Source organism: Thiocapsa sp. (genome assembly GCF_022340925.1).
Lineage (GTDB): Bacteria > Pseudomonadota > Gammaproteobacteria > Chromatiales > Chromatiaceae > Thiocapsa.
Window position 1 is genome coordinate 1 of the sequence record NZ_JAJDNA010000039.1, and the last position, 57,671, is coordinate 57,671.

A 57,671-nucleotide genomic window follows, 5' to 3' on the forward strand; every position below is an offset into this window, starting at 1 on the left:
AGGGTTCTCCTGACTCTGATCACTCGAGAGGCGGATTCAGCCAGCCCCGCACCGCTGCGAGCGGCATCCTACACAGATATTATAGATTGCTAACGTACAAGGGACAGGAAACCCGGCAGTCTCATCGGCGGTCGGCGAGCGTCGCGACACCGATCTCGGCGAGCCGCGCGACCCCTTGAACGACCAGTCCGAACGGCGTGCCGTCCAGCGGGCCTACGGAGACCGCCTGACAGGGGACAACCATCTGCGCCACACGGTTGGAAGCGAGATCGAGCTGGAGAACCTGCTGGTTCGGCTCAAGGACGAGCTGGCGGAGCTGCGGGCGGGTGAGCGGCGCCGCGAGCGACGGTTGGGATGGGCCCTTGCCGCCGTGCTGGCACGCCTGACGGCCTTGGGGGGTGGGGGCTGGTGGGTCTAAGCCCTAAGCGAAAAGACCGAGGCCGGCGCAGCGGTGCCCGAACATCATCTGCCGGCGGGCACCGATAGAGCTCGAGCGCGTTATCGATCGGCTGGACTGGCGGGCAAACTTACGCCCAGATCTCGCCAAGTCAACTGATCAAAAGCCTAGATGCTTGTTTTGATTGGCGCTCCCTAGGGGATTCGAACCCCTGTTACCGGCGTGAGAGGCCAGCGTCCTAACCACTAGACGAAGGGAGCGGTACTCCGCCGAGTAAGCAGGTATTATACCCGCACCATGCCGCGCCACAAGCGGCGGCTACGATCCTCTTACCACTGGCTGCATCTTCTTGTCGCACGCTGCGTAGCCCAGGATATCGTGATCAGGAGTGCCGCCTCAGCGACCAGGAATCCCTGCGACAAGGTGATACAGGAATCCCGCCAAGACAGGCGTCGAGCCGCGATCGGGGCGACCCCTTTGATCGTGCCCCGACCGCAGCACGGGATCTCGCGCGCGAACATCAGCGAGAACGCGCTCAAGGTCCTCTATCGGCTGAAACAAGAGAGCTTTCAGGCCCACCTGGTCGGCGGGGGGGTGCGGGACCTCCTGCTCGGCCGGGAGCCGAAGGATTTCGACGTGGCGACCGACGCGACCCCTGAGCAGGTGCGGCAGGTGTTTCGCAACTGCCGTCTGATCGGTCGGCGTTTCCGTCTGGCGCATGTCCATTTCGGTCGCGAGATCATTGAGGTGGCGACCTTTCGGGGCGGCGCCGTGCCCGATGGGGACGCAGACGATCGCCAGATCGATAATGGCAGGATCGTGCGCGACAACACCTATGGCACCATCGCCGAGGATGCGCTGCGCCGGGACTTCACCGTCAACGCCCTCTATTACAACATCGCCGACTTCTCACTCATTGACTATGCCGACGGTCTTGCGGACCTCGATGCAGGCCGGCTGCGTCTGATCGGCGATCCTGAGCAGCGCTATCGCGAAGACCCGGTGCGGATGCTGCGTGCCGTGCGCTTCGCATGCAAGCTTGGCTTCACCATCGACGCGGCGACCGAGAAGCCGATCTTCGGACTCGCGCACCTGCTCGCGGATATCGCACCCGCGCGACTCTTCGACGAGCTGATCAAGCTGTTCCACTCGGGCTATGGTCGCGAGGTCTTTGAGAAGCTGCGTCAATACGGACTCTTTGGACAGCTTTTCCCGGCGACTGAAGAATGTTTGGCGCGCGAAGACCATGGGTTCCCGATCACCTTTGTCAGTCGCGGTCTGACCAACACGGATAAGCGGGTGCAGGAGGACAAGACTGTGACGCCGGCGTTTTTGCTCGGCGTGCTGCTGTGGGAGCCGGTCCGCCGCCGTTTCGAGCACTATCTGGCCGCCGGCGAATCAACGAACGAGGCCATGTTCCTGGCGGCCGGCGAGATCTGCGCGCGACAGCAGCCACTGGTGGCGATTCCCAAGCGGTTCTCGCTGCCGATGCGCGAGATCTGGTCATTGCAGCCGCGATTCGAGCAGCGGGACGGGAGGCGTCCGCAGCGCCTGATCACGCACCCGCGCTTTCGCGCGGCCTACGATTTCCTATTGCTGCGCGCGGACGCGGGCGAGGCGGATCCGGAATTGGCCGCCTGGTGGACCCGCTTCGAGGAGGCGAATGCTCGAGAGCGTGCCAGCATGCTCGAGGGGACTGGAAAGCGGCGACGCCGCCGCCCCAGGCGGGCCAAGGCAGACCCGTCGGCCGGCCCCGACACGAAGGTCTAAAGACACCGTGGAGCGCGGCGGTTGAACCCCGGGCTCTGCTTGCGGGTCGGCGGTCGGCTGCGCCATCCCGGCGACCCGATCCCAGGCGCGGCCGGTCGCGCCAATCCAACTGGCGGGACTGCTCGGAGGGCCTCGTGAACGTCTGATATGGCCGGGTTTGGGGTGCGATCCCGGCGGAGCGATTCCGCAAACGGTGCCGCCGCTGCATCGGCAGGGTAGCGCGCTGGTATCCTGACCACTATCCTCGTCCTCATCGAGCCTGATCATTGGAGTCGACCATGTCTCTCGCGCCGATCTCGGTTGCCACCCTCGCCGCCATGAAGGCACGGGGTGAGCGAATTGCATGTCTGACGTGCTATGACGCAAGCTTCGCGCGTCTGCTCGACGCGGCCGGAGTGGACGTGATCTTGGCCGGTGATTCGCTTGGGATGGTGGTTCAGGGTCACACCACCACCATCCCTGTCCGGCTTGAGCACATGGCCTATCACGCGGCGTGCGTTGCGCGCGGGCGCGGGCGGGCGTTGCTGGTCGCAGATCTGCCCTTTCTGGCCTGTGCGACGGCCGAGCGTGCCATCGAATCGGCCGGACGGTTGATGCAGGAGGGCGGCGCCGAGGTGGTCAAGCTCGAGGGCGGGGCGCCGATGGTGGAGACGGTGCGCCGCCTCACCGGGCAGGGGGTGCCGATCTGTGCCCATCTGGGACTTCTTCCCCAGTCCGTGCATCGTATCGGCGGCTATCGATTCCAGGGTCGCGATCACGCGGCTGCCGAGGCAATCCGCCACGATGCCATCGCCATGCAGGAGGCAGGCGCCAGCCTGCTGGTATTGGAATGTGTTCCGGCGGCCTTGGCCTCCGAGATCACGCTGACCCTGGAGATCCCCGTGATCGGCATTGGTGCCGGCTCAGGCTGTGACGGCCAGGTGCTGGTTCTCTATGACATGCTTGGGCTCAATCCCGGGCGCGCGCCCAGCTTCAGCCGAGATTTCCTCACCGGACAGGCGTCCATTGCCGATGCCGTTGCATCGTACGTCAAAGCGGTCAAGACAGGGGAGTTTCCCGGCCGCGATGAGACACCGCACTGATCCCGGTCGCCAGCCGCACGCTACCGGCGGATAGGGCGATGGAGACGATCGATCTGGTTGCGGACGTGCGCACGCGTGTGCGCGCCTGGCGCTCCGCGGGCGAACGTGTGGCATTCGTTCCGACGATGGGCAATCTTCATGCCGGTCATCTGACCCTGATCGGCGAGGCCCGTGCCCGCGCCCCCCGGGTGGTCGCGAGCATCTTCGTGAACCCCATGCAGTTCGCTCCGACCGAGGATCTGGATACCTATCCGCGAACCTTGGAGTGCGATCGAGAGCGGCTCCGAGAGGCAGGCTGCGATCTGTTGTTTGCGCCCCGGGTCGCTGCGATGTACCCGCGCGGCAGCGAGGAACAGACACGTGTGGAGGTCCCTGGCCACCTGTCCGAGATTCTGTGCGGCGAGAGGCGTCCGGGACATTTTCGCGGCGTGGCCACAGTAGTCTGCAAGCTCTTCAACATCGTGCAGCCGGATGTTGCGCTGTTCGGTGAGAAGGACTTCCAGCAGCTCGCCGTGGTCCGGCGGATGGTTGAGGACTTGGCGATGCCGGTGGAGATCGTCGGTGTGCCGACTGTGCGGGAGTCGGATGGACTCGCCATGAGCTCGCGCAACGGGTACCTTTCGCCCGAGGAACGGGCGCAGGCGCCTGCGCTCTACCACGCCCTGGCGGCAGCGAGGCGCTCCCTGCTCGAGGGGGTCGGCGTCGAGACGGTGGAGCGGACCGCCGCAGGGACCTTGCGTGACGCCGGTTTGGAGCCAGATTATGTCAGCGTACGCGTGGCCGATACCCTGCTTCCCCCATCCGAGTCCGATCAGGATCTGGTGGTGTTGGCCGCGGCCTATCTCGGGCGCGCGCGACTGATCGACAATCTCCGGGTGCGACTGGGCTCTGATGCTGCGTTGCAACAAACGCTGCTGTAGACTATCTCGATCTCGGGTCGGCAGAGTCTTCATTCAGATCCGGAAGACGCGGCCTTAGCGGTCTTTGGGAGGATTGATCACATGCATTTGACCTTGCTGAAATGCAAGCTGCATCGAGCGCGCGTGACGCACGCGGAGGTCGACTACGAGGGGTCCTGCGCGATCGACGAGGAGCTCTTGAGGCTGTCCGGCATTCGCGAGTATGAGCAGATCCAGATCTACAACGTCACCAACGGTGAGCGCCTCACGACCTATGCCATTCGCGCGGAGCCGGGCTCGCGCGTGATCTCGGTCAATGGCGCGGCGGCCCACAAGGCATCGCCCGGGGATCGTGTGATCATCTGCGCCTATGCCACGATGAGTGAGGCGGAGGCGGACGCCCACCGGCCGGTGCTCGTCTATCTCAACGAGCACAACCGCGTTACCCGCACCGGCGACTTCATCCCCGCACAGGTGGCCTAGGCCAGTGCGGCCCCCGTGTGGATCGGACGCTCGGACATCGTCCTGTCTGCCATGGCCTCCGAGTAGAGCTCGAGATATTGCCGCGCGCTCGCCTCCCAGCTGAAATCCTGGAGCATTCCGGTCGTCGCCAGCCGCCGCCAGGCGGGCGGGTCCGCGCGGAAGAGTTGCAGGGCCTGCTGCACGGCGTTGAGCAGTGCCTCTGGGCGTGGGTCATCGAAGAGGAACCCGGTCGCCGTCCCTTCGGCCAGGGTTTCCGGGGTCACGTGAACCACCGTATCGCAGAGTCCACCGGTGCGATGCGCAATCGGCGGGGAGCCGTAACGCAGACTGTAGATCTGGTTCAGTCCACAGGGCTCAAAGCGCGACGGCATGAGGAAGCTGTCACAACCGGCTTCGATGCGATGCGCACGTGCCTCGTCATACTCGATCAGGACGCCGACCTGGCGCGGGTGGGCTGCCGCGATGGCGAGTAGGGCCTGCTCGGTCGGTCGCTCGCCGGCCGCCTGGATCACCATCTGGATGCGTGGATCCTGCAGCAGAATCGGGAGTATGGCCAGGATCAGGTCCACCCCTTTCTGCTCGACCAGACGGCCGATATAACCCAGCACGAAGGCATCTTCGCTCCGCGGGAGAGCGAACTCGCGCTGCAGCTCGAGCTTGTTCTCCGCCTTGAGGCCGAAGGTCTCCCGGTCATAGGATTGGAGAATGAAGGGGTCGGTTTTCGGGTCCCAGATACGGTAATCCACGCCGTTCAGGATGCCGCTGAAACGGCCCCCGATCTGGCGCAACAGTCCGTCCATCCCACAGCCGAAGCGCGCCGTGCGGACCTCCATGGCGTAGGTTGGACTGACAGTGTTGACCCTGTCCGAAAAGACGATACCGCCTTTGATGAAGGACATGCGCTGATGGAACTCCAGGCCGGAGAGGCTCCACAGCGACGGTGGCAGGCCGAGTCGGTCAAAGGTGGCGCGGTCGAACAACCCCTGGTAGGCGAGATTGTGGATGGTGAACACCGTCGCCGGGTGCCCGGGCTGATCCCGAATCAGTGCGGGCGCCAATCCAGTCTGCCAATCGTTGGCGTGCAGGACGTCCGGGTGCCAGCCGATCGCGGGGAGCCCTTGGGCGACGAGGGCGACGACGCGGGAGAAGAGAAGGAAACGCTCGGCATTGTCGCCCCAGTCGCGGCCGCTGAGGTCTGTGTAGGGGTTGCCCTCGCGGCTGAAATGCTCCGGGGCGTCGACGAGATAGACCGGGAGGTCGTGGTCCGGGTGCCTGCCTTCGAGGATTCGGACATTCGTGCGACATCCCGGCAGCTTCAGATCGCACAGCTGCTTCGGCTCACACAGCTGGCGGGCTGCGAGCGGGTATGCGGGCAGGATGAGCCGGGCGTCATGGCCGAGATCGCGCAGTGCCGCGGGCAGGCTTGCGGCCACGTCGGCAAGGCCGCCGGTCTTGATCAGCGGATGTGCCTCGCTGCTGGCCATCAGGATGCGCAGCGGCTCGACTGACGAGGCGGCATCGAGCGATAGAGTAGGCGATGGCTCCATGAAGGGCCCCTAGACACGAGCGTCAAAGATAGTGAATGACCGCGCCGGCCCTGGCAACTTGATGACAGGGTTCACGTTATCACATTTGTTCCCGATCGAGGCACTTGGGCTATGCTGGATCCCTGCACCATTCTGATCTTCGGCTCGACCGGCAATCTGGTCAGTCGCAAGCTGCTGCCCGCCCTCGGCCACATCGAGGCGGCCGCGCGTCTCCATCCCGACACCCGGATCGTCGGGTTCGGGAGGCGGCCCTGGTCCGATGCGCAATGGCGCGATCAGGTCCGCCAGACCCTGAGCGCTGGCTCGGCGCGCGCGCTGGACGAGGCTGTCCTGGCGCGGTTGCTCGAGCGGATGTATTTCGTCGAGGGCGACATCGAAGAGTCCGGCGCTTACACGCGTCTGGCCGAGCGTCTCCGCGAAGCGGCATTCATGCCGCAGAACCTGATGACCTATCTGGCAGTGGCTCCCAGGCATTATGGTGGCATCGTGCAACAGCTGGCGGCCCAGGGCCTGAGTGCCGAGGACGGGCACTGGTCCCGGCTGGTGGTCGAGAAGCCATTCGGCTTCGATCTGGAAAGCGCCGGGATCCTTGATCGACAGATCCACCGCAGCTACACGGAGAAGCAGATCTTTCGGATCGATCACTATCTCGGGAAGAGTACGGTCCAGAATATTCTGGTCTTCAGGTTCGCGAACCTGCTGCTCGAGCCGCTCTGGAACCGCAACTATATCGACCACGTGCAGATTTCCCATTCGGAGGCCGGCGGCATCGGCGAGCGCGCGGGATTCTACGACGGCGTCGGCGCCCTGCGGGACATGATCCAGAGCCACCTGCTGCAGATGCTGACCCTGGTGGCAATGGAGCCCCCGGCGTGCTTGGATGCCGAGGCCCTGCGCGACGAAAAGGTCAAGGTGCTGAGATCGATCCGGCCGATCCCGCGCGAGGCCGTCCACGCACAGGCCTTTCGGGCCCAGTACGGCCCGGGGCGGGCCGGTGAAGCGCCGGTCGGCGGCTATCGCGACGAGCCGGGGGTCGGACACAACAGCACGACCGAGACCTATGCCGCGCTGAAGCTGTACGTTGACAACTGGCGCTGGCGCAACGTCCCCTTCTACTTGCGCACCGGGAAGCGTTTGGCGCGGACCAATTCGCTGATCGCCATCCGGTTCAAGCACCCCCCTCAGCAGCTGTTCCAGCACACGGCCATCGAGCAGCTCGAGCCTAACTGGCTGCTGCTCAACATCCAGCCCAATGAGTGCATGCGCTTCGAGATCCAGGTCAAGCAGCCGGGGCTGGAGATGCGCACGCAAACCGAGCGCCTGGACGCGAGTCGATGCATCGTCCCGGCCGAGCATATCGACGCTTACGAGGCCCTGATCCTGGATGTCATCGAAGGGGACCACACGCACTTCCTGCGTTACGACGAGGTCGATTGGGCCTGGCAGGTGGTCGACCCCGTGATCAAGCTGTGGGCCACTGAACGCGACTACATCCACAGCTATCCCGCTGGATCCTGGGGACCGCCCGAGGCCAACCGCTTGTTCGATCGCGAAGACCAGGACTGGCGCAAGGGACTCGACGACTGAGCTCAGTGTCTGCCGTCGGTCCGGCGGCCAGGGTTGGACCTGCCGGGGGTCTGGCACCCTGCCGCGTGTGATGGAACGGAGCGCTCGGCGAGCGGGGGCCACCGCGGCCCGCGCCGCGGATTGAACCGCCTGACTGGAACGCCTCGACGTGCCATGATGCAGACGAAGTCGCTGTCCCCGCATCTGTCGGATCCGCTATCGTGTCTCACCAGGAGATCTGCACCATGTCGCTCATCAACCAGACGCCCGCTTGGAAAGCATTGGAACAGCACTGGGGGCAGGTCAAAGGCATCGCGATGCGCGACCTCTTCGCGTCCGATCCCGGTCGTGCACAACGCCTGAGGCTCTCCGCCGGTGGACTCGACCTGGACTACTCCAAGAACCTCATCACCGAACAGACCCGATCGCTCTTGCTCAATCTCGCCGAGACCGCGGATCTCAGCGGCTGGATCGGGCGTCTCTTCGCCGGAGAGTCCATCAACAACACCGAGCAGCGAGCGGTTCTGCACATTGCCTTGCGCAACCGCTCCAATCGGCCGATCCTCGTCGACGGCCGCGATGTCATGCCGCTCGTCAACGAGGTCCTGGACCGCATGGAGTCCTTCGTTGCCTTGGTGCGGTCCGGTGAGTGGAGGGGGTTCCAGGGGCAGCCGATCCGGGATATCGTCAATATCGGCATCGGCGGCTCCAACCTGGGTCCCAAGATGGTCTGTACGGCACTCGGAGCCTATGGTAGCGACGAGCTCAGGGTTCATTTCGTCTCTAATGTCGATGGCACCCATCTGGTCGAGACGCTGCGGGACCTGGATCCGGCCCGCACGCTGTTCATCGTGGCCTCGAAGACCTTCACGACCCAAGAGACCATGACGAACGCCAACAGCGCGCGCGACTGGCTCTTGGCGGCCTCGCGCGACCCGGCGGCCGTGGCCAAGCACTTCGTCGCCGTGTCCACGAGCGCGGAGAGGGTGTCCGCCTTCGGGATCGACACGCAGAACATGTTCGGCTTCTGGGATTGGGTCGGAGGCCGCTACTCGCTCTGGTCGGCGATCGGCTTGCCGATCGCGCTGGCGGTCGGCTACGACCGATTCGTCGAGCTGCTCGAGGGTGCCTTCGCCATGGACGAGCATTTCCGTACGACACCGCTTGCCGAGAACATGCCGGTCGTCCTGGGCCTGATCGGTCTCTGGTACGCCAACTTCGGTGGCGCCCGAACTCACGCCGTGCTGCCCTACGATCAGTATCTGCGACTCCTTCCCGCCTATCTGCAGCAGGGCGACATGGAAAGCAACGGCAAAGGCGTCACCCGCGGCGGGGTGGCCGTGGACTACACCACCGGTCCCGTGGTCTGGGGCGAGCCCGGCACGGATGGTCAGCATGCCTTTTTCCAGCTCATCCACCAGGGCACTCAGCTGATTCCGGCGGATTTCATCGGCGCGATCAGGAGCCACAACGAGATGGGCGACCACCATCTGAAGCTGATGGCGAACTTCTTCGCGCAAACCGAGGCGCTGATGCGAGGACGGACCACCGAGGAGGCCTTGGCCGAGATGTCGGAAGCCGGCGTCCCGGAGGAGCGCGCGCAGCTCCTGGCCCGCCATCGGACCTTCCCCGGCAGTCGCCCGACCAACAGCATCTTGATGGAGCGGCTGACTCCCTACACGCTCGGGGCCTTGATCGCGCTCTACGAGCATCGGATCTTCGTCCAGGGTGTGCTCTGGGGGATCAACTCATTCGATCAATGGGGCGTCGAGCTTGGCAAGCAACTGGCTGGCGTGATCCTCGACGAGCTGCGCGAGGGCCGGGTCTGGGCCGATCACGATCCATCGACGCGTGCCCTCTTGGAGGCGTTCATTCGAGGGCGCAGCGCATGATGTGGATGCGTTGCCCACGGATCGGGCACCGAGTGTCCGCTCCCCCAGGAAGCCGCTGAATTCATTGTGATCATCCGCTCGCCTTCCCAACGGCGCGATGCTCGGAAGGTTCCATGTTCAGGTGCCGAGGTGCCTGAACATGCCGGGACCTCCTGCCCCGGACGGGAAACGCTGAACGAAGGCAGGGCTTGATCGCGCGGCGGTGGAGGGCAGGAGCGGAGGCGGGTCGTGCCCGGACTGCAGGCGGCGCGGAAACCCTGCGTCGTGTGCGCTGTCTGTTAGCAAGGTACGGGATCCTCACAGGCTCCGTGCATCTCCGTGGGGCGTGCTGTGCCAGCCTGGGGAGCGATGATGCCGCAGGATGGGCTGGACCTCTCGGATCGAACGGGTTCTATTTGGGCGAAGAGGATATGCGGTATACCTCCAGTCGGATGGCGGAAGTCAGGGTTCGCAACGGACCGCTTGCTCCAATCTGGTGCATGACTCCGCCCTCGACGGTGCGCGATCGACCTGATTCAGATGCGATCCGGGCGCGTCCGGGCGTCGGCGCCGCTGATGCGATCATGGCTTGGTTATTGCTGAACTTGCACCCAAGCCTTGTCTTTTCCGCGTTTAGCCCCGAGCAATACCCCGAAGTCGGACGCGGTCGGCGACGGGTCGGGCGAGCAACCAAGGGTTCCGAGTGAGGTGACGTCTATGTCGATCTTCGAGCGCTACCAGGCACGTTACGAGGCATCCCGCGAGGAGGTGCTGAGCCTGGATGAGTATTTACAACTCTGTAAGTCCGACCCCGGCGTCTATGCCGGGGCCGCACAACGTCTGCTCATGGCGATCGGTGAGCCTGAGCTCGTGAACACACGCGATGACCCACGGCTGAGTCGGATCTTCCAGAACAAGATGATTCGACGTTACCCTGCTTTCTCCGAATTCTACGGCATGGAGGAGGCGATCGAGCACCTGGTGTCCTATCTCAAGCACGCCGCCCAAGGGCTCGAAGAGAAGAAGCAGATTCTCTATTTGCTGGGCCCCGTCGGCGGCGGCAAGTCGTCGCTGGCGGAGAAGCTCAAGGAGTTGATGGAGGAGAAGCCTTTCTACGCGATCCATGGCTCGCCGGTCTTCGAATCGCCTCTGGGCCTGTTCTCTCCCGAGGAGGATGGCCCGATCCTGGAAGAGGACTATGGCATACCCGCGCGCTACCTGCGCACCATCATGTCGCCATGGGCGGTCAAGCGTCTCCAGGAGTACCGCGGCGACATCACGCAGTTCAAGGTGGTCAAGCTCTATCCATCGGTCCTCGAGCAGGTCGCCATCGCCAAGACGGAACCCGGCGATGAAAACAACCAGGACATCTCTTCGCTCGTCGGCAAGGTCGACATCCGCCAGCTGGAGCGCTTCGCCCAGCATGACGCGGACGCCTACAGCTACTCCGGCGCCCTGTGTCGCGCCAATCAGGGGCTGATGGAGTTCGTCGAAATGTTCAAGGCACCGATCAAGGTGCTGCACCCCTTGCTCACCGCCACCCAGGAAGGCAACTATAACGGGACCGAGGGTCTTTCGGCGCTGCCCTTCCAGGGAATCATCCTCGCCCACTCCAACGAGTCGGAATGGCAGAGCTTCCGCAACAACAAGAACAACGAGGCGTTTCTCGACCGTGTCTTCATCGTGAAGGTGCCCTACTGCGTGCGCGTCAATGAGGAGACCCGGATCTACGAGAAACTGCTTCACAACAGCTCACTCGCCGAAGCACCGTGCGCGCCCGGAACACTCGAGATGATGGCGCAGTTCTCGGTCTTGACGCGTCTGAAAGAGCCGGAAAATTCCAGCATCTTTTCCAAGATGAGGGTGTATAACGGCGAGAACCTGAAAGATACCGATCCCAAGGCCAAGTCGGTACAGGAGTATCGTGACTACGCGGGCGTCGACGAGGGAATGTCGGGGATCTCGACTCGGTTCGCGTTTAAGATCCTGTCACAGGTCTTCAATTTCGATCACAGCGAGGTCGCGGCCAATCCGGTCCATCTGCTCTATGTCCTGGAGCGCCAAGTCACGCGTGAGCAGCTGCCCCCGGAGACACAGGAGCGCTATCTGGGTTTCCTCAAGCAGTATCTGGCACCGCGTTACGCCGAATTCATCGGCAAGGAGCTGCAGACGGCCTATTTGGAATCGTACGCTGAGTACGGTCAGAATATTTTCGATCGCTATGTGACCTATGCGGATTATTGGATTCAAGATCAGGAGTATCGCGATCCGGATACAGGTGAGATGATGAATCGGGGGTCGCTCAACGAAGAGCTCGAGAAGATCGAGAAGCCTGCGGGGATCTCCAACCCCAAGGATTTCCGGAACGAGATCGTCAACTTCGTGTTGCGGGCGCGAGCGAATAACGGAGGCGCCAATCCCAAGTGGACGAGCTACGAGAAGCTGAGGTTGGTGATCGAGAAGAAGATGTTCTCCAACACCGAGGATCTCCTGCCGGTGATCTCATTCAATGCGAAGGCATCGGTGGACGAACAGAAGAAGCACGATCAGTTCGTCGATCGGATGACGGAGAAAGGTTACACGCCGAAGCAGGTTCGGCTTCTGTCTGAGTGGTATCTGCGGGTGCGCAAGTCACAGTAGGGTCTGTATGGCACACTTCATCGACCGGCGTCTGAACGGCAAGAACAAGAGCGCGGTCAACCGTCAGCGCTTCTTGAAGCGCTACAAGTCGCAGCTCAAGCGTTCGGTGGCAGACGCGGTCAACAAGCGCAGCATCACGGACATCGACTCGGGCGAGCGCGTGGGTATCCCGTCGAAGGATATCTCGGAGCCGGTCTTTCACCACGGAAAGGGCGGTGTCCGGGACATGGTGCACCCGGGCAATAAGGACTTCGTGACGGGCGACCGTATCCGCCGACCGGAGGCCGGCAGCGGAGACGGCTCGGGCCAGGGCAAGGCCGGGAGAGGCGGAACCGGTGAAGATGATTTCGTGTTCGAGCTGTCGCGCGACGAGTTCCTCGACCTCCTGTTCGATGACCTAGAGCTCCCCAATCTGGTGCGTAACCAGTTGATGGGCACGACCGAGTTCAAGACGGTTCGCGCTGGCTACTCGACCGACGGATCCCCCGCGAACATCGACGTCGTGCGGTCACTCAAGGGCGCGATCGCCCGCCGGACGGCAATCGGAGCGCCATGGCGCGCGCGGGTGCGCGAGCTCGAGGGCGAGCTTGAGGAGCTTCTGTCCGGCGGCATCGATGAGACCGATCCGCGCGTGTGCGAGCTCCGCCATGAGATCGATCGACTGCACACCCGCATCGCCGCGCTGCCCTTCATCGACACCTTCGACCTGCGCTATCAGAGCTTCACGAGGCTGCCTGAGCCAACCAGCAAGGCGGTGATGGTCTGCATCATGGATGTCTCCGGTTCCATGGACCAGGTCCGAAAAAATCTTGCCAAGCGATTCTTTATCCTGCTGTACCTTTTCCTCCAACGGAACTACGACAAGATCGACGTGGTCTTCATCCGTCACCACACCATCGCTCAGGAAGTCGATGAGGAGGACTTCTTCTACTCCCGGGAGACCGGCGGGACAGTCGTCTCGAGCGCTTTGAATCTTGCGTACGACATCCTCAGCGAGCGCTATGACTCGTCGGTCTGGAACATCTATGCGGCGCAAGCCTCTGATGGCGATAACTGGGATTCCGACTCGACGATTTGTCGCGATCTGTTGATCGACAAGCTCATGCCGCTCATGCGTTATTTCGCCTACGTCGAGATCACGCCCCGACAGCACCAGAGCCTCTGGTATGCCTACCAAGAGGTCAGGGCGATGCACCGGCACTTTGCGATGCAGGAGATCGCCGGTCCCGAGGATATCTTTCCCGTCTTCAGGGAGCTGTTCAAGAGGCAGGAGGCATGAGCAAGACTATTATCTCCGATTCCTCGGAATGGTCGTTCCCGCTGCTCGAGCGCTTCGATCGTGAGATTGCGCGTCTTGCCCATAATGTCTATGGCCTCGATACCTATGCCAACCAAATCGAGGTCATCAGCTCCGAGCAGATGATCGACGCCTACTCGTCCGTCGGCCTGCCAATCAATTATCAGCATTGGTCATTCGGCAAGCAGTTCGTTGCGACCGAGCAGACGTACCGTCGTGGACAGATGGGGTTGGCTTACGAGATCGTGATCAATTCCGATCCTTGTATTGCCTACCTGATGGAGGAGAATACACTCCCCATGCAGGCGCTCGTGATCGCTCATGCCTGTTACGGACACAACAGCTTCTTCAAAGGGAACTATCTCTTTCGAACATGGACGAGTGCGGACGCCATCATCGATTATCTGGTGTTCGCGAGACGGTACATTGCGGACTGCGAGGAACGTTACGGACAGGCCGAGGTCGAGCTGCTCCTCGATTCCTGTCATGCATTGATGAATCACGGGGTGGACCGATACAAGCGGCCCACGCCGCTGAGTCTGGCCGAAGAGCGACGGCGCCAGAAGGACCGTGAGGCCTATCTCCAGTCGTTGGTCAATGATCTGTGGAGGACGCTGCCCGTCGTGGAGGATGCGGATGGCGCGGATCCGGAGTCGCAGTGGCCGCAGGAGCCTCAGGAGAATCTGCTCTACTTCATCGAGAAGAACGCCCCGCTCCTCGAGCCTTGGCAGCGCGAGGTCGTGCGCATCGTGCGAAAGCTCGGTCAGTATTTCTATCCGCAGCGTCAGACGCAGGTCATGAACGAGGGTTGGGCGACCTTCTGGCATTACACGCTGATGAACCATCTGTACGATGAAGGGTTGGTCACCGATGGATTCATGATGGAGTTCCTCCAGTCGCACACGGGGGTGGTCTTTCAGCCGCCGTTCGATGCCCCATACTATGGCGGGATCAACCCCTACGCGCTCGGGTTCGCGATGATGCGTGACATTCGCCGGATCTGTGAGCAGCCGACCGATGAGGATCGCCACTGGTTCCCTGATATCGCTGGGGGGGACTGGCAGGGGGTCCTCGATTTCGCGATGCGAAATTTCAAGGATGAGAGCTTCATCGCGCAGTATCTCTCACCCAATCTCATGCGGGAGCTGCGACTCTTTGCGATCTGCGACGATGATCGGGAGGAGCACCTCGAGGTCACCGCGATCCATGAAGAGCAGGGCTACCGGGCGCTTCGTCAGGCGCTCTCCGAGCAATATAATCTCGGGACCCGCGAGCCGAACATACAGGTCTTCAACGTGGATCTCCGCGGTGACCGTTCGATGACCTTGCGACACTACCGACACAATCGACGGCCGCTCGGGGACTCGGTGGATGAGATGCTGCGCCACATTCGCCGGCTTTGGGGCTTTACGGTGCGTCTGGAGGCCCTCGACGAGCAGGGGAGGGTTCAGTTGATCGGGGAGTGTTGAGCATGGAGCATGGCGCCCCAAGGGACGCGGGGTATGGGTCGATCCCCCGGTCCGAGGCGGGGACTCGCAGAATGGCGCGCCGCCGGCTCGCCGTCATCGGTGTGGTCGCGGCCGCCTGGATCGCGGCGCCCGTCCACGCCGATGCGCTGCTCAGGGCGACGCTCGATTCGCTTCGGGAGGCGGAATCCGCCGCGATCGGGGGCATTCCGTTGTTGTCCGGTCGCCTCCTCGGCGAGTTCTACGCGGGCCGTGAGTATGCGCCGGCCTGGGTCGACAGCTCACGGGTCAAAGCGCTGCTGGCGCTGGCGGAGCACAGTCCCGCCGACGGCTTCGTGCCGGAGGACTTCCATGCCGCGAGCCTGCGTCGATTGGGCGTGCCCGGGGTGCTCCAGTCCCTGACCGGGGCCGATCGGGTCGGCGCCGACATCATCCTGAGCGATGCCCTGCTGAGGTACGTCCACCACCATCGCTACGGCAAGGTCGATCCTGTCGCGGTCGACCCGGAATGGAACGACCGAGCGGCAGCATCGAGTGAGGTCCTCCTCGCCGATATGCACTGGTCACTGTCTGGCAAGGACCTGTCGGCAAGCCTGTCCAACCGTTTCCCCCGACCGTTCTGGTACCGGGGACTTAGACTGGCCTTGCAGCGCTACACCGCGCGGCCGGACCTCGCCGGGCTGCCGCCTCTGCCGGCCGGCGCGAATCTCGGCCTAGGGAGCGACGGACCGCGGGTCGTGATGCTGCGTGAGCGGCTGCGGCTTCTCGAAGGGGACGGCGCGGAGCCGGTCCCCGATCCGGGCGTCTTCGACCCCGAGCTCGGTGCCAGCGTGGCCGCGTTTCAGCGTCGCGCGGGGCTTGCCGCGGACGGAATCGTCGGTCCGGCCACCCTCGCTGCGCTCAATGGCTCCTTTGACGCCGGAAAGGCCGAGCAGATCCGGATCAATCTCGAACGCATGCGCTGGCTGTATCAGGATCTTCCCGAGCAGTATGTCTTCGTCGACATCGCTGGATTCCGGGTGCAATTGGTGCGGGGTGATGCCATCGCCTGGTCCACCCGCGCGATCGTCGGGAAGCCCGAGACCCAGACGCCGACGTTTCGCGACACCATTGACCATCTGGTCTTCAATCCCACCTGGACGGTTCCCGCGTCGATCCAGAAAAAGATCGGGCGAGTCGGGAATGATTACCGCCTGGTGGATCGGCAGACCGGCAGGCGGGTCGGAAGTGGGGACGCGAGTGACCACCGACGCTATCTGCTGGTGCAGGAGCCGGGTCCGAAGAACGCCTTGGGCCGGGTCAAGTTCATGTTCCCCAACAGTCACGCCATCTATCTGCACGACACCCCTTCGAGGGACCTGTTCTCGCGTCGGACACGCACCCTGAGCAATGGCTGTGTTCGGGTGCAAAACCCTCTGGAGCTGGCCGAGCTTCTCCTGGGGCGGGCCTACTGGGATCAATCCGCGATCCGGCGCGTGGTGACGCGTGGCAAGACCCGCTACGTCCACCTGACCGATACGGTTCCCGTGCTGCTCTATTACCTGACGGCCTATGCCGATGAGGCGGGGACGGTGAGCTTCCGCAGGGATGTCTACGGGCGCGATGCGGCCTTGCGGGATGCGCTCTCGGCTCCGGTCCTGCGGACCCGGATCGTTTTCCCGGAGTCTCGTGCGCCGATGCCGGCCGACGCCCACCCTCCCACAGGGCCCCGAGAGACGGTCCCTCCCGTGGACGGGCCGGCCCGGCTCACGGCGAAGGACCCGAGCGGGTACCCAGCCGGCCATCACGCACACCCCATGGATGGAGCCGATCGATCCGTCTCCGTCGCGTCCCCCTCCGCCGCTTCGGCGATCGACGCCCTCTGATCGGGGCTCCTTGCGTCAGCCGGCGCCAGGGATGGCATCGAGGAGCCTCGCTGCGCGTCGAGCACCGGCCGAGCCTGTTCGGGGGTGGATCCGAGTCCGTTCACCGGATAGACTCCCGCTCGGTCAGGTTTCTCAGGCCATGGGAACCGTCGACAAAACCCCAACCGTGACGGACGGAGGACTCTGTTTTGACCCGACAAGGCATCTGGCTCGCGCCGGCACTTGCAATCTTGGCGTTGTTACCCGCAGCATCGGTTAAGGCGGTGGTCACGGATGGTGTCGCCTCTTATTACGGCGATCGTTTCCATGGCCGGCGCACCGCCAGCGGTGACCGCTTCAACAAGGAGGCGATGACCGCCGCGCATCGGACGCTTGGGTTCGGTACCCGGGTCATGGTGACGAACAAAGCGAACGGGCGCTCAGTCGATGTCATCATCAACGACCGCGGCCCGTTCGTCCGCGGCCGGACCATCGATCTCTCGAAGGCGGCGGCCCGCGAGCTGGGCATGTTGGGCACGGGCGTCGCCCCGGTGCACCTGGAGGTCTTAACGACGGGTGCTCCACCCTCGCGTGCCTCTGCCTCGCCGCTCTCGGTCGCCGAGGCAGCGCAGGTCATCATCGATCTGTTTTAGACGCCTGCGCTCGGAGGTATCCTCGGCGCGGCGTCGCGCTCCGGCTCTCAGGGACACGCGAGCATGGATTGGCGTCCGTCACCGGATCAACGCGCCAGTCGTTCTCGCCAGGCTTGGGCGCTTGAGATGGTCCGCGTCGTGTCGATCCGCGTCGGCAGACCGTCACGAATCACCTGTTGTCCCCGTACCCAAACCTGGCGAACCTGCTGTTGGCTTGCCGCATAGACCAGTTGGGAAACCGGATGGTAGAGGGGTTGGGTATGCGGGTCGCGCAGGTCCAAGGCGACCAGATCGGCCGATTTACCAGCCTCGATCGAGCCGATCTCCGCGTCCAGACCGAGTGCCCGGGCGCCGTTGATGGTGGCCATGCGCAGGGCGGCGGACGCCGGCACGGCGGCCGCTGAGCCCGACACGCCCTTGCCCAGGAGCGCTGCGGTGCGCATCTCACCCAACAGGTCAAGGTCGTTGTTGCTCGCGGCGCCGTCCGTCCCCAGCGCGACGTTGACGCCTGCCTCCAAGAGTCTGGCTACGGGGCAGAAGCCGCTTGCCAGCTTGAGGTTCGACTCTGGGCAGTGCACCACGTGGGCACCCGTTTCGGCCAACGTCAGGATCTCGGCGTCGTCCAGTTGGGTCATGTGCACGGCAGCCAGTCCCGGGCCGACGAGCCCGAGCCGATGGAGTCGGGACAAGGGTCGCTCGCCGTGCTCGCGCAGCGAGTGGATGACCTCGTCGCGAGTCTCGTGCAAATGGATGTGGATCGGGACCTCCAGCTCATCGGCAAGGGTACGAACCCGCTGCAGGGGTGCGTCGGCGACCGCATAGGGCGAATGTGGCGCGAAAGCCACCTGGATCAGCGGGTGGTCGCGGTAACGGTCGTGAAGGGCCAGCCCCTTGGCGATATAGTCGTCGGCGCTGGCGGCGTAGCCGGTCGGAAAATCCACGACGATCATCCCGATGACCGCCCGCATCCCGGCCTCGGCCGTCACCTGCGCGGTGATCTCGGGGTAGAAATACATGTCGTTGTAGCAGGTGATGCCGCCCCGCAGCATCTCCAACGCGGCGAGCCGCGTTCCCGCCGCGACGAAGGCGGCATCGACCCAGCGCTGCTCGGCGGGCCAGATGTGCTCGTGCAGCCAAGTCATGAGCGGCAGGTCGTCTGCCAGGCCACGCATCAGCGCCATTGCAGCGTGTGTGTGAGTATTGACCAGGCCGGGTATCAGCAGGTGGCCAGGCAGCTCGATCACGCGCTCGGCTTCGACGCAGCGACGCGCCTCCTCGGACGGGAGCAAGGCGAGGATGGACCCGTCTGCGATCGCGACCGCATGGTCGGTGAGCTGCCGATCGAGCGGATCGACGGGCAATATCCATTGGGCATGGATCAAGAGATCGGCTTGCATCGGCCAGTCCTTTCGGTTGGTGCGTCGGGTGGGTGACAATGACGGGAACATGCCATAAGGAGGCCACGATGGAAACCAGAATCCCCATGGTCCCGACCCCGGACGACGCAGCGCTCTGGCACCAGGGCGCCCTGTATCTCGCGGACCAGCGCGGACTCCCGCAGCGTGCCGAATTCCTGCGCCTGGACAGCGCCGGTGCGGTTGCCGAGGCGATCCGCGCCATGGTGGTGCGGGGCGCCCCCGCCATCGGGGTTGCAGCGGCCTATGGTGTGGCGCTGGCGGGGCGGGATGCCTATGCCGCGGCCGGTCCTGCCTGGAAGGCGATGGTCGAGTCCGACCTCGAGCGGCTGGCCGCCTCGCGACCGACCGCGGTCAATCTCTTCTGGGCGATCCGCCGGATGCGCGGGCTGATCGCCGAGCTGGACGCGCGCGACCCCTTCCCGGCCCTGATCGAGGAGGCGCTTGCGATCCACGCCGAGGACCGGGCTGCGAACCGCCGGCTCGGCGATCTGGGCGCGGAGCTGATCGAGGGCCCCACCGATATCATCACCCATTGCAACGCCGGGGCGATTGCAACGGGCGGCTACGGGACGGCACTCGGCGTGATCCGCAGTGCCTTTGCGGCCGGTAAGGTCCGGCGTGTCTATGCGGACGAGACGCGGCCCTGGATGCAGGGGGCGCGTCTCACCGCATGGGAGCTGATGCAGGACGGTATCCCCGTGACCTTGCAGGCGGACGGTGCGGCGGCGAGCCTGATGGCAGGCGGATCGGTCGGCTGGGTGGTCGTGGGGTCGGATCGAATCGCCGCGAACGGGGACGTGGCCAACAAGATCGGGACTTACGGACTGGCGGTTCTGGCGAGGCACCACGGGATCCGCTTCATGGTTGCGGCGCCCACCTCGACGGTGGACATGGCGATGTCCACCGGTGCCGAGATCCCGATCGAGGAACGTGACCCAGATGAGCTGCTGGGCTGCGCGGACCGGCGTCTTGCCCCCGACGGGTGCGCCGCCCGCAATCCGGTCTTCGACGTGACTCCGGCCTCCCTGGTCGATGCCATCGTGACCGAGCGCGGCGTGGTGATGTCCCCGACGGTCGAGAAGATGCGGGCTCTCATGGGCGAGGCCGGATCGCAGGACCCGTGAGCTCGGGGACGGGTTGCGCCGACCTTGCCCAGCTCTCCATGCACCGACACAGGTTCACCCGTCCGACGTCGCGTGCCCGGTGGTCGTTCCCGGCTTCTCCTCGGTTCAAGCCTGCGCCAACAGACGATCCAGGATGCCCGCATAGATGCGGGAGAGGTCATCGAGCTCGGCGACACCGACGCACTCGTTGACCTGGTGGATGGTCTTATTGACCGGACCCAGCTCGATGATCTGTGCGCCCATCGGCGCGATAAAGCGCCCATCGGAGGTGCCGCCGTTCGTGGAGAGGCGCGCCTCGACTCCAGTGACTGCGGCGATCGCCTCGCGGGCGGCAGCCACCAGCTCACCCGCCGGCGTCAGAAACGGGTTGCCCGACAGTCGCCAGTCCAGGTCATAATCGAAATCGCCCGCGTCGAGGATCCGCCGCACGCGCGCCTGGATGGTCTCCGGGTCCAGCTCGGTGGAGAAGCGGAGGTTGAATTGGGCTTCAAGCCGACCTGGAATGACGTTCTCGGCGCCCGTGCCCATGCGGAGGTTGGCGATCTGGAAGCTCGTCGGCGGGAAATGCGCGTTGCCCTGGTCCCAGACCTCGCTGCACAGTGCCGCGAGGGCGCCGACGCAGGCATGGAAGGGGTTGCGCGCAAGCTGCGGGTAAGCGACATGACCCTGTTTGCCATGGACCTTGAGGGTCCCGTTCAGACTCCCCCGCCGCCCGTTCTTGATGACGTCGCCCAGGCGCTCGCGCGCGGAGGGCTCACCGACCAGCGCATAGTCGATCGTTTCCCCACGTTGCCGCAATCGTTCCACGACCCGGCGGGTTCCGTCTACGGCAGGCCCTTCCTCGTCGCTTGTGATCAGGAAGGCGATGGAGCCTCGGTGGTCGGGATGCTCGGCGACGAACGCCTCGACGGCCGTGACCATGGCGGCCAGCGAGCCCTTCATGTCGCAGGCGCCCCGACCGAATAGACGGCCGCCGCGGACGGCTGGCTCGAAGGGGCTCGAGACCCACTCCTCCATCGGACCGGCCGGAACCACGTCGGTGTGGCCTGCGAAGCAGAAGAGCGGCCGTTCGTCGCCGCGGCGAGCCCAGAGGTTCGTGACCTCACCGAAGCACATGCGCTCGTTGCGAAAGCCGATGGCTGCGAGATGCTCGCCCATGAGGTCCTGGCAACCCTCGTCGGCGGGCGTGACGGAGGGGCGGCGGATCAACTCGCGCGCCAGGGCGAGCGTGGGCGACGTGGACATCAGCCGAGCAGCCTCTCGTAGTCTGTCTCCGAGAAACCCGCATGTCGGACCCGACCCGTGTCGAGGAGCGGGCGGCGGATGATCGATGGGGTCTCCAGCATGATCCGGATCGCCGCGTCTGCATCGATGTGCGCGCGTCGGGCTTCGGGCAACTTGCGCCAGGTCGTGCCCCGCCGATTCAGGAGCGCCTCCCAGCCGAGCTCCTCCACCCACGCACGCAGTCGGCTCTCGTCGATGCCCTCGCGTTTGTAGTCGTGAAATCGGTAGTCGATCCCGCGTGCGTCGAGCCAAGCACGTGCCTTTTTCACGGTGTCGCAGTTGCCGATGCCATAGAGAACCATCATCCCGGCTGAACCGTGTCCGGCACGGGGCTCGTTGTCTGCGAGCGGGCTCGGCTTCGTGTGACCCCGTGACCGGCGCAGGAGACGCGTTTGAGATGCTCCGATCTCTTCGTTCGGTCAAGCAGCGCCAGACCGAATGCCGTTGGTGTCGTCATGGGTGGGCCCTGATGCAGCCTCGGTTTTCGCTCTGGGTGCGGTTCAGATGTCGCGCAGCAACTCGTTGATGCCGACCTTCCCGCGGGTCTTCTCGTCGACCTGCTTGATGATGACGGCGCAATAGAGACTGTGGGTCCCGTCCTTCGACGGAAGGCTCCCGGGTACGACCACGGCCCCGGCCGGGACCCGACCGAAGAGGGTCTCGCCGGTCGCGCGGTTGTAGATCTTGGTGCTCTGACCGATATAGACCCCCATGGAAATCACGGCACCTTCGCCGACGATGACCCCTTCGACGATCTCTGAGCGCGCGCCGATGAAGCAATTGTCCTCGATGATGGTCGGGGCCGCCTGGACGGGTTCCAGGACGCCCCCGATCCCGACCCCGCCGGAGAGGTGCACGTTCTTGCCGATCTGGGCACAGGAGCCGACCGTCGCCCAGGTGTCGACCATGGTGCCCGAGTCGACATAGGCGCCGATGTTCACATACGAGGGCATGAGCACGCAGCTGGGCGCGATATAGGCGCCTTTGCGGGCCGTGGCAGGGGGCACGACGCGTACGCCGCCATCCCGGAACTCGCGGGAGCTCGTGTCGGCGTACTTGGATGGCACCTTGTCGTAGTAGTTGGTGAACCCACCCTTGATGAACCAGTTGTCCTCGATCCGGAACGACAGTAGAACGGCCTTCTTAAGCCAGTCGTTGACGGTCCAGTCGCCATTGCGTCGCTCGGCAACCCTCAGCTCACCACAGTCGAGCCGCTCGATCGTGTCCTGAACGGCATCGCGCACGCGGGTCTCGACCGTGCGCGGCGTAATCTCGGCACGTCGCTCGAAGGCCTCTTCGATGATGGCTTGCTGGTCGGTCATGACTTGTTCTCTACCCATCGTTTTGAAGCCCCCGATTCTATACCCATCGGACATGGATTATCCGACGCATTGAAGCCCCGGATTTCCTCCACCCCCCCGGCACTGTGGTCGTAAGCTCGCGGCGACGCTGTGTTGACGGGACATCGCAGGACGCAATCGGGATGGAAGTCGAATTCGCGTCCTCGGATATCCGGCCTTCGCCGCCAAACTGGCTCGTGGGCTCAACATGAGGATCCACCCCCTAAAGGCGCTGCAGACAGCTCCGTATGCGGCGGGCCGCATCCACGCAGTCGTCAAACGGTGGGACCAGGGCCAGGCGGATTCGATTCTCGCCGGGGTCGAGGTTGCCGACCCTTCTGGACAAGAAGCGCCCCGGCAGGACCGTCACGTTCTCCTCGGCATAGAGGCGCGCAGCGAGCTCGGTATCAGGAATCGGGGTCTGCGGCCAGAGATAGAAGCCGGCCTTCGGCGACGTGACCGGCAGTGTGCTCCCAAGGATCTCCAGGACCGCGCGGAACTTCTCGCGATAGAGCCGCCGGTTCTCGATCACGTGGGTCTCGTCGCCCCAGGCGGCGATGCTTGCCTGTTGGTGGGGCAGGGGCATCGCGCAGCCGTGATAGGTTCGATAGGCGAAGAACCGTTCGATCAGCTCCGCGTCGCCGGCGACGAATCCGGAGCGCAGGCCCGGCGCGTTGGAGCGTTTCGACAGGCTGTGGAAGGCGATGCAGCGGCTGAATGCATGGTTCCCGATGGCCGCTGCGACCTGGAGCAGTCCGAGGGGCGGGTTGAATTCGTCCAGATAAAGCTCGGAATAGCATTCGTCCGAGGCGATGACGAAGTCGTGGCGATGGGCCAGCTCGATGAGCCGGGCGTAGGTCGACCGGTCGAACAGGGCGCCGGTGGGATTGCCCGGCGAGCAGATATACACCAGCTGGCAGGCCTGCCAGGTGGCGTTGTCCACCGCCTCGAAGTCCGGAATGAAGTCATTCCCCGCCTCGCAGGCCAGGTAATACGGCTGTGCCCCCGCGAGCAGCGCGGCGCCTTCGTAGATCTGGTAGAAAGGATTCGGCATCAGGACCAGCGCCTCGCGTGTGCGGTCGACGACCGCCTGGGCGAAGGCGAAGAGCGCCTCACGGGTCCCGTTGACCGGCAGGATCTGTCTCTCCGGGTCGATGCCGAGGGCATCGGGGCGCGTCGAATCGGCGCTGCCGAGTCCGAATCGCGACCTGAGCCAGATCGCGATGCGCTCACGCAGGGTCGGAAGCCCGCGGGTGTTCGGATAGACGGCCAGTTGGTGCAGATCCGCGATCAATGCATCCGTGATCAGCCGCGGCGTCGGATGCTTGGGCTCGCCGATGGAGAGTGCGATATGGTGACGATCGAGCGGCGGACGGAGGCCCTGCTTGAGGGCGGCGAGTTTTTCGAAAGGATAAGGCTGTAGGCGCCCCAAGTCCGGATTCATCGAGTGATCCTGAGAGAGCGGTCAGCGGCCGTTTGAAATCCTTGGTCTGAGGCCGCAGTGCACGAAGCCCCGAGCTTGAGGATTCCGGCCGACCGCAGGATGGCTGGTTGCGTGGTTCTGATCGCGAAGCGCGTCTCGCCTTGCCGGGTTTGGGGGCCCTGAGCATGCAAACGTTGTTGAAACGGGCCGTTAGTATATGCGAACGGCCCGGCTGGCTCCACGAGGAGGAGCGTCCAATGTCACCACAGGTCCACGCCATCCATCATGTCAGTCTGATCGTCGCCGAGACCCGGCGGGCGCTTGATTTCTACAACGGAATCCTGGGCCTCGAGGTCATGGTCGAGCGACCTGATTTACCTTTCCCTGGGGCCTGGCTGCGGGTCGGAGACCAACAGATCCACCTGCTCGAGCTCCCCAACCCGGACCCGATCGAGGGACGCCCGGCCCACGGTGGGCGCGATCGGCATCTGGCGATGCGGGTCAGCCACCTGGATGCACTCACCGCGCGACTCCGTGCCGCAGGCCTGCCCTACACAGTCAGCCGGTCAGGACGGCGCGCGGTCTTCTGCCGGGATCCGGACGGCAACGCACTCGAGCTGATCGAGGGGGGGCTATGAGATGCCCATGAGGGCCCGTTCATGGCCGCTCAATCAGCGCGGCATTCGGACAGTCGATTTCCCCAGTCGGGTGGCTGTGCCGATCGTCCGGATCGAGGTTCAAAAGCCTCGGAAATACCAATGATTGTCCCAGCCGGGCGGGGCGAAAAGGGGCTCCTCGGGAGGGGCTCCGGGAGGAGACTCCGGGCCTCTGCCAGGCTCGGCTGCGAAGGGTGCGGCACCGGGCCAGAGGAAGGGCGGCTGGCCAGGTCCGAGGCTGCGGAAGAGGTCGCGCTCCTGATCCATACGTTCGATGCGCGCGGTGCGTCTGCGCTGCGCTTCCGCATCCCATGCCTCTTGCTGCGCGGCGCCCCAGGGGTTGTTGGCACGTCGCCGAGCCTCGAAGGCGCTGCGAGCGGCGTCACGTCGTTCCTCCCAGGCCCGACGCTGTGCGCGAACCTCGTCGAGCCAAAGCGTCGGATCCTCCGCTGCGCTGCGCTCACTGTAGACCGGGACCTCCGTTTGAGCCGGCGCCTCGGGGATCTCCCCGGCGGGGGACACGGCATGGATCGGCATCAGCCCAAGGATCAGGACGAGAAGGCGTGGCGCCGCAAAGCCCGAGGCGGTAGGCGCGCCGCGACCGGACGGCTGCTCAATGTGCGGCATTGCCTTCCAGTCGATCGTGTATCTCGCGTCGCAGGCAGGCCAATGCGGTTTCGCAAGTGATTGGGGTGTCATCCTCATTGGTGATGAAAAACACGTCGTCCACCTCGGCACCGACGGTGGCGATCTTGGCGTTCTGCAGCCGGATGCCACAATCCCGAAAGACGGCTCCGACCTCTGCGAGAAGCCCTGGGCGATCAAGGGTCGTGAGCCGCATGACCGTGCGTCGGTTCGGCTCGTCCGGGGCGAAGCTGACCCGGGTCTCGGTCGGAAAGTACCGATGGCGCCGAGGCATCGACCGCGCGACCTGAATCCCCGCGCTGGCCGTGTCGGCCAGGTTGGCGACGAGGGCGGTCCGAATCTCTTCCATGTGCAGCGGGTCGTGCACCGGGTTGCCGTCCCGGTCCAGCACCTGATAGGTATTGACCGCCATCCCGTCGTGGTTGGTCATGATTCGCGCATCCATGATGCTGAGACCCATCTGATCCAACAGCGCCGTCGTGCGTCCGAACAGGTCGGCCCGGTCGGTCGTGTAGATGAATATCTCGGTGCCGCCTCGCGCGGTCACCGGACGAATCACCACGAGGGGGAGTCGCGCGGACTCGCAGGCGATGATCTGACGGGTCTGCCAGGCGATCTCGTCCGGCGAGTTGTGCAGGAAGAGATCCAAGCTGAACTTCCGCCAGAGCGCGTCGCAGGCGGTGGGATCGCCACCGTAGCGAGCCACGAGACGTCTCGCCTCGGTCTGTTTCTGCTCGATGAGCTCTTCTTGTGCTTGGGGATTATCGAGGCCGCGCTGCAGGGCTCGGCGGGCGCTGTGATAGAGCTCGCGCAAGAGTGCGTCCTGCCAGCTGTTCCAGCGCTCGGGGTTGGTTGCCCTGGCATCTGCGACCGTGAGCAGATAGAGGTAGTCGAGTCGCGTCGGATCGCCGACGATGGCGGCGAAGGCTTGGATCACCTCCGGGTCGCTGATGTCCTTGCGCTGAGCGGTCATCGACATCAACAAGTGCCGCTCGACCAACCAGGCGACGAGCCGGCTGTCGAACTCCGGAAGTCCGTGCAGTCGGCAGAAGTCCCAGGCGTCACGAGCACCGAGGACCGAGTGATCACCACCGCGACCTTTGGCGATATCGTGGAAGAGACCGGCGAGATACAGAAGCTCGAGCTTCGGGATGCGTCTCGCGATCGCGCTGCTGAGAGGGAACTCGTCGTCGTGCTTCGCGATGGTGAAACGACGCAGGTTACGCAGGAGCGTCAGGGTGTGCTCGTCGACCGTGTAGACGTGGAGCAGGTCGTATTGCATGCGACCGACGATGTTCGCGAAGGCCGGGATGTAGGCGGCGAGGACCCCGTAACGGTTCATCCGCCGTAACGCATGGGTCAGTCCGCTCGGATAGCGAAAGATCTCCATGAACAGGCTGCGCGCCCGCAGATCGGCGCGGAAGGCCGCGTCGATTCTGTGGCGGTTCTCACGGATCAGCCGGATCGTGCTCGCCCGGACGCCTGCGAGCTCCGGATGGAGCTGGAGGATGTGAAACACCTCAAGGAGTGCGATCGGATAGCGCTTGAAGACGCTCGAGGAGGTGACCTCAAGGTAACCGCTGCGCGACTGAAATCGCCTGTTGATGGGGACGGGTGGGCCGACGTCGTCGTGCAGGAGGATGGCCTCGCGGAACAGCTGAAGCAGCATCTCGTTGAGCCGGTTGAGCTCTTGAACCGTCCGATAGTACTGCTGCATGAACTGCTCGACGGCGAGGTTGTTTTCTCCGTCTTGAAAGCCCAGCTGCTTGGCGAGGGTGCGCTGGTAGTCGAATAGCAAGCGGTCTTCACGCCGACCGGCGATGCGATGGAGCGAGAACCGGATCCGCCAAAGGAGCGTTTCCCCCTCGATCAAGGCGGCATACTCGGAGTCGGTGAGAAATCCGTATCCCACCAAGTCATGCAAGGTCTCGGCATCGAAATGGCGCTTGGCGACCCAGCCAATCATCTGGATGTCTCGCAGGCCCCCTGGGTTCTCCTTGATGTTCGGCTCGAGGTTGTAGGCGGTGCCGCCATATTTGTGCCAGCGATTGCGTTGCTCCAGCGTTTTGGCGGCGAGGAAGTGCTCGCTGTTCCAGATTCGCCCGGGGGCGGTCGCTGCGCGCATCCGACGGAATAGCGCGGTGCTCCCGATGATCAGTCGCGCCTCCATCAGGTTGGTCATGATTGTGACGTCGTCCGCCGCCTCGCGGGCGCATTCCTCGGGCGTGCGAACGCTGTGTCCGACCTCGAGGCCGACGTCCCAGAGACAGGTCACCAGACGCTCCAAGGGTGGGGCGAGCCGCGCAGCGGCGTCGGCCTCGACGATCACCAGGATGTCGACATCGGAAGCGGGATGAAGCTCCTGCCGGCCGTAACCGCCGACGGCGACCAGTGCAGCGTCGCCGGTGTCGCCGAGCGCGTAGCGCCAGACCTCGCGCAGCACCTCGTCGATCAGCTGACTGCGCGCGAGAACCAGGGCCCCGACTGGGGCCCCCGCGTCAAATTCCGCAAAGATGCTGTCACGGCCGGCTCTGAGGCGTTCTTTCCAGCCGGACAACAGCGATGGGTCGTGGCCGCGCCCGACGGAGCCGCGGGGCTCGGGCATCCGGTCGCGCAGATGCGAGGCCTCGATCATGGCTCGGCGAGGATGTTGCGCTCCTCGTCGCGTAACGTCAGGATCTCGTGGCCGTCCTCGGTGACCAGCACGGTGTGCTCCCATTGCGCCGAGAGGCTCCGGTCCTTGGTGACGACCGTCCAGCCGTCGGGGAGCAGCTTGATGAAACGCTTACCGGCATTGACCATGGGCTCGACCGTGAAACACATCCCGGCCTTCAGGGCCAGACCCTCCCCGGGCTTGCCGTAGTGCAGGACCTGCGGCTCCTCGTGGAAGTCCTGGCCGATCCCGTGTCCACAATACTCACGGACGACCGAGCAGCCCTGCGCCTCGACGAACCGCTGAATGGCGTGCCCAATGTCCCCGAGGGTCGCGCCCGGACGGACCTCCGCGATGCCGAGCCGCATGGCTTGCTGCGTGACGGACACCAGCCGGCGGGCCAGGACGCTGGGCTCCCCGACGAAAAACATCTTGCTGGTGTCGCCGTGATACCCGTCCTTGATGACGGTGATATCGATGTTGACGATGTCGCCCTTCTTGAGCCGCTTGTTTCCCGGGATCCCGTGGCAGACCTGGTGATTGACCGACGTGCAGATCGATTTCGGGAAGCCGCGGTAGTTGAGAGGTGCCGGGATCGCGCCCTGGACGCGGGTGATGTAATCGTGGCAGATGCGATCAAGCTCGTCGGTGGTGACGCCCGGTTGAATATACGGCTCGATCATCTTGAGGACGTCAGCGGCCAGGCGACCGGCGACGCGCATCTTTGCGATGGCCTCGGGCGTTTTGATGGGCACACTCATCGCGCGCGTCGCTGTCTCAACATCGGTTCCGGATCTCACAGAAGGGCTTGAGCTGTTTGCCCGTGAGCAAACGATTATGGTATAAAACCAAGCGTTGTGTCGCAAATCCCCCCCGCCGGACGGTACTCGCTAAGCCGGGCCAGAGTATCGTCCCAACCAAGCGAAAGATGCAGATCGTTCGCGTTGCCTGCGTTCACGGCAGGTCAGGGGCTTGATCGACGCAGCCGCCTGCCGGGGGAGCATGGCTCCGTCGCGCGCCTGTGCTCGTGAGACCCGGTCCAGGTGACCGAAGATCCATACCCGTCCCGACCGGGGACCGGGAATCGTCCACACACGTATCGACACAGACGGCCGGGTGCCTATTTCAGGTCGCCGCCTGGGATGCGTGGAGGCTCAACCCTGATAGAGGAAGTGAAAACGTGAGTGATGTATCGATGCGGCAGATGCTGGAGGCAGGCGTCCATTTTGGGCACCAGACTCGATATTGGAATCCCAAGATGGGTGCCTTCATCTTCGGCCAGCGCAACAAGATTCATATCGTCAACCTTGAAAAGACATTGCCGCTGTATCAGGACGCGGTGAATTTCATGGGTACGCTGGCCGCCAATGGCGGTCGAATCCTCTTCGTCGGCACCAAGCGCGCCGCGCGCGAGGCCATTCGGGAAGAGGCGACACGTTGTGGGATGCCCTACGTCAATCATCGCTGGCTCGGCGGCATGCTGACGAACTTCAAGACGATTCGCCAGTCGGTTAAGCGCCTCAAGGAGCTCGAGGCGATGTTCGAGGAGGGGACCATCGAGCGTTTCAACAAGAAGGAGGCGCTCGGCCTCTCGCGGGAGCGCGCCAAACTAGAGCAGAGCCTGGGGGGCATCAAGAACATGGACGGACTGCCCGACGCGATGTTCGTGATCGATGTCGGTCACGAGAAGATCGCCGTCACAGAGGCCAATAAGCTCGGCATCCCGGTGGTCGGGGTGGTCGACACCAACAACGACCCATCCAAGGTCGATTACGTGATCCCGGGCAACGACGACGCGACCCGCGCCGTGAAGCTCTATATCAGCGGCGCGGCCGACGCAATCCTTGACGGACGCCGCACGGCGGCCGCGGCGGTGGGGCGCGACGACACCTTCATCGCTCCCCCCGCCGAAGGCGATCCCGTCGCGGATCCCGCCCTCGAGACCGAGTAGCGCGTCCGGATCCCGGCGCCCCCCGCTTGACGCTTGGTCCTCGATTGCTCGGGGACCACCGGCATTTCATTCAGACAACCCAAGCTCGTCCCGTGCGGGACGGAGGAATCACAGAATGGCGATTTCAGCGGCATTGGTGAAGGAGCTGCGAGAGCGGACCGGCGCCGGAATGATGGAATGCAAGAAGGCGCTCGTCGACGCCGGCGGCGACATCGAGGCTGCCATCGAGGCGATGCGCAAGGCCGGTCAGGCGAAGGCGGCCAAGAAATCCGGGCGCACCGCGGCGGAAGGGGTTGTGATGATCGAGATTGCCGGGGACGGCAAGCGCGGTGTGATGGTGGAGATCAACTGCGAGACGGACTTCGTCGCGAAGGACGCCAATTTCCTTGGTTTCGCGCAACGCGTGGCGGAGACCGCACTGGCCGGCGATGCGTCTGATGCCGCCGGGCTGGCCGCCGCGGCGCTGGTCGATGATCCGCAGACGATCGTTGATCAGGCGCGCGAGGCATTGATCGCCAAGATCGGCGAAAACGTCCAGGTGCGCCGCCTCGTCCGCTTCGATCAGGTCGAGGGGGGGCTCTACAGCTACCGCCACGGCGTTCGTATTGGCGTCGTCGTGGACATGAGTGGCGGAGACGATGTGCTCGGTCGGGACGTTGCGATGCATATTGCCGCAAGCAGTCCGCTCTGCGTCGGGGCGGACGAAGTGCCCGCCGAGACGCTCGCGAAAGAGCGCGAGATCTTCAGGGCGCAGGCGCTCGACAGCGGCAAACCCGAGGCGATTGTCGACAAGATCATCGAAGGGCGGGTGCGCAAGTTCATGGAAGAGGTTACCCTTCTCGGCCAAGCCTTCGTCAAGGATCCGGACGTCTCGGTCGAGAAGCTCCTGCAGCGAGCCGGTGCCAAGGTCAACCACTTTGCTCGCTTCGAGGTTGGCGAGGGCATCGAGCGGAAGAGTGAAAACTTTGCCGAGGAAGTGATGGCACAGGTTCGCGCGAGCTGACGATTGGGTTATCCTCTCGCAGCCTTCACCGAACCCGCCCCAGATGAGGTCATCCCGCCATGCCGGCCCCTGTCTATCGACGCATCCTTCTCAAGCTTAGCGGGGAGGCATTGGTCGGCTCGGAATCGCACGGCATCGATCCGGAGATCCTGGAGCGATTCGCCGCCGACATGCGTGATCTCGCGGCCGCGGGGGTCCAGTTGGCGCTGGTGATCGGCGGCGGCAACATCTTTCGTGGGGCGGCACTTGCTGCCAAAGGGATGGACCGGGTGACTGGCGACCAGATGGGGATGCTGGCGACGGTGATGAACGCCCTCGCCATGCAGGACGCGCTCGAGCGATTGGGTGTGGCAACCCGCGTGATGTCCGCCCTCAAGGTCAATCAGGTGTGTGAGGATTACATCCGTCGACGGGCAATGCGCCATCTCGACAAGGGGAGGGTGGTCGTCTTCGCCGCAGGGACCGGGAACCCCTTTTTCACGACGGATTCGGCGGCCAGTCTTCGCGCAATCGAGATCGGCGCAGAGATCCTCATCAAAGCCACGAAGGTCGACGGGATCTATTCGTCCGACCCGGTGGTCGACCCCGCCGCGACCTTCTACCCGCGCATCAGTTATGATCGCGCGCTGCGTGAAGGTCTTCAGGTCATGGACACCACGGCGATCGTGCTCTGTCGGGACCATGGCATGCCACTGCGTGTAATGAACATCAACGAGCCCGGCGCCCTGCTGCGGTTGATCCGCGGGGAAGACGTCGGGTCGCTGGTTGCGAGCGGGGACTGAAATGATCGACGACATCAAGAAGGATGCAGCGGAGCGCATGGCCAAGAGTGTCGAAGCACTGACCCATGAGCTGGCGAAGATCCGCACGGGTCGCGCCCACCCGTCGCTGCTTGACCACGTGATGGTCTCCTACTACGGCTCCGAGGTGCCGATTCGACAGGTCGCGAATGTCAGCGCCGAGGATGCGCGCACACTCGCCGTCACGCCCTGGGAGCGGAACATGGTGCAGGCCGTCGAGAAAGCCATCATGCAGTCGGATCTGGGGCTGAATCCCAATACCGCAGGAACGGTGATTCGCGTACCCATGCCCGCCCTGACCGAGGAGCGTCGCCGGGATTTGATCAAGGTAGCGCGCAACGAGGCCGAGCTCGCGCGGGTGGCCGTCCGCAACATTCGCCGTGACGCCAATCACGAGCTCAAGGAGCTGGTGAAGGAGAAGCTGATCTCCGAGGACGCTGAGCGCCGCGGGCAGGACCTCGTGCAAAAGCTGACGGACCAGTACATCAAAGACGTCGACTCGGTGCTGGCGGAGAAGGAAGCTGACCTGATGTCGATTTGAGACGGGCTGGCAATCCCGGATGCCGTGAACGTGGAAATTGCAACGCCCGCCGTCGACGCGACCGAGTCGGATCCATCCGTTCCTCGTCATGTCGCAATCATCATGGATGGCAACGGCCGCTGGGCCAAGCAGCGGGACCGTCCCCGCACGGCTGGCCACCGCGAAGGCGTCAAGAGCGTCCGTGCGGTCGTTGAGGAAAGCGTGCGCCGCGGCGTGGGCACGCTAACGCTCTTCGCGTTCAGCAGTGAGAACTGGCAGCGCCCCCGTTCCGAGGTCAATATCCTCATGGAGCTCTTCATGAGCGCTCTCCGGGGCGAGGTGCGGCGCCTGCACGAGAACGACGTGCGCCTGCGCATCATCGGGGAACGCCGTGCATTTCCGGAGAAGCTCCAGCGGCGAATCACCGAAGCGGAAGAGCTGACAGCAGGAAACCGCACCCTCAATCTCCAGGTCGCGGCGAACTACGGCGGCCGTTGGGACATCACCCAGGCCGCCCGCCAGCTGGTCGCGGATGTCCAAAGCGGGCTGCTCGATCCGCGTGCAATCGATGAGCAGTCGATTGCGCGGCGCTTGTCTTTTCCCGACCTGCCGGAGCCCGACCTGTTCATCCGAACGGGGGGGGAGCAGCGTCTGAGTAATTTTGTGCTTTGGCAGTCCGCCTATGCCGAGCTCTATTTCACCAAGCTGTTATGGCCCGATTTCGACGCGGCCGCCTTCGCGCAGGCCTTGGATGACTTCGCGCGGCGGCAGCGACGGTTTGGTCGGATCAGCGAGCAGGTCGAAGCCACGAGTGTGGTGAGCTTGTATGGGCGGGGTTGAGGCTTGGCGGGCCAACGGGACACTCAAGCGTCGGACTGTCACGGCGCTCTCGCTGGTGCCGCTCGTCATCGCAGCCGTCCTTTGGCTGCCTACCCAGGGACTTGCGGTCCTGTTATCGGGTGTGTTGCTCGTCGCCGCTTGGGAATGGTCTGCGCTGGCCGGGCTGTCGAAGCCGGTCACACGGATCGCGTATCTCGCGGCGATGCTGTCGGCGATGGCGCTGCTCTGGCAATGGCCGCAGGGGCAAGTCTTGTTGGTCGGACTCAGCGCGGTCTGGTGGGTGATCCAAGGGATCAGGCTGCTGGGGATCAGGACGATCGCGCGTGTCGAGGGTTTGCAGGTATCCTTGCTGCCCATCGGATTGCTCGTCCTCGTTGGCCTTTGGGCAGCCTTGGTGCATCTCCACGCCCTGCCGCGCATCGGAGCCGGCTTGGTGCTGTTTCTGATGTTCCTGATGTGGACCGCCGACTCGATGGCGTATTTTGTTGGACGCGCTTGGGGCGGCGGGAGGGCGAAGCTGGCGCCGGCACTGAGTCCTGGCAAGACGCGTATTGGCGTCTACGGGGCAATGGTCGGGGCGGGTATCTGCGCCCTGATCTTCGCCTGGACACAGTCTGCAAGCTCGGGCGCGACCTTGCTCATCCTGCTGGTCTGCGGTGTGTCGGTTCTGATGTCCGTGGTCGGGGACCTGTATGAGAGCCTTCTCAAGCGTCGCCGCGGCCTCAAGGACTCGGGACAGCTGCTTCCGGGCCACGGCGGCTTACTCGATCGAATCGACAGCCTAACGGCTGCCGCGCCGGTCTTTTCCTTGGGCATCGTCTTGATTGGGGCGGCAGCGTGATCGGCGTAACCGTACTCGGCTCGACCGGCTCCGTCGGTGTCAGCACCCTCGACGTGCTTGACCGCCATCGCGACCGCTTTCGCGTCGTTGCCTTGACCGCGAATCGCGACTACCGGCGCATGGCCGAGCAGTGCCGCCTTCACCAACCCGACGTCGCGGTCATGGTGGATGCCGGCGCCGCAGTGCAATTGCGCGCATTGCTCTCGGACATGCCGGGGTGCCCGGAGATCCTGTCCGGTGCTGGCGGCCTTGACCAAGTCGCTGCCATGCCGGAGGCCCAGTACGTCATGGCGGCGATCGTCGGTGCGGCTGGCTTGCCGCCGACGCTCGCGGCGGCGCGTGCGGGTAAGCGCCTGCTCCTTGCCAACAAGGAATCTCTGGTGGTCGCCGGTGCCTTGCTGATGCGCGCCATGGACGAGAGTGGCGCGGAGCTCCTGCCGATCGACAGTGAGCACAACGCCATTTTTCAATGTCTTCCGCCAAACTTCGCAGAGGGGCTGCCGTCGGTCGGGGTGGAACGAATCCTCCTGACCGCGTCCGGGGGGCCACTGCGCGACTGGCCCCTGGATCGCCTTGCGCTGGTGACACCCGAGCAGGCCTGCGCCCATCCGACCTGGTCAATGGGGCGCAAGATCTCCGTTGATTCGGCGACCATGATGAACAAGGGGCTGGAGGTCATCGAGGCCTGCTGGCTATTCGGGACGGACACCGACCGCATCCAGGTCGTGGTCCACCCTCAAAGTGTGATCCACTCACTGGTTCAGTACCAGGACGGGTCGGTCCTGGCGCAGCTCGGGAATCCCGACATGCGCACGCCAATCGCCCATGCGCTCGGGTGGCCAGGTCGTCTGGATGCGGGGGTTGCCGCCCTTGATCTCTTTGAGGTCGCTCATCTTGACTTCGAGCAGCCGGATCTCGAGCGTTTCCCTTGTCTCGGGCTGGCCGTTCAGGCAGCACGTCAAGGTGGAACCGCGCCGGTGATCCTGAATGCGGCCAACGAGGTTGCCGTGGCCGCCTTCCTCGACCGACGCATCGACCTGTCGGGTATCGCTGCGATTGTGGATGGGGCGCTCGAGTCTTTGCCGAGTGAGCCCGTCGATGGTCAAGACCTGGCATTTCTTTTGGAAGTCGATCGGCGGGCGCGCCAGCGCGCGGAACAATTGGTGCGAATGCGGGTCAACTAGGCGCGATGGACATCCTCTTCACGCTGGCTTCGTTCACGGTCGCCCTCGCCATCCTGATCGCCGTCCACGAGCTCGGACACTTCTGGGTGGCGCGGCGTTTGGGTGTGAGGGTCTTGCGTTTCGCAATCGGATTCGGCCGGCCGTTGTTGCGCTGGCAGCGTAGTCCCGACGCAACTGAGTATGTGGTCGCCGCCTTTCCGCTAGGCGGCTACGTGAAGATGCTCGATGAGCGCGAGGAACCGGTCCCTCCGGAGCAGTTGCATCTTGCATTCAACCGTCAGGCCCTATGGAAGCGCTCGGCGATCGTCGTCGCCGGTCCCCTCTTCAACTTCCTATTCGCGATCCTGGCCTACTGGGCCATCTTCATGGCCGGTGATTCGGGCCTGAGGCCGGTCGTCGGTGAGGTCGTCCCGCAATCGATCGCAGATCAGGCGGGTTTCCAGGTCGGCGACGAGTTGATCCGCATCGGCGACCGGGACGCGGGGAGTTGGGAAACGGCGTTGTTCACCTTCATCGCAAAGTCATTGGACGGTGGAGAGCTCGCGGTACGGGTGCGTGACAAGTCCGGCAGCGAGCTGGAGCGATGGATCTCTTCGGATGCGGTTCGTAGCCTGGCCGAAGAGCCCGATCTACTCGGCCGTCTCGGTCTCGCGCCACGGCGCCCGATTCTGCCGCCCGTCATCGGGGAGCTCGTCGCCGGCGAGCCGGCCGAGTTGTCCGGGCTTAGGCAGGGCGATCGGATCTTGTCCGCGGATGGCCGTCCGATCGAGACCTGGCAGGACTGGGTGAGCCTGGTCCGCGAGCATCCAAACGAGACCCTGGAGATCGATGTCGAACGCGACGGCGGCGAGCAGCTTCGCCTGAGCATTACCCCACGACCGGTGAAGAACGATGGCGGGGAAGTCGGCCGCATCGGGGCTGGCGTGAGCGTGCCCGAAGGCTTGCTGGATCAATACAGCGTCGAGGTCCGGTACGGGCCGATCGAGGCGGTAGAGCGGTCGGTCGCCAAGACGTTCGAGATGAGTCTGATGACGCTGCGTGTGATCGGTCGGATGCTGATCGGACAGGCCTCAATCCAGAACCTGAGTGGCCCGATCACGATCGCCGAGACCGCCGGACGGACAGCGAGCCACGGGCTCGACTCCTTCGTGAAGTTCCTCGCGGTCGTCAGCATCAGTCTGGGCGTGCTCAACCTCCTGCCCATTCCGGTTCTGGATGGTGGGCACCTGCTGTATTTCCTCATCGAGGGGGTCAAAGGCAGCCCCCTCTCGGAAGCGGCGCAGGCCCAGGGGCAGAAGATTGGGCTGATCCTACTGGCCGGACTCATGACGCTGGCATTTTACCTGGATCTGTCCCGACTGTTGGGCTAAGCCTGACGAATCACTTATACTAGCGCGCCTGGAACGCCGACTGCGTCGCAGACTTCGGCTTGATCGAGGGGACCCTGTCTTGCGCGCGATATCTTTGATGCCCCCTTGCTGCGCCCGGCGCCAGCTCCTGCTCCTGAGTCTCCTGTTGGCGCTCCACACCCCCCTTATGGCCGAGGTATTCCAGATCTCGGACATTCGGGTGGAGGGTCTGCAGCGGATCGCGCCCGGAACGGTCTTCAACTATCTTCCTGTCCAGGTCGGCGACACGGTCGGTGACGGCGTCACCGGAGGCATCATCCGCTCGCTGTACCAAACCGGTTTCTTTGACGATGTCCGTGTCGAGCGCGAGGGCGATGTGCTGGTCCTGTGGGTTCGTGAGCGACCGGCGATCGCTCAGATCGATATTGCGGGAAACCGCGACATCGACACCAAGGTGCTCACGTCCGCCTTGGCCGACATCGGTCTCAAAGAGGGCCGGGTCTTCGACCGGTCCGTATTGGATCGCATCGAGCAGGAGCTTGAACGGCAGTATTTTGCTCGCGGCAAGTATGGCGTCCTCATTCAATCGACGGTTTCCCCGCTCGAGCGCAATCGCGTCGCGGTCCGAATCGAGATCACCGAGGGACTGACCGCGCGGATCAAGCAGATCACCATCATCGGGAGCAAGGCGTTCCCGGAGAAGGAGCTGCTTAAGCAATTCGAGCTGGGCCCGACCCGTTGGAGCTCATTCTATTCGAAGAATGATCGATATTCGAAGCAGAAGCTCGCTGGCGATCTGGAGTCGTTGCGATCGTTCTACCTGGATCGTGGTTTTATTAAGTTTGATATCCTCTCGACCCAGGTCTCAATCAGCCCGAACAAGAAAGACATCTATGTGACGGTCGTCATCGCCGAGGGCGAGCCCTTCCGTATCAGTGACATCAAGCTGGCCGGAGAGCCCTCGATCCCGTCGGCCGAGCTCTTCCCGCTCATCTATCTCAAACGCGGCGAGTATTTTTCGCGCCGCGCCACCACCGAGAGCGCAGAGCGCATCTCGAATCTGCTCGGCGACCGCGGGTATGCCTTCGCCAATGTCAACACCATTCCCGAGATCGACGAGGAGGCCAGGGAGGTTGCGGTCACCTTTTTTGTCGATCCGGGTCAACGCGTGTATGTCCGCCGAGTCAATATGAAAGGCAACACCCGAACCCGGGACGAGGTCCTGCGTCGGGAGATGCGTCAGTTGGAATCGGCCTGGTTCTCGGCCGACCTGGTGCGCAAGTCGCGTGAGCGGCTGCAGCGGCTGGGTTACTTCGAAGACGTCTCGATCGAGACGCCGGCCGTGCCCGGATCGACCGATCAGGTCGACGTGGACGTGACGGTGACGGAGAAGCCAGCCGGTAACCTCTCCGCTGGGGTGGGCTTTTCGCAGTCTCAGGGGATCCTACTCAATGCGAGCGTCACGCAGAACAACTTCCTGGGAACGGGTAAGCGGGTCTCGCTGGGCCTCAACACGAGCCGTGCGACGCAGCTTTACCAGTTCGCCTACACCAACCCGTTTTACACGGTGGACGGCATCAGTCGCGGCTTCAATGTCTCGTACCGTGAAACCGACTTCGATGAATTGATCGGCGCCGACTACACGACCGACGTCGGCGTGCTGGGGATCAATTTCGGACTGCCGATCTCAGAGACCAGCCGTGCCGGATTGGGGCTGCGCTATCAATATACGAATTTCACACCGGGTTTTTCCCAACTCGCGCAAGAATTTGTCGAAGACAACGGCGATGTCTTCAACGACTTCATCCTGTCGGCGAGCTATACAAACGACAGTCGCGATACCGCGATCTTCCCGACACGCGGTGGCTTGCGCACGCTGCGGGCCGACCTTGCGGTTCCCGGCAGCGACCTCCAATACTACAAGTTGATCTATCAAGACCAGATCTACGTTCCCTTGACGAGCCGGTTCGTGGTGTCCTTGTCGGGGGATGTCGGATACGGCGAGGGTTACGGCGACACGGACGAGCTACCCTTCTTCGAAAACTATTACGCCGGGGGGCCGCGAACGGTGCGCGGTTTTGTCGCCAATTCCCTGGGGCCCCGTGAGACGGATACCAATGATCCGGTGGGCGGAAATCTCAGGCTGGTGGGGAGCGTCGAGCTCTTCGCGCCCGCGCCCGTCGGGGGTGACTTCGAAAAGACCTTGCGGCTCGGCGCCTTTCTCGACTTCGGTAACGTTTGGCAGACCAATGACTCAGATCTTGTGAGTCCAACGGGCTTCGATCTAGGGGACCTGCGCTATTCTGCGGGTCTCTCGGCGACCTGGTTGTCGCCGGTCGGCGCCCTATCGATCAGCTTGGCCTTTCCGCTCAACGAGGAGGATGGGGACGATACCCAGGCCTTCCAGTTTGGCATCGGACAGACGTTCTGAGGGAGGGCTCGCGTGAGGCGGTTGGTTGGTTGTTGTTTTGGTCTCTTGTCCCTCCTGGCACTGCAGGGTGCGGCTGCGGCCGAGTATCGGCTCGCTGTGGTCGACCCCAACCGCGTGGTCGAGCAGTCGCCCCAGTACGAGGCGGCAGGGGCTTCCCTCCAGCGTGAGGTCGAAGAGCGTGAGCGCGTCCTGCGCGAGCAGCAGGATCAGATCTCCGCCTTGCAGGGGCGCCTCGAGCGCGAGGGCGCCTTGATGAGCGAGGGCGAGATCCAACGCCTCAAGAACGACATTCGCAGTCGGACCCGAAAGCTCAAGTACGCCCGTGATGAGTTCCAGGAGGACTTTGCGCTGCGTCAGAACGAGCTGCGCACGAAATTGGCCCTGCAAGTGCGAGAGGTCGTGGTCGAGGTCGCCAAGGAAGAGAAGATCGACCTCGTGATCAGTGAAGGGTTGGTGTATTTCAGTCCAAGGATCGATATCTCAGATAAGGTGATCGAGCGCCTTAAACAGGACTTTGGAGACAAGTGATGGGTGGATCAGGTCGTTGTCGGCTGTTTGTCTAAGACCTTGGAAATCTCGCTGAGCGAACTGGCGGGGCGCTTGGGCGTGCCCTTGCGTGGAAACGGGGCCGCCAGGGTTTCACGGATCGCCCCGCTGACGTCGGCCGACGAGATGAGCCTCAGCTTTCTCGGCGACGCCCGCCTTCGCCGGGCCCTCGAGTCGACTCGGGCCGGCTGTGTGGTCTTGACGGAATCGGATGCCGACGTCGCGACGGTTCCGGTCCTGTTGAGCGAAAACCCCTATCTCACCTTCGCACGCGCGGCCTGGATCCTCTATCCTCCGCGCCCCGTCGCCGGCGGTGTTCATGGGAGTGCGGTCGTTGCAGCCAGCGCGCGGATCGATCCGTCGGCATGGATTGGCCCCACCTGCGTCGTGGAAGCCGACGCGGTGGTCGGCCCCCGCGTGTTCGTCGGCCCGGGTTGCATCATCGGGGAAGGCGTGGAGATTGGTGAGGATACCCGGCTGGTCGCACGCGTCACGCTGTGCCCCGGGACCCGGATCGGCAAACGGGGGCTCCTGCACCCGGGGAGCGTCATCGGACGCGAGGGTTTTGGATTCGCGCGCGATGAGGATCGCTGGATCCGTATGCCGCAGGTCGGTCGGGCCATCCTGGGCGACGACGTCGAGATCGGTGCCAACACGACGGTCGACCGTGGGGCGATCGCGGATACCATCATCTCAGACGGCGTGAAGCTGGATAACCATATCCAGATCGGCCATAACGTGCAGATCGGTGAGAACACGGCGATGGCCGCCAATACGGGGATCTCTGGGTCGACGCGGATCGGGCGCAACTGCACGATCTCAGGGGCTGTGGGGATGGCGGGTCATCTGGAGATCGGCGACGGGGTTCATTTCACCGGCATGGCGATGGTGACCCGATCGGTCTTGGAGCCCGGCTCCTACAGCAGCGGCATCCCGGCGATGCCAAGCGCGGACTGGCGACGCAACGTGGCCCGTTTTAAACATCTGGATGAGCTGGCGCGTCGCATCAGAGAACTTGAGGCGCGTATCGATACGATGAATGAAGCAAAAGGGCGGGAGGCTACCTAGAATGGAGGGATCGCATCTGACGCCGACGCACGCGGACGCGCGTCTTGGCCGCTCGGAGGACGCCGTGAGCACAATGGACATCCATAAGGTGCTGAGTCTCTTGCCGCACCGCTATCCTTTTCTATTGATCGACAGAGTCGTCGATTTCAAGATCAACGAGTATTTGGTCGCCCTCAAGAATGTCTCCTACAACGAGCCCTTTTTTATGGGTCACTTCCCGGTGCGTCCGGTCATGCCCGGGGTCCTGATCGTCGAGGCCATGGCGCAGGCGACGGGATTGTTGGCGATGGCCTCGCGTCCTGATGAGGTGGGTGAGAAATCTCTCTATTATTTTGTCGGGATCGATAAGGCCCGCTTCAAACGGCCGGTCGAGCCCGGAGACCAGTTGATTCTTGATGTGAAGCTCGGTCCGGTGCGTCGTGGCATCTGGAAGTTCGACGGTGAGGCGCGCGTCGATGATCGCATCGTTGCAAGCGCTGAGATCATGTGCACGGCACGAGATTTCACTGCTTGATTCACCCCACCGCCGTCATCGATTCGTCCGCGCGGTTGGAGGCCGGTGTCGAGGTAGGGCCTTTCGTTGTGATCGGACCCGACGTCGAGATCGGGGCCGGCACCCGGGTCGGGCCGCATGCCGTGATCAGAGGACCGACACGGATCGGTCGGGACAATCGCATCTTTCAATTCGCCTCCGTCGGTGAGGATCCGCAGGACAAGAAGTACGGCGGTGAGTCCACCCATCTGGAGATCGGCGACCGTAACCAGATTCGCGAGTTTGCCACCCTCCATCGCGGGACCGTTCAAGACCAGGGCGTCACCCGGATCGGCAGCGACAATCTCTTCATGGCCTATACCCATGTGGCCCACGATTGCCGCATCGGCGATCAGGTGATCATGGCGAATGCCGCATCGCTCGGTGGGCACGTGCAGGTGCACGACTGGGCCATCCTCGGCGGCTTCACGATCGTCCATCAGTTCTGTCGGATCGGTGCGCACAGCTTTTGCGCCATGGGGTCTGTCTTGAGCAAGGATGTCCCGCCCTACGTCACTGTCAGTGGACAGCCCGCCGAGCCACACGGGATCAATGCCGAGGGACTGCGGCGCCGCGGCTTCCCGGATGAGACGATTCAGGTGATCAAGCGCGCTTACCGCACGCTGTATCTGGCGAATCTCAAGCTCGCAGAGGCCGTGTCCGAGCTGCGCGCGATGGCCGAGAGCGTGCCGGAGATCACCCGGTTGGCTGACTTCATCGACGACAGCACGCGCAGCATCGTGCGCTGATGTTGCGAGTCGGAATCGTCGCAAACGAGGCGTCCGGCGACATCCTGGGTGCCGCTCTAGCGCGTGAGATCCGCAGGCGCGTCCCGGACGTCCGCTTCGTCGGTGTCGCCGGACCCCGGATGTTGGAGGCGGGTTGCGAGAGCCTCTTCGACATGGAGCGGCTGTCTGTGATGGGCCTCATGGAGGTTCTCGCCCAGCTTCGCGAGCTCCTCGGACTGCGGCGGGAGCTCGAGCACTATTTCCGTCAAACCCCCCCCGATGTCTTCATCGGGGTGGACGCACCCGACTTCAATCTGGGGCTCGAACGGCGGCTGCGTCGCGTGGGCATTCGAACCGTGCACCTGGTCAGCCCAACCGTCTGGGCTTGGCGTCCGGGTCGGGTCAAGTCGATCCGCCGTGCCGTCGATCTGATGCTGAGTGTCTTTCCGTTCGAGGAGCCATTCCTGCGCCGGCACGGCGTGCCGGCTCGCTATGTGGGGCATCCGCTCGCCGACGAGATTCCGATCGAGATCGATCGGAGTGCCGCACGGCGCGCCCTGGGAATGCCGCGGGTCGGCTCGTTGATCGCCGTTCTGCCCGGCAGTCGGATGGCGGAGGTCGAGCGTTTGGCCGGGCCCTTCATCGAGGCAGCCAGCCAGTGCCTTGCGGCCCGCGGTGATCTGCACTTTCTGGTGCCTCTGGTCAGCGTTCGTGTGCGCGAGCGATTCGTCGGGGAGTTGGAGCGGGTCGCTCCGAGTCTGCCGGTCACCCTGGTCGACGGTCGGAGCCGCGAGGTCATTGCCGCCGCGGATGTCGTGCTCACTGCCTCCGGCACCGCAACCCTGGAAACGCTGCTCTGCAAACGTCCGATGGTCGTGGCCTATCGTGTCCACCCGATCTCCTATCATCTGGTCAAACAGCTCGGTCTGATCAAGGTCCCCTATATCGCGATGGCGAACCTCCTGGCGGAGCGGGAGCTGGCACCTGAGCTGATTCAGGAGCGCTGCCGTCCCGAGCTGCTGGCGCGGGCCGTGCTGGCTTTTCTGGACGACCCGGCACGCGTCGCCGAGATTCAGGCCGAGTACCGGCGTATCCATCTCCGGCTCCGGCACGACGCCGCCGGCGCCGCCGCCGAGGCCGTCCTGGAGCTGATCGGCCGTGAGCCGCGCCGGACATGACGTGCAGGGGGCGCGGGTGAGCACGAGCGACACCCCCATCCTGGTCGCCGGGGTCGACGAGGCGGGTAGAGGACCCCTGGCCGGCCCGGTGAGCGCCGCCGCCGTGATCCTCGACCCCTTCCGGCCGATCGCCGGCCTTGCCGACTCCAAGACACTGACCCCGGCGCGACGCCAATCGCTGGAGCTGGAGATCCGCGATTGCTCCCTGGCCTGGGCGGTCGCTTGGGCGAGCGCCGAGGAAATCGACCGGATCAACATCCTGCAGGCATCCCTGGTAGCGATGCAGCGTGCCGTCGCGGCGCTGGCCATCCGCCCGAACCGGGTCCTCGTCGACGGGAATCGTTGTCCGGATGTGGGTTGTGAGGCCCAGGCGGTGATCGGCGGCGATGGGTCGGTCCCTTCGATCGGCGCAGCTTCGATCCTTGCGAAGGTCGCCCGCGACCGCCTCATGTGTGAATTGGACCTCGCGTTTCCCGGTTACGGCTTTGCCGGTCACAAGGGCTATCCCACACGCGCCCACCTGGCGGCACTGCGCCGTTTGGGGCCCTGCCCCGAGCACAGACGCACCTATGCACCTGTCCGGGTGCTGATTCAGCCTCCGGAGGATGAACGGCGACCAGACGCGCGACCACGGAAATGACCGGGCATGTGCGTCAGGATTCACCCATCTCGCGTTCCAACCTGCGTTTGACGTCGCCGGGCGAGCCGGTGCGGCGGGCGAGCAGATCGTAGGCGACCGGGACCACGAAGAGGGTGAAGAGGGTCGCGGCCAGGACGCCGGCGAGGATGACGGTGCCGATGACGGAGCGCGTCTCCGCGCCGGCACCGCTGGAGAGGAGGAGAGGGACCGATCCGGCGGCGGTGGTGATTCCGGTCATGACGATGGGGCGCAGACGGACCTCGGCCGCTTCGACCAGCGCCTCACGGAAGGCCCTGCCCCGGTCGCGCAGCTGGTTTGCGAACTCGACGATGAGGATGCCGTTCTTGGCAGCAAGCCCGACCAGCATGATGAGTCCGATCTGGCTGTAGAGATTGAGCGTCAGTCCGGCGAGCCATAACGCAAGTAACGCGCCGGCCATCGCAAGCGGCACCGTCAGCATGATCACCAGGGGGTGAACCCAGCTCTCGAACTGCGCCGCGAGGACGAGAAAGACCACCAACAGGCCCAGCGCGAAGACGAACAGGATGTCCTGGCTGCTCGAGCGGAAGTCGCGGCTTTGCCCCTTGTAATCGATCTGGGCCTGCTCCGGCAGGTGCTCCGCGACCTTGGTTTCCAGGTAGCTCAGCGCATCACCGAGGGCAAGACCCGAATCGAGGTTGGCCTCAATGGTAATGGCTCGCAGCCGGTTAAACCGGTTGAGGCTCTGTGAATCGGCCGACTCGATCACGCTCACCAGATTGGAGAGAGGGATCAGCTCGGCGCTGCGATCGGATCGGACATAGAGATTCTCGAGGCTTCCGGGGGTGCGCTGCTCGTCACGCTCGCCCTCGAGGATGACGTCGTATTCCTCGCCCCCGTCCAGATAGGTCGTCACCTTGCGCGACCCCAGCATGGTCTCGAGCGTGCGTCCGACGTCGCCGATCGTGACGCCGAGATCGGCCGCCCGATCGTAGTCGATCTGGATCCTGAGCTGGGGCTTGGTCTCCTTGTAGTCCCAGTCGATCCCCGTCAGGCCGGGGTTGTCCCGCTCGATCGCCTCAAGCAGGGTGTCCCGCCATTCGGCGAGCTCTTCGTAGGTTCCTCCGCCGATCACGAACTGAACCGGCTTCTGGATCCGCGCACCGAAACCCTGGCGCATCACCGGGAAGGCGGTCACGCCGGGCAGGTCGGCCAGCTTGACCCGCACTTCGTCCATGATCACCCAACCGGAGCGGCGCTGCTCGAAGTCGTTGAGCACCATCACCACCATGCCGGTGTTGAAGAGCGCGGTGTTGGAGAAGGTGCGTGGCGCCCGTACCAGCAGTCGGATCGCCTCGCCGGATTCGACGTAGGGCATGAGCCGGCGCTCGATCTCGTCCATGTAGACACTCATGTACCGATAGGACGCCCCTTCGGGGCCGTTCACCAGCACGAAGAAGGCGCCGCGATCCTCTTTCGGTGCGTATTCCCTCGGGATCTGACCGAACAGCCAGACTGCCCCGGCGAGCGTCGCGATGAAGGCCAAGAGCACGATCCAAGGCTGGCGCAGCAGAAGCCTCAGGAGGGTGGCGTAACCGCGTCGGACCCGCTGAAAGGCCCGCTCGACCGCCTGGCTCAGCGAGGCATGCCGATGCACCCGCGGAAGGATCTGGGACGCGAGCATCGGCGACAATGACAAGGCAACGAAGGAGGAGAAGAACACCGCGGCCGCCATGGTGAGCGCGAACTCGGCGAAGAGCCGCCCGACGTCGCCTTGGAGGAAGGCGATCGGCACGAAAACCGAGACCAGAACGACGGTCGTCGCCACCACCGCGAATGCGACCTGGCGCGTCCCGCGATAAGCGGCCACGAGCCGCGTCTCACCAGATTCCTCCATCCGTCGATGGATGTTCTCCAACACCACGATGGCATCGTCGACCACCAGGCCGATCGCCAAGACCAACGCCAGCAAAGTGAGGATATTGAGAGAGAATCCGAGTGCGAGCAGAACCGTGAAGGTGGCGACCAGTGACACGGGCACGGTGACCGCCGGCACCAGCATGGCCCGCACGCTGCCGAGGAAGAGGAAGATCACCAGGATGACCAGCCCGATGGCGATGGTAAGCGTCTTGTAGACCTCCTTGACGGCGTCTTTGATGAAGACCGAGGAGTCGAAGCTCTGCTTGATCGCCATGCCCTCGGGCAGCGTTGGGTTGATCCGCGCCGCCTCGGCCTTCGCCGCATCGGCCACCGCGATGGTGTTGGCGGTCGACTGCTTGATCACGCCGATTCCGACCATGGGCACGCCGTTGCCGCGGAAGAAGGTCCGATCTTCCTCGGTGCCGCGCTCGACCCGCGCAACGTCTCCGAGACGTACCAGATAGTCGTCGCGCCCGCGCGCCAGGACCAGGCGGGCGAAATCGTCGGCCTCCTCGAAGGCCCGGCTCATGCGCACGCCGAATTGCCGATCGACCGACTCGATCCCACCCGCGGGGAGCTCGAGGTTCTCCGCCCGCAGGGCGGCTTCGACGTCCGTTACCGTCAGGCCGCGGGCGGCCAGCTCGTTGCGGTCGAGCCAGACCCGCATGGCGTACACCTGGCTACCGCCCACGCGGATGCGCGCGACCCCGTCCAGCACGGAGAAACGATCCACCAGGTAGCGCCGCGCGTAGTCGGTCAGCTCGGGCACGCTCATGCGGTCGCTGACGAGGTTCAGCCACATGATCACGTCTTCGTTGCTGTCAACCTTCTGGATGTCGGGCGGCTCGGCCTCGGCCGGGAGCTGATCCAGGACACCCGAGACGCGGTCGCGGATGTCGTTGGCCGCGCCGTCGATGTCGCGGTCGATACTGAACTCCACGGTGATTGCCGAGCGTCCGTCCTCGCTGACGGACTCGACGGTGCGGATACCCTCGACACCGGCGATCCGATCCTCGATGAGCTGGGTGATGCGCGTCTCGACGACGTTGGCCGCGGCTCCGGGATAGATGGTCTCGATCGAGACCACGGGCGGATCGATATCCGGGTACTCGCGCAGGGGCAGGCGGTCGAAGGCCACCAGCCCGAAGGCGACCAGCAAGAGCGACAGGACGGTGGCGAGGACCGGGCGGGTGACCGAGATGTCGGACAGGATCATGGGATCTGCCCCGTCCCGGGCCGCAGATAGGGCTGATCCTTGTCGGTCGAGAGGATCTCGACTGGCTGACCGGGCCGGATCTTGCCATGGCCGTGCACGATGACGCGGTCGCCCTGCGCGAGCCCATCCCGCACCTCGACCAGGCCCGGTTTACGCGTCCCAATGCGGATCGGGCGCCGTTCCGCGGTAAGACCCCCCTCGGCATCGACGACGGCGAGCACGAAGTGTGCCTCACCCTGATGAAGGACGGCCGCCTCGGGAATGACGAGGCCATCGCGCGGGTCGACCAAGAGCTCGACCTGCATCAGCAGGCCGGGCTTCAGGGAGCGTTCGGGGTTCGGGATGAGTGCACGCACCTGGATCGATCGCGCCACCGGATCGATGCGACTGTCGATGCCGCGCACGACGCCCTCGAAGAGCCGGTCGCCGAAGGCGCGCGTGCGCGCCTCGATCCGGAGACCGGGTGCAAGCGCGGTCAGATAGACGCTCGGGACCGTGAAATCGAGCTTCATGAGGCTGTCGTCATCAAGTGTCGTGATCACGTCCCCGGGTTCCACCAAGGCACCACGGCTGACATTTCGCAGACCCAGCACGCCGTCGAAAGGGGCCCTGATGAGCCGGTCGGAGAGCCGCGATTCGATCGCGACCAGAATGGCCCGGGCGGTGTCGAGGTCGCGCTTGCGCTCGTCGAGGAGGGATTCGGAGGCCGATCGTTGGGCTACGAGTGCCTTGACGCGCTGATATTGACGCTCTGCCTCACCGACCCGGACCTGCGCCTCGTCGAGCTGGGCATGTTGCTCGACACTGGTCAGCTCAACCAGGACGTCTCCCTCGCGCACCCGCTGCCCGTCGACGAAGTGAATGGCCGAGATGGTTTCGGTGACGTTGGAAGAAATGGTGACCGATTCGTTGGCCTTCAGCGTCCCCAAGGCCTCCACGCGCTCGGCGAGCGGGATCGGCCTGGCTTCCGCTACAGTGACGGCAACCGCAACGGCGGAGGACGGGACCGTCAGGGCCGCGGCAGCGATCACGGCGAAAACCAGCGTCAAGAGGTGCATCGGGGGTGAGCGGGATATCAAAAGGGGCTGGTTTGAGCAGCGATGCTCGCAGCGCACGGTCGCACACCGGATCCGCGCAGCCGTGGGTCGGCGACGGCGGCTTGCGGCCGCCGGCGATCGCACCCGCTGCCGCGCGAACCCGCTCCGGCTCAATGCCCGGCGCGGGAAGCGGACTCCGCCTGGCCCTTCATCTTGTTGACGATCGCATAGACACCGACGTGCCGATTCGGGCTCAGATGCTCCTGGAGTCGCAGTGCTTCGAAGAGCGTCTCGACATCCAGTGCGGCGATCTCGTCAGGGCGCTTGCGGGAGAAAAGTCCGACCAGGAGGGCCACGACGCCTTTGATGATGGCCGTATCGCAGTCGCCGCGAAACACGAGATGGCCCGGCTGGTCCGGGGCCGGGTGGGCCGAGACGTGCACCAGGCTCATACACTCCGTGACGCGGTTGGCGTCGGTCTTGTCCTCGGGGGGCATCGGAGTCAGCCGCTCGCCGATCTCTACCAGATATTGATAGCGTTGATCCCAGTCACCGAGTAACTCGAAGTTCTCGATGATCTCGGTCATCTCCGCGTTGAGCATCGGTTCGGGTCCTGGCGTCAGACGCTGAAGGACTCGCCGCAGCCACAGGTGTCTTTGACCCTCGGGTTGCGAAACTCGAATCCCTGATTCAGTAAGCTGGATCGCACGAAGTCGATCTCCATGCCGTCGATCCGACTGAGGCTGTCCTCATCGACGACGACCTTGACGCCGTGACTCTCGAAGATCCGGTCTGTCGGCTCGACCTGATCCGCGTAGTCGACATTGTAGGCGTAACCGGTGCATCCGCTCTTGCGGGTCCCGACACGCAGGCCAATGCCGTGCCCGCGCTTGTCCAACATGGCCGCAACATGGTTTGCGGCTGCTTCCGTCAAGCTCACTGCCATGGCGTCGTTTTCCTCGTATCGCTGAAGGGTCTCACGTCTGACGATGTCGACATGTGCACGCGCGGGATGTTTTCAACCCCGACCCGACTCACGGCCGCTGTGCTCGTTCGTTCGGTTGTACCCTGAGAGCGGCTGCGTGGCGCATGCGCTTTCGCAATTGACGAGGGGCGGCCGACATCGACCGCCGCCCCAGCCAGCGCCTGGTGGCGCCAGATCAATGCCGGTGCTCCGCAGTTTCCATGCTTGCCGCCGCGGCCATGTCCAACAGACCTCTCATGAGCGCGGCCCGGTCAACCGTCGGGAGCGTCTCGATCAGCGCCTGTTTGTCTTCCGGACTGAGCGGTAGGTGTGCGCAAAGCAGGTTCGTGAGGTCCGTGTCTGCCATCTGCTCGACATCATCCCAGGGCACCTCGACGCCCCGCAAGGCACAGTACGCCTTCAAAGAGGTCAGAAAGCCCTTGCGATCGGCGATCACTGAATCACTCTCTCGATAGTCTGCCGCGAATGGCTCCCAATCGACGCTGACCCGTCGATAGCCGCGCCTCTGCGAGATCTCCTTGACCACCTGGAAGCGGCACACCCCGGTGAGGACCAGCACGATCCTGCCGTCGCTCGTCTCGCTGTAGGAGGTCACCCGCCCTGCGCATCCGACGCGATGAATCTCAGGTACGTCTTCGGTCATCGTCTCACTGGTCGGCTGGATCATCCCGATCAGATGGTCCGATGCCAAGGCATCGAAGACCATGCTCAGGTAGCGCGGCTCGAAGACATTGAGCGGCAGTTGAACGCCCGGCATCACCACAGCCCCGGCCAACGGGAAGATCGGGATCTCGGCTGGCAGCTCAGCGAATTTCGGAAAGAAGGGGTTGCGGGTCATCGGATGCTCCAGTTCCCGGATCGCGGCGAGAGTCCGGCGATGCTGTTGATCGGTTTTGATCCCATGCCACCTAAATGGGGCGTCCGCTGAGGTTCCCTAGACGGGCGCTTCGCCAGCCCGCAAGATCGCGCCCGCCGGGGCCTCCTGGCCGATCGGCGCGTCGCGACCAGGCGTTGGCCGCGGACGACGGCGGTGATCCCCGATTATGCCCTAGATCTCTGCGGGCAAGCGGAGGATCTTTGCTTCGAGGCCCTGGAAAAGGCGGCCCTGGGTGCGAGTCTGCCCCGCAGCGGCCTCGATCCGGACAAGGGACTTGCGCTCCTGGAAGAAGCCGCCGCTGAGGCCAAGAATCCGGGGGAGTTGCTGGTCTTGTCGGGTCATGCCCGGAAAGCATCGGGCGACGACGCGCTCGCCGCGGTCCCTAACAGAGCTCGGGGAGCTCGAGGCCAGCGTGCAGGGGGAGGCGCCGGATTTTTCACCACCGGCAGGGGCCCGAGTCTCAGCCGAAACATTCCCCGTAGGCTGGAAATCCGCCGGGCTGGACACACCATCCCAGGCGAGGCAGCAAACGGCCGGGGCCGGCCCCCCCAAGCCTGCACGGACGAGGTGCGCCCTTCGGCGCGTCCCCGCTCACTGGCCGGCGTCGCTCAGGCCCGTGCGTCCCCAGGATGGCCTGCTCGATCCGTCCCCTGTGACTCGTGGCTATGGCCCATCAATTATCGAGAGCGAGACCCAGATGCACTTTTCCTCATCGAGCGCTGGTGCGGCGGATGCCGTGCGAGCGGACCTGTCCGGGGACTTCCGGCGTATCCGCGCCTTCACCGAGCACCTCTGCGAGCCCCTCGTCACCGAGGACTTCGGCCTGCAGACCCGCGTCGAGACCAGTCCCCCGAAATGGCACTTGGCGCACGTGTCCTGGTTCTACGAAACCTTCCTGTTGCGCCCGTATCTGCCCGGCTATCAGGTCTTTCACCCGCGCTTCGAGTATCTCTTCAACAGTTACTACGAGCAGACCGGAACCGGGTTCTGGCCGCGTCCTGAGCGGGGTCTGCTGTCGAGACCGACGGTTTCCGACGTCTACGCCTACCGCCATCACGTCGATGAGTCGATGGTCCGGCTGATCGAGCACTGCCGATCGGCCGACTGGCCGGTGGTTGAGCAGCGGATTCGGATCGGGTTGAATCACGAGCAGCAGCATCAGGAGCTGCTCGTCACCGACATCAAGCAGAATTTTGCACACAATCCGCTGCGCCCCGCCTATCGGGCAGAGCTGCTCACGGCTCCGCTCGGCGAACCAGAGCCGCTGCGCTGGGTGACCTTCGAGGGCGGACTGGTCGAGATCGGAGCACACCCGGTCGGGTTTGCCTATGACAACGAGTGGCCCCGCCACTCGACCTTTCTCTCGCCCTATGCCCTGGGGAATCGACCTGTCACGAACGGCGAGTTGCTCCAGTTCATCGCCGATGGGGGCTATCAGACGCCGGCCCTGTGGCTTGCCGACGGCTGGGCGGCGGTCCGCGAGGGCGGCTGGCGGGCGCCCCTGTACTGGGAATCGCGGGATGGTGCGTGGCAGGTGATGACCCTGGGCGGGATGCGTCCGGTCAACCCGGCTGAGCCCGTCTGTCACGTCAGCTACTACGAGGCCGATGCCTTTGCCACCTGGGCCGGGAAGCGGCTGCCGACCGAGGCTGAATGGGAGCATGCGGCCGCAGGCAGGCCCATCAGCGGGAACCTCGTCGAGGACGGTTACCTCCATCCGCAACCGGCACGCCGCGACCAGGCAACCAATCGGGACGGACTCGTCCAGCTCTTCGGGGACGTCTGGGAATGGACGGCTTCGGCCTACCTGCCCTACCCGGGTTACCAGTCTCCGTCCGGCGCGCTCGGTGAGTACAACGGCAAGTTCATGTGTGGTCAGATGGTGTTGCGGGGCGGTTCCTGCGCAAGCTCGCGAGACCATCTCCGAGCCAGTTATCGCAACTTCTTTTACCCCCAAGAGCGCTGGCAGTTCAAGGGATTCAGACTCGCGGAGACGCTACGATGACTCACCTCGGTGCGCTGCAACGACCGAATCCCGGGAGACATCCGCAGGCGACGACCGAGGAGGGGCAGGGAGGGGGACGGCGCTCGGGTCAGCCGTCCGGCTCGGTCCGTTTCTTCGACTACCGCCCGACCCCGGCCGATGTGTGTGCAGAGGTGCTCGAGGGGCTTGGACGGCCGGCTAAGCGGCTCTCTCCGAAGCTGTTCTACGACCAGCATGGGTCCAGGCTATTCGACGCCATCACCGAGCTGCCTGAGTATTATCCAACCCGCACCGAGATCGGCATCCTCCGGGAATACGGGTCCGAGATGGCCGACCGCCTGGGTCGAGACAATGTCTTGATCGAGCTCGGCAGCGGGAGCAGTCTCAAGATCCAGATCCTGCTGGCCGCCCTTCGGCCCAGGACGTACCTGCCGGTCGACATCTCCAGGGAGCACCTGCTGGAGTCTGCCTACGCCCTGGCCGAACGCTTCCCCGGCCTCGCTATTCGTGCTGCCTGCGCGGACTATTCGGCCCCCTTCAGGCTGCCCCTGGAGCCGGACTGGACCGACCTCGCGGCCTTTTTTCCGGGCTCCAGCATCGGCAACTTCGATCCGGACGATGCACGCCTGCTCCTCCGCCGCGTCGCCGGACTGCTCGGCGCGGGCGGTCGCCTCCTGATCGGTGTCGATCTGCCGAAGGATCCGGCGATCCTGAACGCAGCATACGATGACGCCCAAGGCGTCACCGCGGCCTTCAACCTGAATCTCCTGACCCGGATCAACCGCGAGCTCGACGGCGACTTCGACCTCGACGCCTTTGCGCACCGCGCCTTCTTCAATGCCGCCGAGAGCCGTGTGGAGATGCACCTCGTCAGCCGGGTCGACCAGCGGGTGCGGGTCGCCGGAGCGGCCTTCGATTTTCGGGCAGGCGAGACGATCCACACCGAGAGCTCCTACAAGTATGGCACCGAGGTCTTTAAGCGGCTTGCCCGGGATGCTGGTTTTCTCTCCGAGCAGGTCTGGACCGACCCCGAGGGGCTCTTCAGCGTGCATTGCCTTCGCGTGCGCGGGGTCCGCCCGGCGGCGTGCGCCGCCGCCCCCAATCAGGCATGACAGCGCGTTCGCCGGCGCGCGCACTTGCGGCAACCGGGACAGCGCTTTGCACGAGCGGCGCAGGGAGCGGGACGCCGACCTCGGTGCGTGCGCCAGTCGCTGCACCCGAGCCCTCAGCGGCGCGTGCGTCGGTCGCCGGTTGAGAACCGGGTGAAGAACCACGATTGCTGTTCGCCACGCCTTGTCAGCACGCAAGACTGCCCGCAGTCGCCCTCATTCAGGCGAAGATCGACAGCGCCCGGACGCCCAGGCTTTTGCAAGATGGGCAGGGGGAAGGTGATATCCTGTGCGCCACCGGCCGCGGTCGGCAGTCCCCCGCACACCGAGTCTTCCCCGATGAACGAGATTTCGAACGACGACGGGTTGGAGCGTGACGTCCAGCTCTTCACCGCCTTGCTCGGCGAGGTCTTGCGCGAGCATAGCCGCAAGCGTGTCCTGGTGATCGTCGAGCGGCTGCGCGATGGCTTCATGCAGCTGCGGGAGCGGGACGATCCGCAGCTGCGCGAGAAGCTCGTCAAGCGGATCGAAGGGCTGGATGCGCAGACCCTCTCGGAGGTGATCCGCGCCTTCAACATCTACTTCGGACTGGTCAATACCGCCGAGGAGCTGAGTGCCTATCTTGCGCGCATGGACCTCATCGCGGCGGGCGAGCGGCTCTGGATGGGTTCGTTCGATGACATGGTGCGCCAGCTCCACGCCGACGGCGTGAGCTCCGAGAACCTTCAGAGCCTGCTCGAGCACCTGGTGTATCTGCCGGTCTTCACCGCCCATCCCACAGAGGCCAAACGGCGGACCATCCTGGAGGATTTCCGCCGGATCTTTCTGCTCGGCCAGGATCTGCATCGGCGCAAGCTCAACGACGAGGAGCTGGAGGAGCGGCTCCAGGCGATCCTGACCCAGATCCAGATCCTCTGGAAGACCGACGAGGTCCGCATTCACAAGCCCCAGGTCACTGACGAGGTGCGCCAGGGACTCTATTTCTTCCGCGAGTCGCTGTTCGAGGCCGTACCCCAGGTCTATCGCTTTCTGGAGAAGGCGGTCCGGCGGGTGTATGGCGGGCAGAGCGGCATCAGGGTCCCGAGCTTCATTCGTTTCGGCTCATGGATCGGCGGGGACCGTGACGGCAACCCCTTCGTCAAGCCTGAGACCACCGAGCTGGCGGTGCGCATGCACGGCGAGCTGGTGCTCGAGCTTTATCTCGAGCGCATTCGAATGCTTCAGCGCATGCTCAGTCACGCCAGCTCGCTGTGTCAGCCGTCACCAGCCTTCTTGGACAGTCTGGATGCCGACGAGGACTACTGGGTCGAGACGATGGGACAGAGCCTCCGGCGGTATGTCCACGAGCCCTACCGGCGCAAGCTGGCCATGATGGATCATCGCCTGAGCGCCAACCTCGAGCGCATCCGCGCCCGGATGGCGGGTCGCTACGATCCCGATCTCCCGGAAGGCTACGACGGCGAGCCTGATTTCCTCGCCGATCTGTATCTCATCCGCGATTCACTGCATCACCACGGCGATGCGAACGCGGCCGCCGGTCCGCTACAGGATCTCATCCGACTCGTCGAGACGTTTGGATTCCATCTTGTTTACCTGGACATCCGCCAGGAATCGGCCCGTCACACCCAGGCCGTCACCGAGCTCTTCGCCCGACAGACCGGCGCCCCTTACTATCAGGCATTCGACGAGGAGCAACGCCTGTTGGCGCTGGCCGAGGCGATCGCGCATCCGCATCCGTTCGTGATCGACAAGGCCACCCTGACCCCGGAGACACGCGAGACCCTCGAGACCCTCGAGGTGATGGCCCAGATGCGCGCCGAGATCAGCAAGAGTCTGTTCGGTCAATACGTCGTCTCCATGACCCATGCCGCCAGCCATGTCATGGAGGTCATGCTGTTGGCGCGTCTGGCCGGCCTCGCCGGCAAGGATCGCCAGGGCTGGTTCTGCCACATTCAGATCTCGCCCCTCTTCGAGACCATCGACGATCTGAACCGGATCGCCGACGTGATGGGTCGGCTGTTTGAGGATCCGACCTACGGCGCGCTGCTGAAGGCGTCGGGCAATCAGCAAGAGGTGATGCTCGGCTATTCGGATTCGTGCAAGGACGGCGGCATCCTGGCCTCGGGCTGGCGGCTCTACGAGGCGCAGCGGAAGGTGATCCAGCTGGCCGACGATCACGGGGTCTCCTGCCGCCTGTTTCACGGGCGCGGCGGCACCATCGGGCGTGGCGGCGGCCCTACCCATGAGGCCATCCTGGCGCAGCCGACGGACACGGTGCATGGCCAGATCAAGTTTACCGAGCAGGGCGAGGTGCTCTCCTACCGTTACGCCAACCCGGAGACGGCGCGCTACGAGCTCACCATGGGCATCAGCGGCCTGATCAAGGCCAGCCGCTGCCTGATCGAGTCGCCTCCGGAAGACCGCAAGGACTATCTCGGCATCATGGACGAGCTCGCCGGCTACGGCGAGGAGGCGTATCGGGGCCTGGTCCAGGAAACCGACGGCCTCCTGGACTATTTCTACGAGTGCACACCACTCGATGGCATCGCCCTGCTGAACATCGGCTCGCGCCCTTCCCACCGCAAGAAGGCCGACCGCTCATTGAGCTCGATCCGCGCTATCCCCTGGGTCTTCGGCTGGGCCCAGTCGCGGCACACCCTGCCGGCCTGGTTCGGCATCGGGCATGCGCTGGAGCGCTATCGCGGAAACGATCTGGAACGGCTCGCCAAGCTGCAGAAGATGTATCAGGAGTGGCCTTATTTCCGTGCCCTTCTCTCCAACACACAGATGTCGCTGTTCAAGGCGGAGATGCACATCGCCCGGGCCTATGCGCGTCTGGCTGAGAACCGCGAGCGGGCCGAGGCGATCTACAAGATCATCGAGGCCGAGTATGAGCGGACCCTGACCCAGGTGATGAACGTCGCCGGCCTGCGCGGTCTGATGGAGGAGACCCCGGATCTCCAACGCTCCTTGGCGCGGCGCAACATCTACCTCGACCCCTTGAATCACATCCAGGTCGCCCTGCTCGAACGCTACCGCGGCGAGCTGGAGGACGAAAAACGCGAGCAATGGCTGGACCCCTTGCTGAGATCGATCAACGCGATTGCCGCGGGGATGCGCAACACCGGGTGAAGGCACGGATGGCTGGTGATTCGCACGGATGACCAGATTGGACCCGCGAAGGTGCGCAGGACGCAGAAATTGGCAGTGCTATCATGGCCGCTCGATGGCCCGACAGGCGGCGGAACGAAGAGCCGTACGTGTATCGAACCACCCGCCAGGAGAGATCCGAGCATGCCCGTCCCACAGCAAGGCGAGCCTAATCTGCCTTATCGGCCACCTTGGGGGATCCGGGTGCTCGGTGGCGTCTTGCTGACCTGCAGCGTGGGTCTGGTTTCGTGCCAGGCCATGTTCGCACTCTGACGGCCGGTCCGGTGAGCACGCCCCCCGAGCAGCGTCGAACCCTGGGCCTGACCGAGTTGATCCTCGGCGCCAAGCCCGGTCGTGAGCAGGCCGCCCAAGGTCTGCGACGCCCGCGCGCGAAAGGCACGCTCTTGTTCATCTTGCCGATCCCGCTGCTGATCGGTGCGCTGGTCGGGCTCGGTGCCGGGCGGCTGGACGCCGTTCTGGCCGATGGAGCGATCTTTGCCCTCTTCATGGCCGCGGCCGACCTGACCCGAAGGGGATTGCGGGCCGAGCATGCCGAGCAGATCCTGCGGTTCACGCGTCTGCAGCGGGTCCCTCTGAAGACGATCGGCGGTCTGCTGACCGGTTTGGCGACCGGGCTTGCCGCGCTGGTTGCGGTCGGACAGGGTTGGGGGATGAGCCTCGCCTTCGCTGCGGTGGCGATGCTCGGGTTTCATCTCCTGTATGCGTTCGAGCCACTCGGGCGGCCCCGCGCCCTGTCGTCCAAAGACGAGCGGGTGCGGACCGTCGCGGCGGCCTTGGCGGAGGCCGAGCGCAAGCTGATCGACCTGGACCGCGCGACGATTGCTATCGCCAATCCCGAGCTCAAGGCCCGGCTGCTGCGGATCGGCGCGCAGGGCCGGTCGATTCTCAATCAGATCGCGGACCGACCGACCGATCTGTTTCGTGCGCGCAAGTTCTTGAGCGTCTATCTCGACGGCGTCAAGCAGGTCACCGACGGCTATGCCCGGACCCATCGTCTGGTGGACTCCCGCGAGCTGGAGCAGAATTTTCGTAATGTGCTGGTGACGGTCGAGGAGGTCTTCGACCAGCAGCAGCGGCGTCTGCTAAGTACCGATGTCATGGACCTCGACGTACAGATCGAGGTGCTGAAGAAACAGCTGGAGCGCGAAGGGATCCAGTGACGACACCGCCGTCGGGCTGAGATGTAGCGTGACCGGGTGCTGATGACAGATGGTGCGTGAGAATCGAGACGGATGGGGAGAGATCGAGTGAACGAGCAAGAACGAACCGAGCTGGCATCCACCTTCGCCCAAGCCAGTCGCCCGGATACCGGCGACCGACCCACGCTCGCCGCCGAGCCGGCAGCGGAGGCCGTCCCCGCCGATCCGGCGAATGCGGCGGCCCAGCCCCTGACAGCCGTCGCAGAGGCGCACGTGGCGACGATCAGCGAGGACGAGATCGGACGCCTGCTCCAGGAGCTGGACCTCAACGACACGCACTCGATCCTCTTCTTCGGGGCCAAAGCCCAGGAGCGGCTGACCGAGGTCTCCGACCAGATGCTGGAGGGCGTGCGGGCCAAGGATGTGGGGCCGGCTGGTGCCGCGCTGAGCGAGATGGTGACCACGCTGAAGGGGTTTCACGTCGATGACCTGAACCCCAACCGCAAACCCGGGCTGGTGGCGCGCCTGCTCGGGAAAGGTCGCCCGGTGGTCAAGTTCCTTCAGGAATACGAGGCGGTGCGCGAT

Annotated in this window: 50 protein-coding genes and 1 tRNA gene (1 of these 51 running past the window's edge); 35 read left to right on the top strand and 16 right to left on the bottom strand. The window is 64.2% G+C overall.

Going from position 1 to position 57,671, the window contains the following annotated elements:
* Nucleotides 1–175: 175 nt before the first annotated feature.
* The gene (locus tag LJE61_RS04865) at nt 176–418 is read left to right on the top strand and encodes a hypothetical protein (protein ID WP_296917656.1); all 243 of its coding nucleotides are present in this window, start codon (nt 176–178) and stop codon (nt 416–418) included.
* 164 nt (nt 419–582) lie between these two features.
* Here the strand turns inward: LJE61_RS04865 and LJE61_RS04870 are convergent.
* Nucleotides 583–657 (bottom strand) — tRNA-Glu (locus LJE61_RS04870).
* Nucleotides 658–880: 223 nt separating this feature from the next.
* On the opposite strand from LJE61_RS04870, the gene pcnB reads away from it, so the two are divergent.
* From pcnB to panD, 4 genes are all read left to right on the top strand, one after another.
* A complete protein-coding gene (gene pcnB, locus LJE61_RS04875) occupies nt 881–2,167 on the top strand; it encodes a polynucleotide adenylyltransferase PcnB (protein WP_519972642.1) in 1,287 nt (428 codons plus the stop codon).
* Nucleotides 2,168–2,445: 278 nt separating this feature from the next.
* Nucleotides 2,446–3,249 carry a 3-methyl-2-oxobutanoate hydroxymethyltransferase gene (gene panB, locus LJE61_RS04880; RefSeq protein WP_296911442.1) on the top strand — a complete coding sequence of 268 codons (804 nt, stop codon included), beginning with the start codon at nt 2,446–2,448 and terminating at the stop codon, nt 3,247–3,249.
* Nucleotides 3,250–3,287: 38 nt separating this feature from the next.
* Nucleotides 3,288–4,169, top strand: coding sequence for a pantoate--beta-alanine ligase (panC, locus tag LJE61_RS04885; RefSeq protein ID WP_296917658.1), 882 nt, complete (start codon nt 3,288–3,290; stop codon nt 4,167–4,169).
* Nucleotides 4,170–4,250: 81 nt separating this feature from the next.
* Nucleotides 4,251–4,631 (top strand): aspartate 1-decarboxylase, encoded by a 381-nt coding sequence (panD, locus tag LJE61_RS04890; protein ID WP_296911437.1) that lies wholly within the window; start codon nt 4,251–4,253, stop codon nt 4,629–4,631.
* On the opposite strand, the gene glgA is transcribed toward panD, so the two are convergent.
* Nucleotides 4,628–6,178, bottom strand: coding sequence for a glycogen synthase GlgA (glgA, locus tag LJE61_RS04895; protein ID WP_296917660.1), 1,551 nt, complete (start codon nt 6,176–6,178; stop codon nt 4,628–4,630). The two genes, panD and glgA, sit on opposite strands and share 4 nt — an antisense overlap.
* Before the next feature lie 111 nt (nt 6,179–6,289).
* On the opposite strand from glgA, the gene zwf reads away from it, so the two are divergent.
* From zwf to LJE61_RS04930, 7 genes are all read left to right on the top strand, one after another.
* Nucleotides 6,290–7,765, top strand: coding sequence for a glucose-6-phosphate dehydrogenase (zwf, locus tag LJE61_RS04900; RefSeq protein ID WP_296909433.1), 1,476 nt, complete (start codon nt 6,290–6,292; stop codon nt 7,763–7,765).
* A gap of 224 nt (nt 7,766–7,989) precedes the next feature.
* Nucleotides 7,990–9,636, top strand: a complete 1,647-nt coding sequence (gene pgi / locus LJE61_RS04905; protein ID WP_296909432.1) for a glucose-6-phosphate isomerase — start codon at nt 7,990–7,992, stop codon at nt 9,634–9,636.
* Nucleotides 9,637–10,332: 696 nt separating this feature from the next.
* Nucleotides 10,333–12,255, top strand: coding sequence for a PrkA family serine protein kinase (locus tag LJE61_RS04910; protein WP_296909431.1), 1,923 nt, complete (start codon nt 10,333–10,335; stop codon nt 12,253–12,255).
* A 7-nt stretch (nt 12,256–12,262) separates the two neighbouring features.
* Nucleotides 12,263–13,534, top strand: a complete 1,272-nt coding sequence (locus LJE61_RS04915; RefSeq protein WP_296909430.1) for a YeaH/YhbH family protein — start codon at nt 12,263–12,265, stop codon at nt 13,532–13,534.
* Complete coding sequence (locus tag LJE61_RS04920; RefSeq protein WP_296909429.1) at nt 13,531–15,021, top strand: SpoVR family protein; 1,491 nt, start codon at nt 13,531–13,533, stop codon at nt 15,019–15,021. Before LJE61_RS04915 ends, LJE61_RS04920 begins: the two co-directional genes overlap by 4 nt.
* Before the next feature lie 2 nt (nt 15,022–15,023).
* Entirely contained in the window at nt 15,024–16,883 is a 1,860-nt protein-coding gene (locus LJE61_RS04925; RefSeq protein ID WP_296917662.1) for a L,D-transpeptidase family protein, read from the top strand.
* A gap of 188 nt (nt 16,884–17,071) precedes the next feature.
* On the top strand, nt 17,072–17,515 hold the full coding sequence (locus LJE61_RS04930; RefSeq protein ID WP_296913809.1) for a septal ring lytic transglycosylase RlpA family protein: 444 nt from the start codon (nt 17,072–17,074) through the stop codon (nt 17,513–17,515).
* Between the two features lie 86 nt (nt 17,516–17,601).
* Here the strand turns inward: LJE61_RS04930 and LJE61_RS04935 are convergent, their stop codons facing one another.
* Nucleotides 17,602–18,912 (bottom strand): TRZ/ATZ family hydrolase, encoded by a 1,311-nt coding sequence (locus tag LJE61_RS04935; protein ID WP_296913812.1) that lies wholly within the window; start codon nt 18,910–18,912, stop codon nt 17,602–17,604.
* A gap of 68 nt (nt 18,913–18,980) precedes the next feature.
* On the opposite strand from LJE61_RS04935, the gene mtnA reads away from it, so the two are divergent.
* Complete coding sequence (mtnA, locus tag LJE61_RS04940; protein WP_296913814.1) at nt 18,981–20,057, top strand: S-methyl-5-thioribose-1-phosphate isomerase; 1,077 nt, start codon at nt 18,981–18,983, stop codon at nt 20,055–20,057.
* 105 nt (nt 20,058–20,162) lie between these two features.
* Here the strand turns inward: mtnA and dapE are convergent, their stop codons facing one another.
* The 4 genes from dapE to dapC all read right to left on the bottom strand — a co-directional run bounded on the left by dapE (nt 20,163) and on the right by dapC (nt 24,125).
* Nucleotides 20,163–21,302: a succinyl-diaminopimelate desuccinylase gene (gene dapE, locus LJE61_RS04945; RefSeq protein ID WP_296917665.1), complete on the bottom strand. Its 1,140-nt coding sequence runs from the start codon at nt 21,300–21,302 to the stop codon at nt 20,163–20,165.
* A complete protein-coding gene (locus LJE61_RS04950) occupies nt 21,302–21,646 on the bottom strand; it encodes an ArsC family reductase (protein ID WP_296913820.1) in 345 nt (114 codons plus the stop codon). The genes dapE and LJE61_RS04950 overlap by 1 nt, the downstream gene beginning before the upstream one ends.
* A gap of 195 nt (nt 21,647–21,841) precedes the next feature.
* The gene (gene dapD / locus LJE61_RS04955) at nt 21,842–22,663 is read right to left on the bottom strand and encodes a 2,3,4,5-tetrahydropyridine-2,6-dicarboxylate N-succinyltransferase (protein ID WP_296913823.1); all 822 of its coding nucleotides are present in this window, start codon (nt 22,661–22,663) and stop codon (nt 21,842–21,844) included.
* Between the two features lie 241 nt (nt 22,664–22,904).
* The gene (gene dapC, locus LJE61_RS04960) at nt 22,905–24,125 is read right to left on the bottom strand and encodes a succinyldiaminopimelate transaminase (RefSeq protein ID WP_296917667.1); all 1,221 of its coding nucleotides are present in this window, start codon (nt 24,123–24,125) and stop codon (nt 22,905–22,907) included.
* A 236-nt stretch (nt 24,126–24,361) separates the two neighbouring features.
* Between dapC and LJE61_RS04965 the strand changes: the two genes are divergently transcribed.
* Nucleotides 24,362–24,742 (top strand): VOC family protein, encoded by a 381-nt coding sequence (locus LJE61_RS04965; protein WP_296913829.1) that lies wholly within the window; start codon nt 24,362–24,364, stop codon nt 24,740–24,742.
* Nucleotides 24,743–24,841: 99 nt separating this feature from the next.
* On the opposite strand, the gene LJE61_RS04970 is transcribed toward LJE61_RS04965, so the two are convergent.
* The 3 genes from LJE61_RS04970 to map are packed head-to-tail and all read right to left on the bottom strand — an operon-like array spanning nt 24,842 to nt 28,819.
* Nucleotides 24,842–25,387, bottom strand: a complete 546-nt coding sequence (locus LJE61_RS04970) for a hypothetical protein (RefSeq protein WP_296913833.1) — start codon at nt 25,385–25,387, stop codon at nt 24,842–24,844.
* On the bottom strand, nt 25,374–28,010 hold the full coding sequence (glnD, locus tag LJE61_RS04975; protein ID WP_296917692.1) for a [protein-PII] uridylyltransferase: 2,637 nt from the start codon (nt 28,008–28,010) through the stop codon (nt 25,374–25,376). The genes LJE61_RS04970 and glnD overlap by 14 nt, the downstream gene beginning before the upstream one ends.
* 26 nt (nt 28,011–28,036) lie before the next feature.
* Nucleotides 28,037–28,819, bottom strand: a complete 783-nt coding sequence (gene map, locus LJE61_RS04980) for a type I methionyl aminopeptidase (RefSeq protein ID WP_296913834.1) — start codon at nt 28,817–28,819, stop codon at nt 28,037–28,039.
* A 434-nt stretch (nt 28,820–29,253) separates the two neighbouring features.
* On the opposite strand from map, the gene rpsB reads away from it, so the two are divergent.
* The 15 genes from rpsB (at nt 29,254) to rnhB (ending at nt 43,669) form a co-directional block, all read left to right on the top strand.
* Nucleotides 29,254–30,009: a 30S ribosomal protein S2 gene (gene rpsB, locus LJE61_RS04985; RefSeq protein WP_363306768.1), complete on the top strand. Its 756-nt coding sequence runs from the start codon at nt 29,254–29,256 to the stop codon at nt 30,007–30,009.
* A 115-nt stretch (nt 30,010–30,124) separates the two neighbouring features.
* A complete protein-coding gene (tsf, locus tag LJE61_RS04990) occupies nt 30,125–31,012 on the top strand; it encodes a translation elongation factor Ts (RefSeq protein WP_296913841.1) in 888 nt (295 codons plus the stop codon).
* Nucleotides 31,013–31,071: 59 nt separating this feature from the next.
* Entirely contained in the window at nt 31,072–31,794 is a 723-nt protein-coding gene (gene pyrH / locus LJE61_RS04995) for a UMP kinase (protein WP_296913843.1), read from the top strand.
* Nucleotide 31,795: 1 nt separating this feature from the next.
* Nucleotides 31,796–32,353, top strand: a complete 558-nt coding sequence (gene frr / locus LJE61_RS05000) for a ribosome recycling factor (RefSeq protein WP_296913845.1) — start codon at nt 31,796–31,798, stop codon at nt 32,351–32,353.
* A gap of 30 nt (nt 32,354–32,383) precedes the next feature.
* Complete coding sequence (uppS, locus tag LJE61_RS05005) at nt 32,384–33,172, top strand: undecaprenyl pyrophosphate synthase (RefSeq protein ID WP_296917669.1); 789 nt, start codon at nt 32,384–32,386, stop codon at nt 33,170–33,172.
* Nucleotides 33,159–34,013 carry a phosphatidate cytidylyltransferase gene (locus tag LJE61_RS05010; RefSeq protein WP_296913850.1) on the top strand — a complete coding sequence of 285 codons (855 nt, stop codon included), beginning with the start codon at nt 33,159–33,161 and terminating at the stop codon, nt 34,011–34,013. Before uppS ends, LJE61_RS05010 begins: the two co-directional genes overlap by 14 nt.
* Complete coding sequence (gene ispC / locus LJE61_RS05015) at nt 34,010–35,197, top strand: 1-deoxy-D-xylulose-5-phosphate reductoisomerase (protein WP_296913852.1); 1,188 nt, start codon at nt 34,010–34,012, stop codon at nt 35,195–35,197. Before LJE61_RS05010 ends, ispC begins: the two co-directional genes overlap by 4 nt.
* A 5-nt stretch (nt 35,198–35,202) precedes the next feature.
* Complete coding sequence (gene rseP / locus LJE61_RS05020; RefSeq protein WP_296913854.1) at nt 35,203–36,567, top strand: RIP metalloprotease RseP; 1,365 nt, start codon at nt 35,203–35,205, stop codon at nt 36,565–36,567.
* Nucleotides 36,568–36,646: 79 nt separating this feature from the next.
* Nucleotides 36,647–38,977: an outer membrane protein assembly factor BamA gene (gene bamA, locus LJE61_RS05025; RefSeq protein ID WP_367114907.1), complete on the top strand. Its 2,331-nt coding sequence runs from the start codon at nt 36,647–36,649 to the stop codon at nt 38,975–38,977.
* Between the two features lie 21 nt (nt 38,978–38,998).
* The gene (locus LJE61_RS05030; protein WP_296913866.1) at nt 38,999–39,505 is read left to right on the top strand and encodes an OmpH/Skp family outer membrane protein; all 507 of its coding nucleotides are present in this window, start codon (nt 38,999–39,001) and stop codon (nt 39,503–39,505) included.
* 39 nt (nt 39,506–39,544) lie between these two features.
* Nucleotides 39,545–40,591, top strand: coding sequence for a UDP-3-O-(3-hydroxymyristoyl)glucosamine N-acyltransferase (lpxD, locus tag LJE61_RS05035; RefSeq protein ID WP_296913868.1), 1,047 nt, complete (start codon nt 39,545–39,547; stop codon nt 40,589–40,591).
* 73 nt (nt 40,592–40,664) lie between these two features.
* Nucleotides 40,665–41,105, top strand: coding sequence for a 3-hydroxyacyl-ACP dehydratase FabZ (gene fabZ / locus LJE61_RS05040; RefSeq protein WP_296913871.1), 441 nt, complete (start codon nt 40,665–40,667; stop codon nt 41,103–41,105).
* Complete coding sequence (gene lpxA, locus LJE61_RS05045; RefSeq protein ID WP_296913860.1) at nt 41,102–41,872, top strand: acyl-ACP--UDP-N-acetylglucosamine O-acyltransferase; 771 nt, start codon at nt 41,102–41,104, stop codon at nt 41,870–41,872. Before fabZ ends, lpxA begins: the two co-directional genes overlap by 4 nt.
* Nucleotides 41,872–43,029, top strand: a complete 1,158-nt coding sequence (lpxB, locus tag LJE61_RS05050) for a lipid-A-disaccharide synthase (RefSeq protein ID WP_296913862.1) — start codon at nt 41,872–41,874, stop codon at nt 43,027–43,029. The genes lpxA and lpxB overlap by 1 nt, the downstream gene beginning before the upstream one ends.
* Nucleotides 43,010–43,669, top strand: coding sequence for a ribonuclease HII (gene rnhB / locus LJE61_RS05055; protein ID WP_296917671.1), 660 nt, complete (start codon nt 43,010–43,012; stop codon nt 43,667–43,669). Before lpxB ends, rnhB begins: the two co-directional genes overlap by 20 nt.
* A gap of 13 nt (nt 43,670–43,682) precedes the next feature.
* On the opposite strand, the gene LJE61_RS05060 is transcribed toward rnhB, so the two are convergent.
* From LJE61_RS05060 to LJE61_RS05085, 6 genes are all read right to left on the bottom strand, one after another.
* Nucleotides 43,683–46,784, bottom strand: coding sequence for an efflux RND transporter permease subunit (locus LJE61_RS05060; protein ID WP_296917673.1), 3,102 nt, complete (start codon nt 46,782–46,784; stop codon nt 43,683–43,685).
* Nucleotides 46,781–47,842 (bottom strand): efflux RND transporter periplasmic adaptor subunit, encoded by a 1,062-nt coding sequence (locus LJE61_RS05065; protein ID WP_519972947.1) that lies wholly within the window; start codon nt 47,840–47,842, stop codon nt 46,781–46,783. Before LJE61_RS05065 ends, LJE61_RS05060 begins: the two co-directional genes overlap by 4 nt.
* A 149-nt stretch (nt 47,843–47,991) precedes the next feature.
* Entirely contained in the window at nt 47,992–48,423 is a 432-nt protein-coding gene (locus tag LJE61_RS05070) for a SufE family protein (protein WP_296911266.1), read from the bottom strand.
* A gap of 17 nt (nt 48,424–48,440) precedes the next feature.
* Nucleotides 48,441–48,767 (bottom strand): HesB/IscA family protein, encoded by a 327-nt coding sequence (locus tag LJE61_RS05075; protein WP_296911268.1) that lies wholly within the window; start codon nt 48,765–48,767, stop codon nt 48,441–48,443.
* Nucleotides 48,768–48,981: 214 nt separating this feature from the next.
* Nucleotides 48,982–49,644, bottom strand: a complete 663-nt coding sequence (locus tag LJE61_RS05080) for an LON peptidase substrate-binding domain-containing protein (protein WP_296917675.1) — start codon at nt 49,642–49,644, stop codon at nt 48,982–48,984.
* 210 nt (nt 49,645–49,854) lie between these two features.
* On the bottom strand, nt 49,855–50,025 hold the full coding sequence (locus tag LJE61_RS05085; protein ID WP_296917677.1) for a hypothetical protein: 171 nt from the start codon (nt 50,023–50,025) through the stop codon (nt 49,855–49,857).
* A gap of 355 nt (nt 50,026–50,380) precedes the next feature.
* Between LJE61_RS05085 and egtB the strand changes: the two genes are divergently transcribed.
* From egtB to LJE61_RS05115, 6 genes are all read left to right on the top strand, one after another.
* On the top strand, nt 50,381–51,688 hold the full coding sequence (egtB, locus tag LJE61_RS05090) for an ergothioneine biosynthesis protein EgtB (RefSeq protein WP_296911290.1): 1,308 nt from the start codon (nt 50,381–50,383) through the stop codon (nt 51,686–51,688).
* Nucleotides 51,685–52,779 (top strand): L-histidine N(alpha)-methyltransferase, encoded by a 1,095-nt coding sequence (gene egtD, locus LJE61_RS05095; protein WP_296917679.1) that lies wholly within the window; start codon nt 51,685–51,687, stop codon nt 52,777–52,779. The genes egtB and egtD overlap by 4 nt, the downstream gene beginning before the upstream one ends.
* Nucleotides 52,780–53,115: 336 nt before the next feature.
* Complete coding sequence (gene ppc / locus LJE61_RS05100; protein WP_296911294.1) at nt 53,116–55,908, top strand: phosphoenolpyruvate carboxylase; 2,793 nt, start codon at nt 53,116–53,118, stop codon at nt 55,906–55,908.
* 162 nt (nt 55,909–56,070) lie between these two features.
* Complete coding sequence (locus LJE61_RS05105) at nt 56,071–56,199, top strand: hypothetical protein (RefSeq protein ID WP_296911296.1); 129 nt, start codon at nt 56,071–56,073, stop codon at nt 56,197–56,199.
* Between the two features lie 11 nt (nt 56,200–56,210).
* The gene (locus tag LJE61_RS05110) at nt 56,211–57,107 is read left to right on the top strand and encodes a 5-bromo-4-chloroindolyl phosphate hydrolysis family protein (protein WP_296911298.1); all 897 of its coding nucleotides are present in this window, start codon (nt 56,211–56,213) and stop codon (nt 57,105–57,107) included.
* 87 nt (nt 57,108–57,194) lie between these two features.
* Nucleotides 57,195–57,671: the start of a toxic anion resistance protein gene (locus LJE61_RS05115; RefSeq protein ID WP_296911300.1), read on the top strand. 735 nt of this gene lie beyond the right edge of the window; the window shows 477 of its 1,212 coding nt (coding positions 1–477); it begins with the start codon at nt 57,195–57,197; the stop codon falls past the right edge of the window.

What these genes read in the sequence shown, in the direction of transcription:
- panB (WP_296911442.1), top strand. Translation starts at nt 2,446, where the DNA reads ATGTCTCTCGCGCCGATCTCGGTTGCCACCCTCGCCGCCATGAAGGCA.
- LJE61_RS05075 (WP_296911268.1), bottom strand. Translation starts at nt 48,767, where the DNA reads ATGGCAGTGAGCTTGACGGAAGCAGCCGCAAACCATGTTGCGGCCATG.
- panD (WP_296911437.1), top strand. Translation starts at nt 4,251, where the DNA reads ATGCATTTGACCTTGCTGAAATGCAAGCTGCATCGAGCGCGCGTGACG.
- ppc (WP_296911294.1), top strand. Translation starts at nt 53,116, where the DNA reads ATGAACGAGATTTCGAACGACGACGGGTTGGAGCGTGACGTCCAGCTC.
- pyrH (WP_296913843.1), top strand. Translation starts at nt 31,072, where the DNA reads ATGCCGGCCCCTGTCTATCGACGCATCCTTCTCAAGCTTAGCGGGGAG.
- LJE61_RS04920 (WP_296909429.1), top strand. Translation starts at nt 13,531, where the DNA reads ATGAGCAAGACTATTATCTCCGATTCCTCGGAATGGTCGTTCCCGCTG.
- LJE61_RS05070 (WP_296911266.1), bottom strand. Translation starts at nt 48,423, where the DNA reads ATGCTCAACGCGGAGATGACCGAGATCATCGAGAACTTCGAGTTACTC.
- LJE61_RS05080 (WP_296917675.1), bottom strand. Translation starts at nt 49,644, where the DNA reads ATGACCCGCAACCCCTTCTTTCCGAAATTCGCTGAGCTGCCAGCCGAG.
- rseP (WP_296913854.1), top strand. Translation starts at nt 35,203, where the DNA reads ATGGACATCCTCTTCACGCTGGCTTCGTTCACGGTCGCCCTCGCCATC.
- panC (WP_296917658.1), top strand. Translation starts at nt 3,288, where the DNA reads ATGGAGACGATCGATCTGGTTGCGGACGTGCGCACGCGTGTGCGCGCC.
- LJE61_RS05010 (WP_296913850.1), top strand. Translation starts at nt 33,159, where the DNA reads ATGGGCGGGGTTGAGGCTTGGCGGGCCAACGGGACACTCAAGCGTCGG.
- dapD (WP_296913823.1), bottom strand. Translation starts at nt 22,663, where the DNA reads ATGACCGACCAGCAAGCCATCATCGAAGAGGCCTTCGAGCGACGTGCC.
- LJE61_RS05060 (WP_296917673.1), bottom strand. Translation starts at nt 46,784, where the DNA reads ATGATCCTGTCCGACATCTCGGTCACCCGCCCGGTCCTCGCCACCGTC.
- tsf (WP_296913841.1), top strand. Translation starts at nt 30,125, where the DNA reads ATGGCGATTTCAGCGGCATTGGTGAAGGAGCTGCGAGAGCGGACCGGC.
- LJE61_RS04950 (WP_296913820.1), bottom strand. Translation starts at nt 21,646, where the DNA reads ATGATGGTTCTCTATGGCATCGGCAACTGCGACACCGTGAAAAAGGCA.
- LJE61_RS04925 (WP_296917662.1), top strand. Translation starts at nt 15,024, where the DNA reads ATGGAGCATGGCGCCCCAAGGGACGCGGGGTATGGGTCGATCCCCCGG.
- mtnA (WP_296913814.1), top strand. Translation starts at nt 18,981, where the DNA reads ATGGAAACCAGAATCCCCATGGTCCCGACCCCGGACGACGCAGCGCTC.
- zwf (WP_296909433.1), top strand. Translation starts at nt 6,290, where the DNA reads ATGCTGGATCCCTGCACCATTCTGATCTTCGGCTCGACCGGCAATCTG.
- rpsB (WP_363306768.1), top strand. Translation starts at nt 29,254, where the DNA reads ATGCGGCAGATGCTGGAGGCAGGCGTCCATTTTGGGCACCAGACTCGA.
- egtD (WP_296917679.1), top strand. Translation starts at nt 51,685, where the DNA reads ATGACTCACCTCGGTGCGCTGCAACGACCGAATCCCGGGAGACATCCG.
- LJE61_RS05065 (WP_519972947.1), bottom strand. Translation starts at nt 47,842, where the DNA reads ATGCACCTCTTGACGCTGGTTTTCGCCGTGATCGCTGCCGCGGCCCTG.
- frr (WP_296913845.1), top strand. Translation starts at nt 31,796, where the DNA reads ATGATCGACGACATCAAGAAGGATGCAGCGGAGCGCATGGCCAAGAGT.
- LJE61_RS04935 (WP_296913812.1), bottom strand. Translation starts at nt 18,912, where the DNA reads ATGCAAGCCGATCTCTTGATCCATGCCCAATGGATATTGCCCGTCGAT.
- LJE61_RS04970 (WP_296913833.1), bottom strand. Translation starts at nt 25,387, where the DNA reads ATGCCGCACATTGAGCAGCCGTCCGGTCGCGGCGCGCCTACCGCCTCG.
- map (WP_296913834.1), bottom strand. Translation starts at nt 28,819, where the DNA reads ATGAGTGTGCCCATCAAAACGCCCGAGGCCATCGCAAAGATGCGCGTC.
- glnD (WP_296917692.1), bottom strand. Translation starts at nt 28,010, where the DNA reads ATGCCCGAGCCCCGCGGCTCCGTCGGGCGCGGCCACGACCCATCGCTG.
- pgi (WP_296909432.1), top strand. Translation starts at nt 7,990, where the DNA reads ATGTCGCTCATCAACCAGACGCCCGCTTGGAAAGCATTGGAACAGCAC.
- LJE61_RS04910 (WP_296909431.1), top strand. Translation starts at nt 10,333, where the DNA reads ATGTCGATCTTCGAGCGCTACCAGGCACGTTACGAGGCATCCCGCGAG.
- fabZ (WP_296913871.1), top strand. Translation starts at nt 40,665, where the DNA reads ATGGACATCCATAAGGTGCTGAGTCTCTTGCCGCACCGCTATCCTTTT.
- egtB (WP_296911290.1), top strand. Translation starts at nt 50,381, where the DNA reads ATGCACTTTTCCTCATCGAGCGCTGGTGCGGCGGATGCCGTGCGAGCG.
- LJE61_RS04965 (WP_296913829.1), top strand. Translation starts at nt 24,362, where the DNA reads ATGTCACCACAGGTCCACGCCATCCATCATGTCAGTCTGATCGTCGCC.
- LJE61_RS05085 (WP_296917677.1), bottom strand. Translation starts at nt 50,025, where the DNA reads ATGACCCGACAAGACCAGCAACTCCCCCGGATTCTTGGCCTCAGCGGC.
- LJE61_RS05105 (WP_296911296.1), top strand. Translation starts at nt 56,071, where the DNA reads ATGCCCGTCCCACAGCAAGGCGAGCCTAATCTGCCTTATCGGCCACCT.
- lpxB (WP_296913862.1), top strand. Translation starts at nt 41,872, where the DNA reads ATGTTGCGAGTCGGAATCGTCGCAAACGAGGCGTCCGGCGACATCCTG.
- glgA (WP_296917660.1), bottom strand. Translation starts at nt 6,178, where the DNA reads ATGGAGCCATCGCCTACTCTATCGCTCGATGCCGCCTCGTCAGTCGAG.
- dapC (WP_296917667.1), bottom strand. Translation starts at nt 24,125, where the DNA reads ATGAATCCGGACTTGGGGCGCCTACAGCCTTATCCTTTCGAAAAACTC.
- dapE (WP_296917665.1), bottom strand. Translation starts at nt 21,302, where the DNA reads ATGTCCACGTCGCCCACGCTCGCCCTGGCGCGCGAGTTGATCCGCCGC.
- LJE61_RS04915 (WP_296909430.1), top strand. Translation starts at nt 12,263, where the DNA reads ATGGCACACTTCATCGACCGGCGTCTGAACGGCAAGAACAAGAGCGCG.